At 63.1% G+C, this 56222-nt stretch carries 56 protein-coding genes and 1 tRNA gene (1 of these 57 running past the window's edge); 38 read left to right on the top strand and 19 right to left on the bottom strand.

The features are described 5' to 3' along the window. The 7 genes from F4827_RS17660 to F4827_RS17630 form a co-directional block, all read right to left on the bottom strand. Nucleotides 1–203, bottom strand: partial view of a diacylglycerol kinase gene (locus tag F4827_RS17660; protein WP_260175272.1) — the 5' end (the start) only. 439 nt of this gene lie to the left of the window's left edge; 203 of the gene's 642 nt are visible here — the first part of the coding sequence; the start codon lies at nucleotides 201–203; the stop codon falls past the left edge of the window. A gap of 265 nt (nucleotides 204–468) precedes the next feature. After that, complete coding sequence (locus F4827_RS17655; protein WP_183725409.1) at nucleotides 469–1500, bottom strand: glycosyltransferase family 1 protein; 1032 nt, start codon at nucleotides 1498–1500, stop codon at nucleotides 469–471. A 72-nt stretch (nucleotides 1501–1572) separates the two neighbouring features. After that, complete coding sequence (locus F4827_RS17650) at nucleotides 1573–2523, bottom strand: UDP-2,3-diacylglucosamine diphosphatase (RefSeq protein WP_183725407.1); 951 nt, start codon at nucleotides 2521–2523, stop codon at nucleotides 1573–1575. Nucleotides 2524–2732: 209 nt separating this feature from the next. Continuing rightward, nucleotides 2733–3296, bottom strand: a complete 564-nt coding sequence (locus F4827_RS17645; RefSeq protein WP_183725814.1) for an RDD family protein — start codon at nucleotides 3294–3296, stop codon at nucleotides 2733–2735. A 151-nt stretch (nucleotides 3297–3447) separates the two neighbouring features. Beyond that, complete coding sequence (locus F4827_RS17640; protein WP_183725405.1) at nucleotides 3448–4281, bottom strand: DUF3106 domain-containing protein; 834 nt, start codon at nucleotides 4279–4281, stop codon at nucleotides 3448–3450. A gap of 21 nt (nucleotides 4282–4302) precedes the next feature. After that, on the bottom strand, nucleotides 4303–4740 hold the full coding sequence (locus F4827_RS17635) for a DUF3619 family protein (RefSeq protein WP_183725403.1): 438 nt from the start codon (nucleotides 4738–4740) through the stop codon (nucleotides 4303–4305). Further along, nucleotides 4737–5300, bottom strand: a complete 564-nt coding sequence (locus tag F4827_RS17630; protein ID WP_103701420.1) for an RNA polymerase sigma factor — start codon at nucleotides 5298–5300, stop codon at nucleotides 4737–4739. Before F4827_RS17630 ends, F4827_RS17635 begins: the two co-directional genes overlap by 4 nt. 553 nt (nucleotides 5301–5853) lie before the next feature. On the opposite strand from F4827_RS17630, the gene F4827_RS17625 reads away from it, so the two are divergent. The 6 genes from F4827_RS17625 (at nucleotide 5854) to F4827_RS17600 (ending at nucleotide 12929) form a co-directional block, all read left to right on the top strand. After that, entirely contained in the window at nucleotides 5854–7629 is a 1776-nt protein-coding gene (locus F4827_RS17625) for an acetolactate synthase 3 catalytic subunit (RefSeq protein ID WP_183725812.1), read from the top strand. A 115-nt stretch (nucleotides 7630–7744) separates the two neighbouring features. Next, nucleotides 7745–8236 (top strand): acetolactate synthase small subunit, encoded by a 492-nt coding sequence (gene ilvN, locus F4827_RS17620; RefSeq protein ID WP_028205690.1) that lies wholly within the window; start codon nucleotides 7745–7747, stop codon nucleotides 8234–8236. Nucleotides 8237–8362: 126 nt separating this feature from the next. Then, on the top strand, nucleotides 8363–9379 hold the full coding sequence (ilvC, locus tag F4827_RS17615; protein ID WP_183725401.1) for a ketol-acid reductoisomerase: 1017 nt from the start codon (nucleotides 8363–8365) through the stop codon (nucleotides 9377–9379). A 147-nt stretch (nucleotides 9380–9526) separates the two neighbouring features. Then, nucleotides 9527–10180 (top strand): phosphatidylserine decarboxylase, encoded by a 654-nt coding sequence (locus F4827_RS17610; RefSeq protein WP_183725400.1) that lies wholly within the window; start codon nucleotides 9527–9529, stop codon nucleotides 10178–10180. A 10-nt stretch (nucleotides 10181–10190) separates the two neighbouring features. After that, on the top strand, nucleotides 10191–11066 hold the full coding sequence (gene pssA, locus F4827_RS17605) for a CDP-diacylglycerol--serine O-phosphatidyltransferase (RefSeq protein WP_183725397.1): 876 nt from the start codon (nucleotides 10191–10193) through the stop codon (nucleotides 11064–11066). 315 nt (nucleotides 11067–11381) lie between these two features. After that, a complete protein-coding gene (locus F4827_RS17600) occupies nucleotides 11382–12929 on the top strand; it encodes a 2-isopropylmalate synthase (RefSeq protein ID WP_183725395.1) in 1548 nt (515 codons plus the stop codon). Between the two features lie 81 nt (nucleotides 12930–13010). Here the strand turns inward: F4827_RS17600 and F4827_RS17595 are convergent, their stop codons facing one another. Then, entirely contained in the window at nucleotides 13011–13523 is a 513-nt protein-coding gene (locus F4827_RS17595; protein ID WP_183725393.1) for a hypothetical protein, read from the bottom strand. A 195-nt stretch (nucleotides 13524–13718) separates the two neighbouring features. Here F4827_RS17595 and F4827_RS17590 point away from each other — a divergent pair, with 195 nt between their 5' ends. From F4827_RS17590 to F4827_RS17455, 28 genes are all read left to right on the top strand, one after another. Next, entirely contained in the window at nucleotides 13719–15011 is a 1293-nt protein-coding gene (locus F4827_RS17590; protein WP_183725391.1) for a branched-chain amino acid ABC transporter substrate-binding protein, read from the top strand. Between the two features lie 129 nt (nucleotides 15012–15140). After that, entirely contained in the window at nucleotides 15141–15410 is a 270-nt protein-coding gene (gene rpsO, locus F4827_RS17585; protein ID WP_027795476.1) for a 30S ribosomal protein S15, read from the top strand. A gap of 370 nt (nucleotides 15411–15780) precedes the next feature. Then, the gene (gene pnp / locus F4827_RS17580; RefSeq protein ID WP_183725390.1) at nucleotides 15781–17922 is read left to right on the top strand and encodes a polyribonucleotide nucleotidyltransferase; all 2142 of its coding nucleotides are present in this window, start codon (nucleotides 15781–15783) and stop codon (nucleotides 17920–17922) included. 140 nt (nucleotides 17923–18062) lie between these two features. Further along, a complete protein-coding gene (locus F4827_RS17575) occupies nucleotides 18063–19079 on the top strand; it encodes an NAD(P)H-quinone oxidoreductase (RefSeq protein WP_183725389.1) in 1017 nt (338 codons plus the stop codon). 155 nt (nucleotides 19080–19234) lie between these two features. After that, on the top strand, nucleotides 19235–20017 hold the full coding sequence (gene tpiA / locus F4827_RS17570; RefSeq protein ID WP_183725388.1) for a triose-phosphate isomerase: 783 nt from the start codon (nucleotides 19235–19237) through the stop codon (nucleotides 20015–20017). A gap of 94 nt (nucleotides 20018–20111) precedes the next feature. Then, complete coding sequence (gene secG, locus F4827_RS17565) at nucleotides 20112–20525, top strand: preprotein translocase subunit SecG (RefSeq protein ID WP_183725387.1); 414 nt, start codon at nucleotides 20112–20114, stop codon at nucleotides 20523–20525. Between the two features lie 110 nt (nucleotides 20526–20635). Then, a tRNA-Leu gene (locus F4827_RS17560) sits at nucleotides 20636–20720 on the top strand. Nucleotides 20721–20886: 166 nt separating this feature from the next. Beyond that, nucleotides 20887–21246 (top strand): NADH-quinone oxidoreductase subunit A, encoded by a 360-nt coding sequence (gene ndhC / locus F4827_RS17555; protein ID WP_027819583.1) that lies wholly within the window; start codon nucleotides 20887–20889, stop codon nucleotides 21244–21246. A gap of 71 nt (nucleotides 21247–21317) precedes the next feature. Beyond that, nucleotides 21318–21797 carry an NADH-quinone oxidoreductase subunit B family protein gene (locus tag F4827_RS17550; RefSeq protein ID WP_027819582.1) on the top strand — a complete coding sequence of 160 codons (480 nt, stop codon included), beginning with the start codon at nucleotides 21318–21320 and terminating at the stop codon, nucleotides 21795–21797. 23 nt (nucleotides 21798–21820) lie between these two features. Then, complete coding sequence (locus F4827_RS17545) at nucleotides 21821–22426, top strand: NADH-quinone oxidoreductase subunit C (protein ID WP_183725386.1); 606 nt, start codon at nucleotides 21821–21823, stop codon at nucleotides 22424–22426. 9 nt (nucleotides 22427–22435) lie between these two features. Further along, nucleotides 22436–23689, top strand: coding sequence for an NADH-quinone oxidoreductase subunit D (locus F4827_RS17540; protein WP_183725385.1), 1254 nt, complete (start codon nucleotides 22436–22438; stop codon nucleotides 23687–23689). A 153-nt stretch (nucleotides 23690–23842) separates the two neighbouring features. Then, nucleotides 23843–24328: an NADH-quinone oxidoreductase subunit NuoE gene (gene nuoE / locus F4827_RS17535; RefSeq protein ID WP_183725384.1), complete on the top strand. Its 486-nt coding sequence runs from the start codon at nucleotides 23843–23845 to the stop codon at nucleotides 24326–24328. Next, nucleotides 24325–25653, top strand: a complete 1329-nt coding sequence (gene nuoF, locus F4827_RS17530) for an NADH-quinone oxidoreductase subunit NuoF (protein ID WP_183725382.1) — start codon at nucleotides 24325–24327, stop codon at nucleotides 25651–25653. Before nuoE ends, nuoF begins: the two co-directional genes overlap by 4 nt. A gap of 95 nt (nucleotides 25654–25748) precedes the next feature. After that, nucleotides 25749–28082 carry an NADH-quinone oxidoreductase subunit NuoG gene (gene nuoG, locus F4827_RS17525; RefSeq protein WP_183725380.1) on the top strand — a complete coding sequence of 778 codons (2334 nt, stop codon included), beginning with the start codon at nucleotides 25749–25751 and terminating at the stop codon, nucleotides 28080–28082. Then, entirely contained in the window at nucleotides 28083–29147 is a 1065-nt protein-coding gene (gene nuoH / locus F4827_RS17520; RefSeq protein ID WP_167069901.1) for an NADH-quinone oxidoreductase subunit NuoH, read from the top strand. A 14-nt stretch (nucleotides 29148–29161) separates the two neighbouring features. Beyond that, complete coding sequence (nuoI, locus tag F4827_RS17515) at nucleotides 29162–29650, top strand: NADH-quinone oxidoreductase subunit NuoI (protein WP_183725378.1); 489 nt, start codon at nucleotides 29162–29164, stop codon at nucleotides 29648–29650. Between the two features lie 174 nt (nucleotides 29651–29824). Beyond that, complete coding sequence (locus F4827_RS17510; RefSeq protein ID WP_183725376.1) at nucleotides 29825–30532, top strand: NADH-quinone oxidoreductase subunit J; 708 nt, start codon at nucleotides 29825–29827, stop codon at nucleotides 30530–30532. Between the two features lie 13 nt (nucleotides 30533–30545). Next, a complete protein-coding gene (gene nuoK / locus F4827_RS17505) occupies nucleotides 30546–30851 on the top strand; it encodes an NADH-quinone oxidoreductase subunit NuoK (RefSeq protein ID WP_006052894.1) in 306 nt (101 codons plus the stop codon). Nucleotides 30852–30862: 11 nt separating this feature from the next. Further along, nucleotides 30863–32926 (top strand): NADH-quinone oxidoreductase subunit L, encoded by a 2064-nt coding sequence (gene nuoL, locus F4827_RS17500; protein ID WP_183725374.1) that lies wholly within the window; start codon nucleotides 30863–30865, stop codon nucleotides 32924–32926. 13 nt (nucleotides 32927–32939) lie between these two features. Further along, nucleotides 32940–34439 carry an NADH-quinone oxidoreductase subunit M gene (locus F4827_RS17495; protein WP_183725372.1) on the top strand — a complete coding sequence of 500 codons (1500 nt, stop codon included), beginning with the start codon at nucleotides 32940–32942 and terminating at the stop codon, nucleotides 34437–34439. Nucleotides 34440–34463: 24 nt separating this feature from the next. Further along, nucleotides 34464–35936 (top strand): NADH-quinone oxidoreductase subunit NuoN, encoded by a 1473-nt coding sequence (gene nuoN, locus F4827_RS17490; protein ID WP_260175271.1) that lies wholly within the window; start codon nucleotides 34464–34466, stop codon nucleotides 35934–35936. Next, nucleotides 35936–36238, top strand: a complete 303-nt coding sequence (locus tag F4827_RS17485; RefSeq protein ID WP_183725370.1) for a DUF2818 family protein — start codon at nucleotides 35936–35938, stop codon at nucleotides 36236–36238. The genes nuoN and F4827_RS17485 overlap by 1 nt, the downstream gene beginning before the upstream one ends. Before the next feature lie 124 nt (nucleotides 36239–36362). Beyond that, nucleotides 36363–36950 (top strand): NUDIX domain-containing protein, encoded by a 588-nt coding sequence (locus F4827_RS17480; RefSeq protein WP_183725368.1) that lies wholly within the window; start codon nucleotides 36363–36365, stop codon nucleotides 36948–36950. 234 nt (nucleotides 36951–37184) lie between these two features. Continuing rightward, entirely contained in the window at nucleotides 37185–37667 is a 483-nt protein-coding gene (locus F4827_RS17475) for a DUF1178 family protein (RefSeq protein ID WP_183725366.1), read from the top strand. Between the two features lie 64 nt (nucleotides 37668–37731). Then, nucleotides 37732–38928 (top strand): acyl-CoA dehydrogenase family protein, encoded by a 1197-nt coding sequence (locus tag F4827_RS17470; protein WP_183725364.1) that lies wholly within the window; start codon nucleotides 37732–37734, stop codon nucleotides 38926–38928. A gap of 11 nt (nucleotides 38929–38939) precedes the next feature. Next, entirely contained in the window at nucleotides 38940–40061 is a 1122-nt protein-coding gene (locus tag F4827_RS17465) for an acyl-CoA dehydrogenase family protein (protein WP_183725362.1), read from the top strand. A gap of 42 nt (nucleotides 40062–40103) precedes the next feature. Then, on the top strand, nucleotides 40104–40559 hold the full coding sequence (locus F4827_RS17460; RefSeq protein ID WP_183725360.1) for a MaoC family dehydratase: 456 nt from the start codon (nucleotides 40104–40106) through the stop codon (nucleotides 40557–40559). A 34-nt stretch (nucleotides 40560–40593) separates the two neighbouring features. Beyond that, a complete protein-coding gene (locus tag F4827_RS17455) occupies nucleotides 40594–41079 on the top strand; it encodes a MaoC family dehydratase (RefSeq protein ID WP_183725358.1) in 486 nt (161 codons plus the stop codon). Between the two features lie 100 nt (nucleotides 41080–41179). Here F4827_RS17455 and F4827_RS17450 read toward each other — a convergent pair whose 3' ends face one another. Further along, nucleotides 41180–41896, bottom strand: coding sequence for a glutathione binding-like protein (locus F4827_RS17450; protein ID WP_183725356.1), 717 nt, complete (start codon nucleotides 41894–41896; stop codon nucleotides 41180–41182). 192 nt (nucleotides 41897–42088) lie between these two features. On the opposite strand from F4827_RS17450, the gene F4827_RS17445 reads away from it, so the two are divergent. Further along, nucleotides 42089–42682, top strand: coding sequence for a hypothetical protein (locus F4827_RS17445; protein WP_183725354.1), 594 nt, complete (start codon nucleotides 42089–42091; stop codon nucleotides 42680–42682). 7 nt (nucleotides 42683–42689) lie between these two features. On the opposite strand, the gene F4827_RS17440 is transcribed toward F4827_RS17445, so the two are convergent. From F4827_RS17440 to F4827_RS17425, 4 genes are all read right to left on the bottom strand, one after another. Further along, on the bottom strand, nucleotides 42690–43949 hold the full coding sequence (locus F4827_RS17440; RefSeq protein WP_183725352.1) for an acyl-CoA dehydrogenase family protein: 1260 nt from the start codon (nucleotides 43947–43949) through the stop codon (nucleotides 42690–42692). A gap of 100 nt (nucleotides 43950–44049) precedes the next feature. After that, nucleotides 44050–45168: a phosphotransferase gene (locus F4827_RS17435; RefSeq protein ID WP_183725350.1), complete on the bottom strand. Its 1119-nt coding sequence runs from the start codon at nucleotides 45166–45168 to the stop codon at nucleotides 44050–44052. A gap of 34 nt (nucleotides 45169–45202) precedes the next feature. Further along, entirely contained in the window at nucleotides 45203–45922 is a 720-nt protein-coding gene (locus F4827_RS17430; RefSeq protein ID WP_183725347.1) for a histidine phosphatase family protein, read from the bottom strand. A 7-nt stretch (nucleotides 45923–45929) separates the two neighbouring features. Next, nucleotides 45930–46721: an oxepin-CoA hydrolase, alternative type gene (locus tag F4827_RS17425; RefSeq protein WP_183725345.1), complete on the bottom strand. Its 792-nt coding sequence runs from the start codon at nucleotides 46719–46721 to the stop codon at nucleotides 45930–45932. A 275-nt stretch (nucleotides 46722–46996) separates the two neighbouring features. Between F4827_RS17425 and F4827_RS17420 the strand changes: the two genes are divergently transcribed. Further along, on the top strand, nucleotides 46997–47638 hold the full coding sequence (locus F4827_RS17420) for a glutathione S-transferase family protein (RefSeq protein WP_183725343.1): 642 nt from the start codon (nucleotides 46997–46999) through the stop codon (nucleotides 47636–47638). A gap of 105 nt (nucleotides 47639–47743) precedes the next feature. Here F4827_RS17420 and F4827_RS17415 read toward each other — a convergent pair whose 3' ends face one another. Next, nucleotides 47744–48937, bottom strand: a complete 1194-nt coding sequence (locus F4827_RS17415) for a pyridoxal phosphate-dependent aminotransferase (RefSeq protein ID WP_183725341.1) — start codon at nucleotides 48935–48937, stop codon at nucleotides 47744–47746. Nucleotides 48938–49032: 95 nt separating this feature from the next. Beyond that, nucleotides 49033–49539: a putative toxin-antitoxin system toxin component, PIN family gene (locus tag F4827_RS17410; protein ID WP_183725339.1), complete on the bottom strand. Its 507-nt coding sequence runs from the start codon at nucleotides 49537–49539 to the stop codon at nucleotides 49033–49035. Between the two features lie 65 nt (nucleotides 49540–49604). On the opposite strand from F4827_RS17410, the gene yaaA reads away from it, so the two are divergent. Together yaaA and F4827_RS17400 are read left to right on the top strand one after the other, a co-directional pair. Next, entirely contained in the window at nucleotides 49605–50387 is a 783-nt protein-coding gene (gene yaaA / locus F4827_RS17405; RefSeq protein ID WP_183725337.1) for a peroxide stress protein YaaA, read from the top strand. A gap of 45 nt (nucleotides 50388–50432) precedes the next feature. After that, nucleotides 50433–51596 carry a carboxypeptidase family protein gene (locus tag F4827_RS17400; RefSeq protein WP_183725335.1) on the top strand — a complete coding sequence of 388 codons (1164 nt, stop codon included), beginning with the start codon at nucleotides 50433–50435 and terminating at the stop codon, nucleotides 51594–51596. Nucleotides 51597–51727: 131 nt separating this feature from the next. Here F4827_RS17400 and F4827_RS17395 read toward each other — a convergent pair whose 3' ends face one another. The 4 genes from F4827_RS17395 to F4827_RS17380 form a co-directional block, all read right to left on the bottom strand. Beyond that, complete coding sequence (locus F4827_RS17395; protein ID WP_183725333.1) at nucleotides 51728–52420, bottom strand: BspC domain-containing protein; 693 nt, start codon at nucleotides 52418–52420, stop codon at nucleotides 51728–51730. A gap of 278 nt (nucleotides 52421–52698) precedes the next feature. After that, a complete protein-coding gene (locus F4827_RS17390) occupies nucleotides 52699–53373 on the bottom strand; it encodes an energy-coupling factor ABC transporter permease (RefSeq protein WP_183725808.1) in 675 nt (224 codons plus the stop codon). A gap of 10 nt (nucleotides 53374–53383) precedes the next feature. Next, nucleotides 53384–54334, bottom strand: coding sequence for a response regulator transcription factor (locus F4827_RS17385; protein WP_183725331.1), 951 nt, complete (start codon nucleotides 54332–54334; stop codon nucleotides 53384–53386). 196 nt (nucleotides 54335–54530) lie between these two features. Continuing rightward, entirely contained in the window at nucleotides 54531–55745 is a 1215-nt protein-coding gene (locus tag F4827_RS17380; RefSeq protein ID WP_183725806.1) for a DUF2863 family protein, read from the bottom strand. Between the last annotated feature and the right edge of the window lie 477 nt (nucleotides 55746–56222).

The following is a 56222-nucleotide window of genomic DNA, read 5'->3' as shown; positions in this document are numbered from 1 at the left end:
AGCGGTTCATGCAGATGGGGCGGCTCCGGCGGCTCGGCCTGCGCCGGCCTGTGAAGGGCTGGCGGGTTCTGCGGCGCGTTGGCGGCACCGCTCACGTGGACGGACGTGGGTCCGCCATGCGTCGGTGGCTGGGTGGCTTGCGGCGTCTCGGAATCGCGAGGCGCGGCAGAGGCGTGCGATGGTGTCGAAGGACGTGGGGCCATAACGGTGCGGGTTGATGCCGCAGTATCGCACGCGTGGTTGCCCGTTGCGCCGGAAACGTCTGACGATGCCGCGCCAGGGCGCACGGGTCCGGGCGCTTCGGCCGGTTCGGTCAGCACGTCCGGGTGGTCGTCAATTGTGTCCTCGATCCCGACGGCGGGCGACGGGATCGAAGAGACGAGGCAGGCAGAGGTAACAGCGGGGGCAGAGGTGGCGCAGGGCCGGTTCATCGTGGTACTCCGGTCCGTAGCGGGGGATAAGCGCGGCTCAGGCCGCTGCGCTGCTTTCCTGCATCGACGCGCGCGTGCGTGGCTTGAGATGCGAGGCGAACTGCTCGGATGCGGCGCGCCACGAAAAGCGCTCGGCCCAGGCGCGCGCCGTCGAGCGGTCGATCTTGAGCGCTTCGAGACAGGCTTCGCGCAGATCGTTGTTCATCGCGCCCGCGCTGCCGCCTTCCAGCACGTCGATCGGGCCCGTCACCGGGTAAGCCGCCACCGGCGTGCCGCAGGCCAGCGCTTCGAGCAGCACGAGGCCGAAGGTGTCGGTTTTGCTCGGGAACACGAACACGTCGGCGGCGGCGTAGACCTTGGCGAGTTCCGGCTGGCTCAGCACGCCCAGGTAGTTCGCCTGCGGATAGCGCGACTTCAGTTCGGCCAGCGCCGGACCTTCGCCGCAGACCCACTTCGAGCCTGGCAGATCGAGCTTGAGGAAGGCCTCGACGTTCTTCTCCACGGCCACGCGGCCCACGTAGAGGAAGATCGGGCGCGCCGTGTTGAGCACTTTCGAATCCATCGGCTCGAAGATTTCGAGGTCGACGCCGCGCGTCCACAACACGACGTTGGTGAAGCCGAATTTTTCGAGGTCGGTTTTGACGACGGGCGTGGGCGCCATCACCGCGAGCGAAGGCTTGTGGAACCAGCGCAGGAAGCGGTATGTGGCCGACAGCGGAATGCCAAAACGCGCCTGCACGTACTCGGGAAAGCGCGTGTGATAGGCGGTCGTGAACGGCAGGTCGTGCTCCATCGCGTAGCGGCGGGCGGCCAGACCGAGCGGCCCTTCGGTGGCGACGTGGATCGCGTCGGGGCCGAAGGCGTCGATGCGCTCGCGCAGATGGCGCGTGGGGAACAGCGAGAGCTTGATCTCGGGGTAGGTCGGGCACGGCATCGTGCGGAATTCGAGCGGCGTGAGCAGATCGACCTGATGGCCGAGCGCGATCAACTCGCGCGTCGTGTTCTTCAGGGTCCTTACCACGCCGTTGACCTGCGGCTCCCATGCATCGGTCACGATCATCACTTTCATCGGTCGTCGGCCCTCGGGGTTCGGGTGTTGCAGTAAGTTAGCGAAAGCTTTGAATCGGGCGAATGCGCAGTTTCAGGCTGCGCTCACACGCGCCTTGCGCGGTGCGCCCTGTGCCTGCGGCGACTTCATCACGGTCCAATGGACGATGCGCAGTTCGCCCTCGAAGGTTTCGACGAGCGCCGAAAGACTTTCGACCCAGTCGCCGTCGTTGCAATACAGCACGCCGTCGATGTCGCGAATCTCCGCCTTGTGGATGTGGCCGCAGACCACGCCGTCACAGCCGCGGCGACGCGCCTCGTCGGTCATCACGCGCTCGAACGAGGAGATGAAGTTCACCGCGTTCTTAACCTGATGCTTGAGGTACTGCGAGAGCGACCAGTAGTTGAAACCGAACTTCGCGCGCACGCGGTTGAACCAGCGGTTGAGCACGAGGATCATCGTGTACGCCGAATCGCCCAGGTAGGCGAGCCACCTGGCGTGCTGGATCACGCCGTCGAACAGATCGCCATGCACGACCCACAGGCGCTTGCCGGCGAGCGTGGTGTGGAACGCTTCTTCGCGCACGTGGATATCGCCGAAAGCGATATTGCAGAACTGGCGCGCACCTTCGTCGTGGTTGCCGGGGATGTACACGACCTGGGTGCCCTTGCGCGCCTTGCGCAGAACCTTCTGCACGACGTCGTTATGCGCCTGCGGCCAGAACCAGCCCTTGCGCAGCTGCCATCCGTCGATGATGTCGCCGACGAGGTACAGATATTCCGATTCGTTGTGACGCAGGAAATCGAGCAGATAGTTCGCCTGGCAGCCGTTGGTGCCGAGGTGAATATCGGATAGCCAGATCGTGCGGTAGCGATGCGGGGCGGGGTGATCGTCGTCGTGCGAATCGGACGAGCCGGTGTCCATGAGGGGCAGCGCAGGCGTCGGGAACGCGGCGGCGCTCGGACCGGAGTGGAAGGCGGCGGGGTCGTTGTCCTGACCGGAGGTCTGCCGGAAAAGTGGGGTCGCGGTCGTCTTCTGGGCCATGGCTCACGCGGCAGGTTGCAATATGCGCATTGCGCCATGAGGCCGTGACGGCGCCGTGACATTCACAAGAAGGTCTTGTTACGCAATCGCGGCGCGCGGGACATGGCTCAGGCCACAGCCACGCGGGGCCTGGGGCGCGCCCGCCGCGCTGCGTGCGCACGGCGCTTTCGCGCTTCGCTGCGTGACGCTTTGATGACGTGGTGCGCTGACTACAGCGCGGTTGAACCAGGGCTTGGCGGGTTGCCGCTCAGCGCGGCAACGATGCGCGTGCCGGCGATCCGGTCGTGCGGGAATTGGCGCTCGCGGTTCAGCCGGGCGCAGGCGGCCCAGAGCACGAACCAGAGTGCGGCAAGCACGAGCGTATGCGGGACGGTGAGGTGCAGCAGCGGATGCAGCGCGAGTGGCGGCAGGAACCAGAGCCAGGCGGCGAAGTAACGCAGCGTGGCGCGCGCGATCGTGGGCGGCTGGCCGTCCGGGCCGGTCACGCGCAGGCGCCAGGTTTTCATCGGCAAGGTCTGGCCGCCATTCCGCCAGAAGCCGACGAAATACGCTCCGGCGACGAAAGCGATCCAGACGGCCATCAGCCGGTGATACGTGTAGCCGTTGCGTTGCTGAAGGACGAGGCTGAAGGCGAGGCCCGCGAGGAAGACCACGCCGAACAGCAGCACGCTCTCGTAGACGAGCGCGGCAAGGCGTCTGCGTATGGACACGGGAGCAGCGGGCGACGCGGCCTGAAACGGCGAGTTCGCATCGGCAGCGGTGACGGCGGGCACTGCGGTGGCGTGTTCGGTCACGGTGGCGCGTAATCAACAGAAGCGTCGGGACACCGTGAGCATAACCGCGAAGCGCGGCGGCGATAAACGCGGGGAAACGTGATGCGGCGCGATCAGGCGGAATCCGGCCCGATCAAGTGCGAGCGCGCGCTCAGGAGCCCTTGAATGCTGCGGGCGCTTCGGCGGGCGATACGGGGATCGGAATCGCCGGTTCGAAGCTGCCTGCGGCCGGAATGCTGGCGGCCATCGCGGTAGCGGGCGGTTCGGCGAGTTGCCCCGAGGTGCCGGGCTGGCCGGGGGCGACAGGCGCAGGCGTGTTGCCCGGCCCGGACGCGCCGGAGGCCGTGCGGGCGCGGGCGCGATGCTCGCGTTCGTTCACGAGGCGCTCGATATCGCGGATCTCGCTTTTGTTGCCGCTAGGCGGTGCGCTCACCACGGTGCGGCGCTTGCGCTCACTGGCGGCGAGCTTGGCCTTCTGGTCTTCGGACAGTTCCTGATACGCCTTCCAGGCACGCTGACGGGCCTGCGGCGGCAATTCCTTCGACACCTGGTAGTTCTCGCGAGCGACACGGCGCTGCTCGGGCGTCATGCGCACCCATTCGGTCATACGCTCCTGCAGGCGCTTCTGCACATCGGGCGTCATCTTCGGATAACGCGCGGCGATGCGCAGCCATTTTCGCTTGCGCGCATCGCCGAACTTGTCCCATTCGCTGGCGAAAGGCGCGAGCGCAGTGCGCTGCGCGTCGGTCAGACGCGTCCAGGAGAGCGGGTTATCCGAATTGTCGATGGCCGGCGCGGCAGCCGTGGCCGCTGCCGTTGCAGCGGCGTCGGACGTCGCTGCCTGCCCCTGTGCGGGGGTGGCCGGCGCGAGCGCCGAATCCGGGGCGGAAGCCTCGGGGTGAAAGCGCGGATACGTCGCCGCATACGACACCAACGCCGTGACCACGCATCCAATGACAACGGCCAGGCCGCGCTTGTAACTCACCCCGTCAATCCCCCGCTGTATTTAGTGCGCGCGCGTCAGGTACGCATTGAACCCGTGATCGAGATAGGCCGTGAGCGGCAGGTCGTCGCTCAGCATGGCCGCATCGATATCGGCGAGTTCTGCGGTGCGTTGTTGGTCTTCGAAATATGCAATGGCGAACAGTCCCGCCACCAGTGCCGCGAGCGGCCAGGCCAGCGCGAAGCGCGCGAGCGCCGAACGGCGGCGTGGCGGCAGGCCGCCGGCGCCGGGCAGCGCGGCCATGCCGGCACCCACACCCGCTGCGGCCAGCGACGGCACACGCACGAGCACCGGCTCGGCCTTCTTGCGTGCGAGCGCGGCCTTGCGGGCGGCGGTGAGGCGGGCAGTGGTGGCGGACGGCAGGCTGGCCGCGCTCTCGTCAAGCGCGCGGCGCATCCCCTGCACGAACTCTAGTTCTTTGATTTCGGGAGTGGAGCTCATAGCGTGATTCCTTTGGCCTTGAGCGCCTGAGCCAGCGTGTGCGTGGCCCGCGAACAGTGCGTTTTCACGCTACCTTCGGAGCAGCCCATGGCGGCGGCGGTTTCGGCGACATCCATATCTTCCCAGTAACGCATCAGAAACGCCTCCCGTTGACGTGCCGGTAATTTCTGGATCTCTTCTTCGATCAGCTTGAGGATCTGTTCACGCTCGAATTGCTGCTCGCTGCTCTCGACGCCGGGCGATCCCGATTCGGACTCGAAGGTTTCGAGGATGTCGAACTCCTCGTCGTCGGCGCCGCCGAGGGACGAGAAAAGGCTCACCCACGTATTGCGTACTTTCTGCCGACGAAAATAGTCGTGCATCGTATTCTGCAAAATACGCTGGAAGAGCAGGGGGAGTTCGGCGGGCGGGCGGTCTCCGTATTTTTCCGCGAGCTTGATCATCGCGTCCTGCACGATGTCGAGCGACGCGTCGTCGTCGCGTACGGCGTAGACCGTCTGCTTGAACGCGCGTCTTTCGACGCCCGCCAGGAAATCGGCGAGTTCCTTGTCTGATGCCATCCGTTGCAGGCGCCGCCACCAGCGTACGCGTAATCGTTCGAAAAATGTCGTAAAACTGGCGGATCGTAGCAAATTTCCGCACAAGCGGGGTAGCCGTCCGGCCAGACGTTTGCGTTCGAACCGGTATGCATCACAGAGATGCCTTTCAATGGGCTTCCGTGAAACACCTGCCGTCCTTGCGTGGCGCTTTCAGACGCCTTGAAGCAGGAGTATCGCCTGTTACGCCAGAAATCGCGTTCGAAGAGTTTCGATTGGCGCCGCGCAAGTGGTCGGTATGGGGTGTCGTTGCCGGTTCTCCGCTCATTCGTGGCACATGCGACGTTCGCAACGTTTCTTGCCGATGCGTGGCGAACGAGCCATGAACGAGTAATAAGCGCTTGACCGAATGCTTTCGAGCCGCTATCTTCGACGGTTCGCAACATAAGTGACTTGTCTCAATTCGGATGTGGCCCAAGAAGCTCATCTGTCAACTGGACGCGCCGCTTGAACCCGAGCCACAAGCCCGGCAGAGAGCACCCGATCAAATTTTTGCCGAAATTTCGAAAGGTGAATGATGAATATGCCCAGCGCGGAATTCTCCACGTCGGTCCCCCCCTCGCAAGAATCTGACCCTCAAGCTGCAACGTCCATCGGCGGAACCGTGCTGATGAAGGCGCTCGCCGACGAACAGGTCGAATTCATCTGGGGCTACCCCGGCGGCTCGGTACTCTACATCTACGACGAGCTGTACAAGCAGGACAAGATCCAGCACGTTCTCGTGCGCCACGAACAGGCTGCCGTGCACGCGGCGGACGCTTATGCGCGTTCGACCGGCAATGTCGGCGTGTGCCTCGTGACCTCGGGACCTGGCGTCACCAATGCGGTGACGGGCATCGCGACGGCCTATATGGACTCGATCCCGATGGTGATCATCAGCGGCCAGGTGCCTACCGCCGCGATTGGTCAAGACGCCTTCCAGGAGTGCGATACGGTCGGCATCACGCGTCCCTGCGTGAAGCACAACTTCCTCGTGAAGGATGTGCGCGACCTCGCCGCTACCGTCAAGAAAGCTTTCTACATTGCGCGCACCGGCCGTCCCGGCCCCGTGCTGATCGACATTCCGAAGGACGTGTCGAAGACGCCGTGCGCGTATGAACCGGTCAAGAGCGTGGCATTGCGCTCGTACAACCCGGTCACCAAGGGCCATTCGGGGCAGATCCGCAAAGCGGTGTCGCTGCTCCTCTCGGCCAAACGTCCGTATATTTACACCGGCGGCGGCATCGTCCTCGCGGATGCATCGCGCGAACTGAACCAGTTCGCCGATCTGCTCGGCTACCCCGTCACGAACACGCTGATGGGTCTGGGCGGCTACCGCGCAAGCGACCGCAAGTTCCTCGGCATGCTCGGCATGCACGGCACTTACGAAGCCAACATGGCCATGCAGCACTGCGACGTGCTGATCGCCATCGGTGCGCGCTTCGACGACCGTGTGATCGGCGACCCGGCGCACTTCGCTTCGCGCCCGCGCAAGATCATTCATATCGACATCGACCCGTCGTCGATCTCGAAGCGCGTGAAGGTTGATATCCCCATCGTCGGCGACGTCAAGGAAGTGCTCAAGGAGCTCATCGAGCAGCTTCAGCACGCCGAACACGGCCCCGATACCGCAGCGCTTGCCGACTGGTGGAAGGAGATCGAAGGCTGGCGTGAAAAGAACTGCCTGAAGTTCGACCGTTCGAGCGAGATCATCAAGCCGCAGTACGTGGTGGAAAAGGCGTGGGAACTCACGGGCGGCAACGCCTTCGTGTGTTCGGACGTCGGCCAGCACCAGATGTGGGCGGCGCAGTTCTATCGCTTCAACCAGCCGCGCCGCTGGATCAATTCGGGCGGTCTCGGCACCATGGGCTTCGGCCTGCCGGCGGCGATGGGCGTGAAGATGGCCCACCCGGACGACGACGTGCTGTGCATCACGGGCGAAGGCTCGATCCAGATGTGCATTCAGGAGCTGTCGACCTGCAAGCAGTACGACACGCCCGTGAAGATCATTTCGCTGAACAACCGCTACCTCGGCATGGTCCGCCAGTGGCAGCAGATCGAATACAGCAAGCGCTATTCGCATTCCTATATGGATGCGCTGCCTGACTTCGTGAAGCTCGCCGAAGCGTTCGGCCACGTCGGCATGCGGATCGAAAAAACGGCCGATGTGGAGCCGGCGCTCAAGGAAGCGCTGCGCTTGAAGGACCGCACGGTGTTCCTCGATTTCCAGACCGACCCTTCCGAAAATGTCTGGCCGATGGTTCAGGCCGGCAAGGGCATCACCGAGATGCTGCTCGGCTCGGAAGACCTGTAACGGTATTTGCACGGCGCCGTTTCGACCTCACGCGGCGCGCGTCCACACGAGGGACGCGCGGGCTCGCGGGGAAGGGCGGCAGTCACGCTCAACTGGATAAATCGCGGATCACATCATGAGACACATCATTTCCGTTCTGCTGGAAAACGAACCGGGCGCGCTCTCGCGCGTGGTCGGTCTGTTCTCCGCACGCGGCTACAACATTGAAACCTTGACGGTGGCGCCGACCGAAGACCGTTCGCTGTCGCGCATGACCATCGTTTCCATTGGCTCGGACGACGTGATCGAACAGATCACGAAGCATCTGAACCGCCTGATCGAGGTGGTGAAAGTGGTCGACCTTACCGAGGGCGCCCACATCGAGCGCGAGCTAATGCTGATCAAGGTAAGGGCGGTCGGCAAGGAACGTGAGGAGATGAAACGGATGGCGGATATTTTCCGCGGCCGCATCATCGACGTCACCGAAAAGACCTACACGATCGAACTGACGGGCGCGAGCGAAAAGCTCGACGCTTTCATCGAAGCGATCGACGCAACCGCCATTCTCGAAACCGTCCGTACGGGCGGCTCGGGCATCGGGCGCGGAGAGCGCATTCTGAAGGTGTAACCCCGACCACAGTCGATCTTGCACCGGAACCTGGCCGGATGAATGTCCCTGGAGACACGCCGCATCCGGCGCAGCAAAAGCTAATAGCAGTACCGAAATTCACCAGACTCTCGCCAAGGAACCAACATGAAAGTTTTCTACGACAAGGACGCCGATCTCTCCCTCATCAAGGGCAAGCAGGTCACGATCATCGGTTACGGCTCGCAAGGCCACGCACACGCGCTGAACCTGAAGGACAGCGGCGTGAACGTCACGGTCGGTCTGCGCAAGAACGGCGCATCGTGGAGCAAGGCTGAGAACGCCGGCCTGCAGGTCAAGGAAGTGGCCGAAGCGGTGAAGAGCGCCGACGTCGTCATGATGCTGCTGCCGGACGAGCAGATCGCTGACGTCTACGCGAAGGAAGTTCACGCGAACATCAAGAACGGCGCAGCCCTCGCATTCGCGCACGGCTTCAACGTTCACTACGGCGCCGTGATCCCGCGCGCCGATCTGGACGTCATCATGATCGCGCCGAAGGCGCCGGGCCACACGGTTCGCGGCACCTACTCGCAAGGCGGCGGCGTGCCCCACCTGATCGCTGTCCATCAGGACAAGTCGGGCGCAGCGCGTGACATCGCCCTGTCGTACGCGGCAGCCAACGGCGGCGGCCGTGCCGGCATCATCGAAACGAACTTCCGCGAAGAAACCGAAACCGATCTGTTCGGCGAACAGGCTGTCCTGTGCGGCGGTACGGTCGAGCTGATCAAGGCGGGCTTCGAAACGCTGGTGGAAGCCGGCTACGCGCCGGAAATGGCCTACTTCGAGTGCCTGCACGAACTGAAGCTGATTGTCGACCTGATCTATGAAGGCGGCATCGCCAACATGAACTACTCGATCTCGAACAACGCCGAGTACGGCGAGTACGTGACGGGCCCGCGCGTGGTCACGGCAGAGACGAAGAAGGTCATGAAGGAAGTTCTCAAGGACATCCAGACCGGCGAATACGCCAAGAGCTTCATCCTTGAAAACAAGGCTGGCGCTCCGACGCTGCAATCGCGCCGCCGTCTGGGCGCCGAGCACCAGATCGAAACGGTCGGTGCGAAGCTGCGCGCGATGATGCCGTGGATCGCCGCGAACAAGCTGGTCGACCAGTCGAAGAACTAATCTGACACAGCTGTGTGACTGGCTGCGCGGTTTTGACGAGCGCGCAGCCGTCATACCTGAACCAGATTCAACAAAAGCCGCCCAGGTGCGATGATGCCTGGGCGGCTTTTGCTATGCTACGGTTTTTAAAATAACAGCGAAGCCACTATGAATTACCCCCATCCGATCATCGCGCGCGAAGGCTGGCCGTTCATCGCCATTGCGGCCGTCGTGACGCTCTTGATCCATGCGGTCGCAGGCTTCGGCTATGCCTGGCCGTTCTGGCTCATCACGATCTTCGTCGTTCAGTTCTTCCGCGATCCGCCGCGGCCGATCCCGACCCAGGTCAATGCCGTGCTGTGCCCGGCCGATGGCCGCATCGTTGCGGTCGAAACCGCGCACGACCCGTATGCCAACCGTGAAGCGCTGAAGATCAGCGTGTTCATGAACGTCTTCAACGTCCACTCGCAACGCTCGCCCGTGGATGGCGCCGTCGCCAAGGTCGAGTACTTCCCGGGCGCGTACCTGAACGCCGCTATCGACAAGGCGTCGACCGAGAACGAGCGCAATGCCGTGGTGCTGACGATGGCCGACGGCACGACCGTCACCTCGGTGCAGATCGCCGGCCTGATCGCGCGCCGCATTCTCTGCTACGTGCGCGCGGGCGAGCCGCTCTCGCGCGGCCAGCGCTATGGCTTCATTCGCTTCGGCTCGCGCGTCGACGTGTATCTGCCGGTGGGCAGCCGTCCGCGCGTGTCGATTGGCGAGAAGGTGTCCGCCTCGTCGACGATCCTCGCTGAACTGCCGACCCAATCGGCATAAGGGGGTAGCGATGGCCGGACTCAAACCGCGTCGACCCCGTAATCCCGGCAGCGCACCGCTGCCGCGTCCGTTCCGCCGCAACAAGGCCATGCAGGAGTCTGTCGGGCCTGCGGCGAGCCGCAGGGCCGCGCGCCAGGAATTCCTGAAGAAGCGTGGCATTTATCTGCTGCCCAATGCGTTCACCACGGCCGCGCTGTTCTGCGGCTTCTTCGCCGTCGTGCAGGCGATGAACGTGCGCTTCGAGGTGGCGGCTATCGCCATCTTCGTGGCGATGGTGCTCGACGGCATGGACGGCCGCGTCGCGCGCATGACGCATTCGCAGAGCGCGTTCGGCGAGCAGTTCGACAGTCTCTCGGACATGGTCTCGTTTGGCGTCGCGCCCGCGCTCGTGATGTACGAGTGGGTGCTCAAGGACCTCGGGCGCTGGGGCTGGCTGGCGGCCTTCGTCTACTGCTCGGGCGCGGCGCTGCGCCTTGCGCGTTTCAACACCAATATCGGCTCGGTGGACAAGCGCTTCTTCCAGGGCTTGCCGAGTCCGGCTGCGGCGGCGCTGATCGCCGGTTTCGTGTGGCTCGCCACTGACAACCGCGTGCCCGTGAAGCTGTCGTGGCTGCCGTGGGTGGCCTTCGTGCTGACCATCTACGCGGGCGTGACGATGGTGTCGAACGCGCCGTTCTACAGCGGCAAGGCGCTCGACGTGCGCCATCGCGTGCCGTTCGCGGCCACCCTGCTGGTGGTGGTGGCCTTCGTGCTGGTGTCGTCCGATCCGCCGTTGATGCTGTTCGGCCTGTTCGTGCTCTATGGCCTGTCGGGCTATGTGTTCTGGGCCTGGCAGTCGGTGCGCGGGCGTAACAACCCGGCAAGATCGTCGCCAAGAGAGCGATAGGGCGGCGGGATCGCCTCAATGCAAAGAGGGCTGCGCGCGAGCGCGGCCCTTTTTATTTTTGGCGCACGCGACGACCGGGCGCATTCGGATTGCGCTATCACCGGAATCCGGCTATAGTCGGCTGATGGACAGCATCCCGTTCCCCTTCTTCTCCCTTCAAGCCGGCGCGCCCCTACGCACGCTAGCGCTAGCGCGCCTGCCGCGCTGATCTCGCTCGCCCTCCGTAAGCCTCGTTCATTGTCAGCGTCGCCATCGGTGGCGCGAACACCCAAAATCCGTTTCTAGACACTGAACAAGTCCCCCCGGAGACCCAAAATGGCAGCAGACAAGCTCATCATTTTCGATACGACCTTGCGTGACGGCGAGCAGTCGCCTGGCGCGTCGATGACGAAGGAAGAGAAGATCCGCATCGCGAAGCAGCTTGAGCGGATGAAGGTCGACATCATCGAAGCCGGCTTCGCGGCCAGCTCGAACGGCGATTTCGACGCGATCCACACGATCGCCGGCATGATCAAGGACAGCACGATCTGTTCGCTGGCCCGCGCCAACGACAAGGACATCCAGCGCGCCGCCGACGCGCTCAAGCCCGCCGATCACTTCCGCATTCACACCTTCATCGCCACGTCGCCGCTGCACATGGAGAAGAAGCTGCGCATGTCGCCGGAACAGGTGCTTGAGCAGGCGAAGCTGGCGGTGCGTTTCGCGCGCAAGTTCACCAACGACGTGGAGTTCTCGCCGGAAGACGGCAGCCGCTCGGACATGGACTTCCTGTGCCGCGTGCTCGAAGCCGTGATCGCCGAAGGCGCGACGACGATCAATATCGCCGATACGGTCGGCTACGGCGTGCCGGAACTTTACGGCAACCTCGTGAAGACGCTGCGCGAGCGCATTCCGAACTCGGACAAGGCGGTGTTTTCGGTGCACTGCCATAACGACCTGGGCATGGCCGTGGCGAACTCGCTGGCAGGCGTGCAGATTGGCGGCGCGCGTCAGGTCGAGTGCACGATCAACGGTCTGGGCGAGCGCGCGGGCAATACGTCGCTCGAAGAAATCGTCATGGCCGTGAAGACCCGCAAGGACTACTTCGGCCTCGATCTGGGCATCGACACCTCGCAAATCGTGCCGGCTTCGAAGCTCGTGTCGCAGATCACCGGTTTCGTGGTGCAGCCGAACAAGGCGGTGGTGGGCGCGAACGCGTTCGCGCACGCGTCGGGCATCCACCAGGACGGCGTGCTCAAGGCGCGCGACACCTACGAAATCATGCGCGCGGAAGATGTGGGCTGGACCGCGAACAAGATCGTGCTCGGCAAGCTCTCGGGCCGCAATGCGTTCAAGCAGCGTTTGCAGGAACTCGGCATCTCGCTCGACAGCGAAGCCGAACTCAACAGCGCGTTCGCACGCTTCAAGGAACTGGCCGACCGCAAGGCCGAAATCTTCGACGAAGACATTATTGCGATCGTCACCGAAGAATCGGCCGAAGCGCAGGAGAAGGAGCACTACAAGTTCGTCGCGCTGTCACAGCGTTCGGAAACCGGTGAGCGTCCGCACGCGCGCATCGTGTTCTCGGCCGATGGTTCGGAAGTCACGGGCGAAGCGGCCGGCAACGGCCCGGTGGACGCCACCTTCAACGCGATCGAAACCGAAGTCGGCAGCGGCTCGGAACTCTTGCTGTACTCGGTGAACGCGATCACAACCGGCACGCAGGCGCAGGGCGAGGTGACGGTGCGTCTGTCGAGGGCTGGCCGTATCGTCAACGGCGTCGGCACCGATCCGGATATCGTCGCGGCTTCGGCCAAGGCGTATATTTCGGCGCTCAACAAGCTGCATTCAGATAACGACAAGCTCAATCCGCAGCGTTCGTAAGCTTTCGCTGATGCGATAAAAGACCCCCGTGCTCGCGAGAGCGCGGGGGTTTTGCTTTTCGGCGTCTTGGGTCGCGGCGCATCAGAACCTGTTGCGCAGATCCGGATCGTGCAGCGGATCGGGCGTCTTCTGCGTCAGCCGCAGGATGCCCTGATCGTCGAAGTAGAAGCTGTAGAGCATGTACCAGACGCCGTCTTCCAGATAGCGATAGGTCCACGCTTCTTTCTTCATCAGCGGGAAGTAGGCGGTTTCTTCCGGGCGGCCGAAGTTCACGAGCACGTCCGTGCGCGTCCATTTGCCGATTTCGGCCTTGTAGAACTCGTTGGGCTGCAGCACCTGGCGCACGTTGATGACCTTGCCGCTGCCATCGATATCGGCGGCGATGGTGGTTTCGCCCATCGGCTGGGTGGGCCACATCAGGCGCTTGCCGCCGTCGGGCAAATCGTAGACTTCCTTGGGCTGGCCGAAGCGCGCGGTCACGGCCTGGGCGTCGTCGCCCGCGTGAAACTGCTGCCACGGCGGCACGCAGCCGGCCAGCGCGAGCGCGCCTAGCCCGGCGGCCATGAAACGAACAAGGGAACGGCGCTTGAACATGGAGTCTCCCGGGCGCGATTGCGTACTGGCCGCAGCCACTGCGAGTGCCAGCGAATGCGCCAGTTATGGAGCCGTTATTTTGACACGGCGCGATCGCGCGAGGAGGGCCGATGAACAGCGTTAAGCTTGCCGCGCAACCTGTGTCCGTCCTATGATCCGCGCTTTCCGTGATGGATCCGATGAGGCGATGAGCGCATGAAGGGACGATACAGACACGCGGCGGCTGCGCTCGCGGCAACGCTGGGGCTGCTTGGTTCGAGCGCCTTGAGCGCGAGCGCGCAGGCAGCCGACGCGCCCACGGGCAAGCCGATCCAGCTCGCGCTGATCGAAGGCATGTCAGGTCCGTTCGCCGATGCGGGCGCGGCGGTCGAGCGCAATCTACGCTTTGGCGTGGAGCGCGTGAACGCGGCGGGCGGCGTGACGCTCGCCGATGGACGTCATCCGCTGGAGCTGGTTGTGCTCGACAGCAAGGGCAGCACCGAAGCCGCGCTGATGCAATTGCGCGCGGCGCAAGATCGCCATATCGGCTTCGTCCTGCAGGGCAACAGTTCGGCGGTGGCGGCCGCGCTGATCGGCGCGATCGATCGCCAGAACGCCCGCGAGCCCGATAACCGCGAGCTGTTCCTCAACTATTCCGCCGACGATCCCGCACTCACCAATGCGAATTGCAGCTTCTGGCATTTCCGCTTCGACGCGCACGCGGGCATGCGCATGGACGCGCTCGCCGATGTGATCGCCGCCGATAAATCGCTGAGGAAGGTCTATCTGCTCAACCAGGACTACAGCTTTGGCCACGACGTGAGCACGCTCGCGCGCGCGGCGCTGGCCAGGCAGCGTCCGGACATCGCCGTGGTGGGCGACGAATTCCATCCGATTGGCCGCGTGAAGGATTTCGCGCCGTATATCGCCAAGATTCGCGCCTCGGGCGCGGACGCCGTGATTACCGGCAATTGGGGCGGCGACCTCACGCTGCTGGTGAAGGCGGCGCGCGAGCAAGGGCTCGAGACGCGCTTCTACACGTTCTACGGCAACGGCCTGGGGGCGCCCGCGGCGCTCGGCGATGCGGGCGTCAAGCGCGTGCTCGCGGTCGCCGACTGGCATCCGAACGCGGGCGGTGCGTCCTCGGACGCGTGGTATCAGGCGTTCCGCGCGCGCTATCCGGCGGCGCAGGACGACTATCCGGTGCTGCGCATGGAAATGCTGGTCGAAATGCTGGCGCAGGCCATCACCAAGGCCGGTTCCGCTGATCCCGCGGCGGTGGCGAAGGCGCTGGAAGGCATGCGTTTCGACAACGGTTTCCATCCGACGTGGATGCGCGCCGACGATCACCAGATGATCCAGCCCCTTTACGTCATGCAGATGGACAAGCAGGGCACGCCGGGCGTGCGCTACGACAATGAGGGCTCGGGATACGGTTTCCGCACGGTGCTGGCACTGCCCGCCGCGCGCACCGTGCTGGCCACGACCTGCCAGATGAAGCGGCCCTGATCGCCGGGCGGTCCGGTTGTGCTACAATCCCGGACTCGCCGTATCTTGCGGTGAGTAGTTTTAGTAAAGAACCAGGCACGGCACGGCCTTTCTTCCGTGACCGCTCGTTTGTTTTACAGGAAAAGCAAAATGTCCGTAGCAGATATCAAGAAGTCCGACATCGTCGCGCAATTCGCGCGCGGCACCGGCGACACGGGTTCGCCCGAAGTTCAGGTTGCACTCCTGACGTCGCGTATCAACGAACTGACTGGCCACTTCAAGTCGCACGCGAAGGACCACCACAGCCGCCGCGGTCTGCTGCGCATGGTGAGCCGCCGCCGCAAGCTGCTCGACTACCTGAAGGGCAAGGACGCTGATCGTTACCGCGCTCTGATCGAGAAGCTGGGTCTGCGCAAGTAATCGCAAGGTCTTGCAGAAAGATGCCTGTGTCAGTTCCACTGATGCAGGCATTTTGTTTTTGAACGGTACGCTTCTCGCGATGCGTGCCGGATAGCGGTACAAGGCAGCACCACGTAGTAACAGGCAGTACAAGTGCAGTAAAAAAGGGCAGTACACCGGCAGTACAAGCAGCAGGGCCGGGCCACGGGGCAGAGTTTTGTGTCATTCCATCGCATCGTGCGGCGCGACAGTGCGCCGCAGCGTGTTCGCCGCCGCGCGATGCGATGGAATGGCATAACACTCCTCTGACCTGCGCGGCATCGGAACCTGTCTTGCCGCATCGTCCGCGTGTGCGGGCGGCGCATAACAAATGAGTAAGGAGTGAGTGACCATGACCATGTTCAATAAAGTCGTGAAGGAATTCAAATGGGGCCAGCACAATGTGCGCCTCGAAACCGGTGAAATCGCCCGTCAGGCGAGCGGCGCCGTCATCGTCGACGTCGAAGACACCGTCGTGCTCGCGACCGTCGTCGGCGCGAAGACGGCCAAGCCAGGTCAAGACTTCTTCCCGCTCACCGTCGATTATCTTGAGAAGACCTATTCGGCCGGCAAGATCCCCGGCGGTTTTTTCCGCCGTGAAGGCCGTCCGTCGGAAGGCGAAACGCTGATCTCGCGCCTGATCGACCGTCCGCTGCGCCCGCTGTTCCCGGAAGGCTTCTACAACGAAGTCCAGGTCGTGATCCACGTCCTGTCGATCAACCCGGAAATCCCGGCTGACATCCCCGCGCTGATCGGCGCGTCGGCTGCGCTGGCGATCTCGGGCCTGCCGTTCAACGGCCCGGTCGGCGCTGCACGCGTGGCCTACATCAACAACGAATTCGTTCTTAACCCGACGCGCTCGCAAAGCAAGCAGTCGCGCCTCGACCTCGTGGTCGCCGGCACCGAACGCGCGGTGCTGATGGTGGAATCGGAAGCCGACCAGCTGCCGGAAGACGTGATGCTCGGCGCGGTCGTGTTCGGCCACGAGCAGATGCAAACGGCTATCGATGCGATCCACGAACTGGTTCGCGACGGCGGCAAGCCCGAGTGGGACTGGCAGCCGGCCCCGAAGAACGAAGCGCTGATCGCGCGCGTGACGGAACTGGCGTACAGCGACCTGCTCGCCGCGTACCAGCTGCGCGACAAGCAACAGCGTTCGACCAAGCTGAAGGAAGTCTACGCAGCAACGTCGGCGAAGCTCGAAGAAGACGCGGCTGCTGCCGGCACCGTCGCCGCCGACAAGGCGACGGTCGGCAACGTGCTGTTCGACCTCGAAGCGAAGATCGTCCGTTCGCAGATCCTGAACGGCGAACCGCGTATCGACGGCCGTGACACGCGCACGGTCCGTCCGATCGAAATCCGCACCGGCGTGCTGCCGCGCACCCACGGTTCGGCGCTGTTCACGCGTGGCGAAACGCAGGCGCTGGTCGTTGCGACGCTCGGCACCAAGGGCGACGAGCAGATCATCGACGCGCTCGAAGGCGAGTACCGCGACCGCTTCATGCTGCACTACAACATGCCCCCGTTCGCGACCGGCGAAACGGGCCGTGTTGGCTCGCCCAAGCGCCGTGAAGTCGGCCACGGCCGTCTGGCCAAGCGCGCGCTCGCCGCGTGCCTGCCGAGCGCCGAAGAATTCGGCTACTCGATCCGCGTCGTTTCGGAAATAACCGAATCGAACGGTTCGTCGTCGATGGCTTCGGTGTGCGGCGGCTGCCTCGCACTGATGGACGCCGGCGTGCCGATGAAGGCGCACGTCGCCGGCATCGCGATGGGCCTGATCCTCGAAGACAACAAGTTCGCGGTGCTGACCGACATCCTCGGCGATGAAGATCACCTCGGCGACATGGACTTCAAGGTCGCGGGTACGGAAGCTGGCGTGACCGCGCTGCAGATGGACATCAAGATCCAGGGCATCACCAAGGAAATCATGCAGGTCGCGCTCGCGCAAGCGCACGAAGCCCGTCTGCATATCCTCGGCAAGATGACCTCGGCGGTGTCGGGCGTGAACACCGAACTGTCGGCTTACGCGCCGCGCATGATCACCATCAAGATCAACCCGGAAAAGATCCGCGACGTGATCGGCAAGGGCGGTTCGGTGATCCGCGCGCTGACGGAGGAAACCGGCACGACCATCGACATTTCGGACGACGGCGTCGTGACGATCGCTTCGACTTCGAGCGAAGGCATGGCCGAAGCGAAGAAGCGCATCGAAAACATCACGGCTGAAGTCGAAGTCGGCCAGGTCTACGAAGGCGCGGTTCTGAAGCTGCTGGATTTCGGCGCGATCGTGAACCTGCTGCCGGGCAAGGATGGTCTGCTGCACATCTCCGAAATCGCCAACGAGCGCATCAAGGACATCAACGACTATCTCAAGGAAGGCCAGATCGTGAAGGTCAAGGTCATCCAGACGGATGAGAAGGGTCGTGTGCGTCTGTCGGCGAAGGCGCTGCTGAACGAAGGCGGCAACGCACCGCAAGGCGAACCGCAGCAGTAAGGCGGCGCGCAGAAGCGGCCGGCAGCGCGATGAGCGCGCCGGCCGTTTTTTTATGAGAATGTAGGTGGGATTGCCGTGCGCGCCGCGTCGCGGGCGCAGCGCCATCCACACCTGGGCCAAGCCCCTTGGGAGACGCGAAAATGAAGGCAATCGAGATCACCGAATTCGGTGCGCCGGACGTGCTCAAACTGGCCGAGCGCGCCACGCCCGAGCCGAAAGCCGGCGAAGTGCTGATCAAGGTCAGCGCCTCGGGCGTTAACCGCCCGGATGTGTTCCAGCGCAAGGGTTCCTACGCGCCGCCGCCGGGCATTTCCGATCTGCCGGGGCTGGAAGTCGCGGGTGAAATCGTCGGCGGCAGCATCGACGAAAAGAACAATCCGTTTGGCCTGAAGATCGGCGATCGCGTGTGCGCGCTGATTGCGGGCGGCGGCTATGCCGAATACGCGGTTGCGCCGCTCGGCCAGTGCCTTCCGGTGCCCAAGGGCTTGACCGATATCGAAGCGGCTTCGCTGCCGGAAACCTTCTTCACCGTCTGGAGCAACGTGTTCCAGCGCGCCCAGCTCGGCCGTGGCGAGGGCGGCGAGAACGAGACGCTGCTGGTGCAGGGCGGTTCGAGCGGTATCGGCGTGACGGCGATCCAGATCGCCCATGCGCTGGGTTTTCGCGTGTTCGCAACCGCCGGCTCGGACGACAAGTGCCGCGCCTGCGAAGCGCTCGGCGCGGAGCGTGCAATCAACTACCGCAGCGAAGATTTCGTCGAGGTCGTGAAGGCGCTTACGCATGACCGTGGCGTCGACGTGATTCTCGACATGGTGGCGGGCGGTTATGTCGCGCGCGAACTGTCGGCGCTGGCGACGGGCGGGCGCATCGTGCTGATCGCCACGCTGGGCGGCGCGAAGGGCGAGATCAATATGGGCGAGATCCTGCGTCGCCGTCTGACGATCACGGGTTCGACCCTGCGTGCGCGTTCGGTCGACTTCAAGGCGCAGATTGCGGGGGAACTGCATGCGCAGGTCTGGCCGCTGCTCGAAGACGGTCGCATCAAGCCGGTCGTCTACAAGGTGTTTGCGGCCGCGCAGGCTCCCCAGGCGCACGCGCTGATGGAAAGCAGCGAGCACATCGGCAAGATCGTGCTCGACTGGAATCAGGCGGCGTGATCGCGGATTTGCTTCAGGCTTTTGGGTTCGTGCTTGATTTTCCTGGTTTTTTCGACGCAAATTTTCGCGTGTGAGCGGTGGGTCGGTTTGACCCGCTTCAATTACACACAGTAAAATGATGTGTTTTGCGTCCGCTTTTAACAGCAACCGAAACAATGACGAAACAACGATCGAAGCTCGTAGTCGGTAACTGGAAGATGCACGGCCGCCTCGCGGCCAACGCTGCATTGCTCGAAAGCGTCGCGCAGGGCGTGCAGGCGCTGCCTGCCGACGTGCGCGTCGGCGTGTGCGTGCCGTTCCCCTATCTCGCGCAGGCGCAGGCGCTGCTCGGCGGCAGCCGCGTGGTGTGGGGCGCGCAGGACGTCTCGGCGCACGAGCAGGGCGCTTACACCGGTGAAGTTGCTGCGGGCATGATCGCCGATTTCGAAGCGGGCTTTGTGATCGTCGGTCACTCGGAGCGTCGTGCGTACCACGGCGAAAGCTCTGAGCTGGTCGCGGTGAAGACTCAGCGCGCGCTGGCGGCCGGCGTGACGCCGATCGTCTGCGTGGGCGAAACGCTGGAACAGCGCGAAAGCGGCGCGACCGGGCAGGTGGTCGGTGCGCAACTGGACGCGGTGCTGGCGGTGCTGTCGGCCGAAGAAGCCGCGCAGATCGTGGTTGCTTACGAGCCGGTGTGGGCGATCGGCACGGGCAAGAGCGCGACGGCCGAACAGGCGCAGCAGGTGCACGCATTCCTGCGCGCGCGTCTGTTGGCCAAGGGTGCGGAGGTAGCGCACGTGCCGCTGCTGTACGGCGGCAGCGTGAAGCCGGAGAATGCGGCTGAGCTGTTCCGTCAGGCCGATATCGATGGCGGCCTGATCGGCGGGGCGGCGCTCAAGGCACAGGATTTTCTCGCGATCTGCGCGGCCGCTGCGGCGGGCGCGAGCGTCGCGGGCTAAAGGATCGCGCACGGCGCCTCTGGCGAGGGTCGTGCCGTCTTACCATGCGCATCCCAGCCAGGGCATGCGTTCAACCAGGACTCAGGTGAGTGTGATGCTGTATTTGAAAACGTTGATTATCGTCGTCCAGCTTCTGTCGGCGCTCGGGGTGATCGGCCTCGTCTTGCTGCAGCACGGCAAAGGCGCCGATATGGGTGCGGCCTTCGGTAGCGGCGCGTCGGGCAGTCTCTTTGGCGCGAGCGGTTCCGCGAATTTCCTGTCGCGTACAACGGGAGTTCTCGCAACAGTGTTTTTCGTGTCGACGCTTGCGTTAACCTACCTGGGGTCGTATCATGCGAAGCCTTCGGCGGGCGTGCTGGGTGCTTCGGCTCCGGCCCCGGTCGTCGCTTCCGCGCCGGTCGCAGCGAGTGTTTCCGCAGCGTCCAATGTCAGCGCTCCAGCAGTGGCTTCAACGGCTGCATCTGCTGCTGTAGCGCCTTCGGCACCGGGTAACGACGTTCCGAAATAAGTTTCAAAAATCTGTTTTTGTGCATTGAACAAATGACGGGAACGGGTTAGAATTTAAGTCTTGAAGCGATTCGCGGGTTGCAAAAATTGTTCTCCCGGATTGCATGTAGTGCCGACGTGGTGAAATTGGTAGACACGCTATCTTGAGGGGGTAGTGGCGAAAGCTGTGCGAGTTCGAGTCTCGCCGTCGGCACCAATGTATTCGATAAAATGCCAGCCGCTTGCTTCATCAGCTTCGGCTGGCATTTTTGCTTTATACGTCGTGTTTGTTTTGTTCGCAGCGCGAAAAAAGTAAAGCAATTCCCGCGGAGCGACCAGAAGTTCTCCTGCGGAACCTCAGAACCAACCGATAGAGGATAGCCTTGAACCTCGCTACCTATTACCCCGTCCTGTTGTTCCTTCTCGTAGGTCTTGGTCTGGGCGTGGCGCTGGTCAGTATCGGCAAGATCCTCGGTCCCAATCGGCCAAACAGCGAAAAGAATTCACCGTACGAGTGCGGCTTTGAAGCGTTCGAAGACGCGCGCATGAAGTTCGATGTACGGTATTACCTCGTGGCCATTCTCTTCATCATCTTCGACCTCGAAACGGCCTTCCTGTTTCCGTGGGGCGTGGCCCTGCGCGACATCGGCTGGCCGGGCTTCCTGTCGATGATGCTGTTTCTGCTCGAATTCCTGCTGGGCTTTGCCTACATCTGGAAGAAAGGTGGTCTCGACTGGGAATGACGGGTTAAATCGCCGGTTAGCATGGGCGGTACTGTGGGGGCACTGCAGGCCGTCCGCTGGAGTGGAAAGCAATGAGTATCGAAGGGGTCTTGAAGGAAGGGTTTGTCACCACTACGGCTGACAAGCTGATCAACTGGACGCGCACTGGCTCCCTGTGGCCAATGACGTTCGGCCTGGCGTGTTGCGCGGTCGAAATGATGCACGCGGGCGCGGCCCGTTACGACCTCGACCGCTTCGGCGTAGTGTTTCGCCCGAGTCCGCGTCAGTCCGACGTGATGATCGTCGCTGGCACCCTCTGCAACAAGATGGCGCCGGCGCTGCGCAAGGTCTACGACCAGATGGCCGAGCCGCGTTGGGTCATCTCGATGGGGTCATGCGCCAACGGTGGCGGTTACTACCATTATTCGTATTCTGTCGTGCGCGGCTGCGATCGCATCGTGCCCGTCGACGTCTACGTGCCGGGTTGCCCGCCTACAGCGGAAGCCCTCGTCTACGGGGTGATCCAGTTGCAGGCGAAGATTCGCCGCACTAGCACCATCGCCCGTCAATAAAGGCCAAACGCCTCCCCCACAATATGGCAAGCAAACTCGAGACCCTGAAAGCGAACCTCGAAGCGGCCCTTGGTGCGCGCGTCGTCAGCCTCACTGAAAAGCTCGGTGAGTTGACCTTGGTCATAAAAGCGGTAGATTACCTGAATGTCGCGACAGAATTGCGCGACAATCCGTCGCTGCGCTTCGAACAGTTGGTCGACCTGTGTGGCGTCGACTATCAAACCTATGGCGACGGCGTCTGGGAGGGTCCGCGTTTCGCGGCTGTCTCGCATCTGCTCTCCATCACGAACAACTGGCGTCTGCGTCTGCGCGTGTTCGCGCCGGACGACGATGTGCCTATCGTTCCCTCCGTTGTGGAAATCTGGAATTCGGCCAACTGGTACGAACGTGAAGCGTTCGACCTGTTCGGCATCGTCTTCGAAGGCCACCCCGACCTGCGCCGTATCCTGACCGACTATGGTTTCATCGGCCATCCGTTCCGCAAGGACTTCCCGATCTCCGGCTATGTCGAGATGCGATATGACCCGGAGCAGAAGCGCGTAGTCTATCAACCGGTTACGATCGAGCCGCGCGAGATCACGCCGCGTGTGATCCGCGAGGATCGCTACGGTGGTCTGAGGAAACACTAAGAGGGTCGCATGTCAGAGATCAAGAATTACACGCTCAACTTCGGCCCGCAGCACCCGGCAGCGCACGGTGTGCTGCGCCTCGTGCTCGAACTCGACGGCGAAGTGATCCAGCGCGCCGATCCGCATATCGGCCTGCTGCATCGCGCGACCGAAAAGCTCGCCGAAAACAAGACCTTCATCCAGTCCGTGCCGTACATGGACCGTCTCGACTACGTGTCGATGATGGTCAACGAGCACGGCTATGTGCTCGCGATCGAGAAGCTGCTCGGCCTCGAAGTGCCGATCCGCGCCAAGTACATCCGCGTGCTGTTCGACGAAATCACCCGCGTCCTGAACCACCTGATGTGGATCGGCTCGCACGGGCTCGACGTCGGCGCGATGGCGGTGTTCCTGTATGCGTTCCGCGAGCGCGAAGATCTGATGGACGTCTACGAGGCGGTGTCGGGCGCGCGTATGCACGCGGCGTACTACCGTCCGGGCGGCGTCTATCGCGATCTGCCGGACGCAATGCCGCAATACAAAGCGTCGAAAATCCACAACGAGAAGGCGCTCGCGAAGATGAACGAAGCGCGCCAGGGCTCGGTGCTGGACTTCATCGACGACTTCTTCACGCGCTTCCCGGGTTGTGTCGACGAGTATGAAACGCTGCTCACCGACAACCGCATCTGGAAGCAGCGTCTGGTGGGCATTGGCGTGGTCAGCCCCGAGCGCGCCATGCAGCTGGGTCTCACGGGCGCGATGCTGCGCGGTTCGGGCATCGAATGGGATCTGCGCAAGAAGCAGCCGTACGAAGTCTACGACCAGCTGGATTTCGACATTCCGGTGGGCGTCAATGGCGATTGCTACGACCGCTATCTCGTGCGTATCGAAGAGATGCGCCAGTCCACCCGGATCGCGAAACAGTGCATTGAGTGGCTGCGCAAGAATCCGGGGCCGGTGATGGTCGACAATCACAAGGTTGCGCCGCCGTCGCGCGTGAACATGAAGTCGAACATGGAAGAGCTGATTCACCACTTCAAGCTCTTCACGGAAGGCTTCCATGTGCCCGAAGGCGAGGCATACGCAGCCGTCGAGCATCCGAAGGGTGAATTCGGCATCTACCTGGTGTCGGATGGCGCGAACAAGCCGTATCGTCTGAAGATCCGCGCGCCCGGTTACGCCCACTTGTCGGCGCTGGATGAAATGGCGCGCGGCCACATGATTGCCGACGCGGTCACGATCATCGGTACGCAGGACATTGTGTTCGGTGAAATCGACCGCTAGGTAACAAACTGCCGGCGCGCACCGCAGGTGCGGTGCGCGCGGCGAAATACCGGGAACGCCACGTCTGACGCAGCGAGCAGGCATGCACAACGCGCGGCAGGAATTTGTCTGGCGGGAATTGAAACGGTAGGAATTGAAAGAGTCGTGTCTGAAATGATCTCAGCTGAAGGCCTGAAAGAAATCGATCGCGCGCTGTCGAAGTACCCCGCCGATCAGCGACAGTCCGCCGTGATGGCGGCTTTGGCCGTGGCTCAAGAGGAGCATGGCTGGCTGTCTGCCGAACTGATGCAGTTCGTGGCCGACTACATCGGCATGCCCCCGGTGGCAGTCCAGGAAGTCGCCACCTTCTATACGATGTTCGAGACCCGGCCGGTCGGCAAGCACAAGATCACGCTCTGCACGAACCTGCCGTGTCAGCTCGGCCCGGATGGCGGCGCGGAAGGCGCTGCCGACTATCTGAAGCAGAAGCTCGGTATCGACTTCGGCGAAACCACGCCCGACGGCAAGTTCACCTTGAAAGAAGGTGAGTGCATGGGCGCATGCGGCGACGCACCGGTGCTGCTGGTGAACAACCACCGCATGTGCAGTTTCATGAGCCGCGAGAAGATCGACCAGCTGCTCGAGGAGCTTGCGAAATGACTGCGTTGCACGATCGTCACATCAAACCCCTGATTCTCGCGGGCCTCAATGGCGAGAACTGGCACCTCCAGGACTACGTTGCGCGCGGCGGCTACGCCCAGTTGCGCCGTATCGTCGAGGAAAAGATTCCGCCCGAGCAGGTGATTGCCGACGTCAAAGCGGGTGGTCTGCGCGGCCGTGGCGGCGCGGGCTTCCCGACCGGCCTGAAGTGGAGCTTTATGCCGCGTCAGTTCCCGGGGCAGAAGTACCTCGTCTGCAACTCGGACGAAGGCGAGCCGGGTACGTTCAAGGATCGCGACATCCTGCGCCTGAACCCGCATGCGGTGATCGAAGGCATGGCCATCGGCGCGTACGCGATGGGCATCACCGTGGGCTACAACTACATCCACGGCGAAATCTTCGAGGTGTATCGACGTTTCGAAGCCGCGCTCGATGAAGCGCGCGCCGCGGGCTTTCTGGGCGACAACATTCTCGGCTCGGACTTCTCGTTCCAGTTGCACGCGCACCATGGTTATGGCGCTTACGTGTGCGGCGAGGAAACCGCGCTGCTCGAATCGCTCGAAGGCAAGAAAGGCCAGCCGCGCTTCAAGCCGCCGTTCCCGGCAAGCTTCGGCGTGTACGGCAAGCCCACCACGATCAACAACACCGAAACCTTCGCGGCCGTTCCCTTCCTGCTGACCGTCGGTCCGCAGGCGTACATGGAACTCGGCAAGCCGAACAACGGCGGCACCAAGATCTTCTCGATCTCCGGTGACGTGGAGCGTCCGGGCAATTACGAGATTCCGCTCGGCACGCCGTTCGCGACGCTGATGGAACTCGCCGGCGGCGTACGCGGCGGCAAGAAGCTCAAGGCCGTGATTCCGGGCGGCTCGTCGGCGCCGGTCATTCCGGGCGATCTGATGATGCAGACGGACATGGACTATGACTCCATCGCCAAGCAGGGCTCGATGCTCGGCTCGGGCGCGGTCATCGTCATGGACGAAACGCGCTGCATGGTGCGCTCGCTGCTGCGCCTCTCGTACTTCTACTACGAAGAGTCGTGCGGTCAGTGCACGCCTTGCCGCGAAGGCACGGGCTGGCTCTATCGCGTGGTGAACCGTATCGAGCACGGCCTTGGCCGCCAGGAAGACCTGGATCTGCTGAACTCGGTGGCGGGCAACATCATGGGGCGCACGATCTGCGCGCTCGGCGACGCGGCGGCCATGCCGGTGCGCGGCATGCTCAAGCACTACTGGGACGAATTCGAATATCACGTTCACAACAAGCGTTGTCTGGTCGGCGGTCATGCCGACTCGCACGCGGCCTCGGAAACCGTGGCCGCCTGACTGGGCGAGTGAAGACAGCGCGTTGTGCGCGAACCGCGTAGCGGGGAATGCCGCTGTGCAATTGAGCGGTAACAGGTTAGGGACGATTAACCATCATGGTTGAACTTGAAATAGACGGCAAGAAGGTGCAGGTGCCCGAGGGCAGCATGGTGATCCAGGCTGCGCAGCGCGTGGATACCTACATTCCGCACTTCTGCTATCACAAGAAGCTGTCCATCGCGGCCAATTGCCGGATGTGTCTCGTCGATGTCGAAAAGATGCCGAAGGCGGTGCCTGCGTGCGCGACGCCGGTGTCGCAGGGCATGGTCGTGCGCACGACCTCGGACAAGGCCGTGCAGGGCCAGCAAGCCGTGATGGAATTCCTGCTGATCAACCACCCGCTGGATTGCCCGATCTGCGATCAGGGCGGCGAGTGCCAGCTGCAGGATCTGGCAGTGGGTTACGGCAAGTCGGCCTCGCGCTTCAGCGAAGAAAAGCGCGTCGTGTTCCACAAGAACGTCGGTCCGCTCATCTCGATGGAAGAGATGTCGCGCTGCATCCACTGCACGCGCTGTGTGCGCTTTGGCGACGAAATCGCCGGCGTGATGGAGCTTGGCATGCTCGGCCGCGGCATGCACTCGGAAATCAGCACCTTCCTCGGCCAGACCGTGGATTCGGAGCTGTCGGGCAACATGATCGACCTGTGCCCGGTGGGCGCGCTCACGAGCAAGCCATTCCGCTTCTCGGCGCGTACCTGGGAACTGTCGCGCCGCAAGTCGGTGAGCCCGCACGATTCGACCGGTGCAAACCTCGTCGTGCAGGTGAAGAACAATCGCGTCATGCGCGTGCTGCCTTTCGAGAACGAAGCCGTCAACGAATGCTGGATCTCGGACAAGGACCGCTTCTCGTACGAAGGCCTGAACGCCGAAGACCGCCTCACGCGTCCGATGATCAAGCAGGGCGGCGAGTGGGTCGAAACCGACTGGCAGACCGCGCTTGAATACGTCGTCAAGGGCATTCGCGGCATCAGCGACGATCATGGCGAGAACATGCTCGCCGCGCTGGTCAGCCCGCATAGCACCGTCGAAGAACTGTATCTCGTGAAGCAGCTTGCGGACGCGATCGGCACGCCGAACGTCGACTTCCGCCTGCGCCAGAGCGACTTCTCTGCGCCGCTGGAAGGCGCGCCGTGGCTCGGCACGAAGATCGCCGATCTGTCGTACGCAGACTCCGCCTTCATCGTCGGCTCGTTCCTGCGTCGCGACCACGCGCTGTTCGCCGCGCGTCTGCGTCAGGCTGCGAAGGGCGGCGCCCAGGTGTCGTTCCTCAACGCGACGGCCGATGGCTCGCTGATCCCGAACGCACAACGCATCGTCGCTGCGCCGTCGGCATGGCTCGACGAACTGGCGGCGATTGCAGCAGCGGTTGCCGAAGCGAAGGGCGTCGCTGTGCCGGAAGGCTTCGCTGGCGCACAGGCGAGCGAAGCCGCGAAGCAGGTCGCCGCATCGCTTGCAGCAGGCGAGCGCCGTTTCGTGCTGCTCGGCAACGCCGCGGTTCAGCATCCGGAATTCTCGCGTCTGCACGCCGCGGCTCACTTCATCGCTGAGACCACGGGCGCCACGCTCGGCTTCCTCACGGAAGCCGCCAACACGGTTGGCGCGCATCTGGTTGGCGCGCTGCCGGGCCGCGAAGGTCTGAACGCACGCGAAGTGTTCGAGCAGCCGCGCAAGGGTTATCTGCTCTTTAACGTCGAACCCGAATTCGACACGGCCAATCCGGCTGCTGCGCGCGCTGCGCTCGCGCAAGCCGAAATGGTCGCGGTGTTCTCGCCGTTCAAGACCGGCCTCGATTACGCCGATGTGCTGCTGCCGATCGCGCCGTACACGGAAACGTCGGGCACCTTCGTCAATGCCGAAGGCACCGTGCAGATCTTCAACGGCGTGGTGCGCCCGCTTGGCGAAACGCGTCCGGCCTGGAAGGTCCTGCGCGTGCTCGGTAACCTGCTCGGCCTGCCGGGCTTCGAATACGACGCCGCCGAAGAAGTGCGCCGCAAGGCTATCGGCGACGGCAGCTTCGAAGCGCGTCTGTCGAACAAGGCTGGCGCAGCGGTTGCACGTGGCAGCCTCGCGAAGGCAGCGCAAGGCCGCTTCGAGCGTATCGCCGATGTGCCCATCTATCACGCCGATCCGATCGTGCGCCGCTCCGAGGCGTTGCACCTCACCACGGCCGCGCGCGTGGCCAACGCGGTTGGCTTGCCGGCCGCGCTGTTCGACCAGCTCGGCCTGAAGGAAGGCGAAGCCGTGCGCGTGCGCCAAGGCGAGCTGTCGGTGACGCTGCCCGCGACGCGTGATGCGAATCTTGCGCCGACGGCGGTGCGTTTGTCGGCGGCCACGCCGGCCGGTGCGCAGCTCGGCAGCCTGTTCGGTGAACTGCTGGTGGAGAAGGCGTAAATGAGCTTGTTCGATACGATCAATGCAGGCGGCAGCCAGCTGCTCGGCGTGGCCTGGCCCACGGTGTGGGCGCTGGTGCGCATTCTCGTCGTCGCGGTGGTGATCCTGCTGTGCGTGGCGTACCTGATCCTGTGGGAGCGCAAGCTCATCGGCTGGATGCATGTGCGTCTGGGCCCGAACCGCGTCGGTCCTGGCGGCATGCTGCAGCCGATCGCCGACGTGCTGAAGCTGCTGCTCAAGGAAGTCATCCAGCCCGCCCAGGCGAGCCGCTGGGTCTACATGGTCGCGCCGATCATGGTGGTGGTGCCGGCCTTCGCAGTCTGGGCGGTGATTCCGTTCCAGGCAGGCGCGGTGCTCGGCGACATCAACGCCGGTCTGCTCTACGTGATGGCGATTTCCTCGTTCGGCGTCTACGGTGTGATTCTCGCCGGCTGGGCTTCGAACTCGAAGTACGCGTTCCTGGGCGCCATGCGCGCCGCAGCGCAGATGGTGTCGTATGAAATCGCGATGGGCTTTGCGCTCGTCGTGGTGCTGATGGTGTCGGGCAGCCTCAACCTGTCGGACATCGTGCGCCAGCAGATGCAGGGCATGTTCGCGAGCCACGGCATCACGTTCCTTTCGTGGAACTGGCTGCCGCTCTTGCCGATGTTCGTCGTCTACTTCATCTCGGGTCTCGCGGAAACCAACCGTCACCCGTTCGATGTGGTCGAAGGCGAATCGGAAATCGTGGCCGGTCACATGGTCGATTACTCGGGGATGGGCTTCGCGCTGTTCTTCCTCGCCGAGTACATCAACATGATCGTGATCTCGGCGCTCACGTCGGTGCTGTTCCTTGGCGGCTGGAGCGCACCGTTCGCGTTCCTCGATTTCATCCCGGGCGTGTTCTGGCTGGTCCTGAAGACCTTCTTCTTCCTGTCGGTATTCATCTGGGCCCGCGCGACGTTCCCGCGCTTCCGCTATGACCAGATCATGCGTCTGGGCTGGAAAGTGTTCATTCCGGTGTGCGTGGTCTGGCTGATCGTGGTGGGCTTCTGGTATATGTCGCCGCTGAGCATCTGGAAATAAGGGGCGAACGAAACATGACCGCTATTCAACAGTTTTTCAAGACGTTCTTCCTGACCGAGCTGCTCAAAGGTCTCGCGCTGACGGGTCGCTACACCTTCAAGCGCAAGGTCACGGTGCAGTTCCCGGAGGAAAAGACCCCGATCTCGCCGCGTTTTCGCGGGCTGCATGCGCTGCGCCGCTATGAAAATGGCGAAGAGCGCTGCATCGCGTGCAAGCTGTGCGAAGCCGTGTGCCCGGCGATGGCCATCACCATCGAATCGGACGTGCGCGCCGACAACACGCGCCGCACCACGCGCTACGACATCGATCTGACCAAGTGCATCTTCTGCGGTTTCTGCGAAGAGAGCTGCCCGGTCGATTCGATCGTCGAAACGCACATTCTCGAGTACCACGGCGAGAAGCGCGGCGATCTGTATTTCACGAAGGAAATGCTGCTGGCCGTGGGCGATCGCTACGAAGCGCAGATCGCGGCGAACAAGGCAGCAGATGCACCGTACCGTTGATCTTCAGTTTGACGCTGCATCGGCCCGCGGTTCGGGCCGGCTGCGGGGTGCGCCTGCGCCTGAAAATGCCGCGACTCCGTATGCCGCCCCTCGCGGCGCGACGCTCCCTGGTCTGGCCGCCAGTCTGCGCTGCGCAATCCGCCTTATGATGGCCTCAACGATGAACCAGTAATCATGGAATTCACGACCGTCCTGTTCTACATCTTCGCACTGCTGCTCACGCTGTCAGGGCTGAAGGTGATCACCGCGCGCAATCCTGTCTCGTCCGCGCTCTTTCTCGTGCTCGCGTTCTTCAATGCGGCCGCGGTCTGGATGCTGCTCGAGGCCGAATTCCTCGCGATCCTGCTGGTGCTCGTCTACGTGGGCGCGGTGATGGTGCTGTTCCTGTTCGTCGTGATGATGCTGGACATCAACGTCGACGTGCTGAGCCGCGACTTCAAACGCTTCATCCCGGTGGCGACCATCGTCGGCGCGATCATGGTGATCGAAACCGCCCTGATCCTCTGGCACGGCTACGGCGCGACCACCACGCCAGTGGCCGACGGCTCGCTCGCTGCGGCGCAGTCGGGTGCGATGTCGAACACGCATCTGATCGGCAAGATCATCTACACCGATTACATCTTCGCTTTCGAAGTCGCCGGCCTCGTGCTGCTGGTGGCGATCGTCGCGGCAATCGGCCTGACCGTGCGCGAGCCGAAGGATAGCAAGCGCCAGGACGTGTCGAAGCAGGTCGCCGTGCGCGCCAGGGACCGTGTGCGCATCGTGAAGATGGCGGCCGTGGTCGAGGTGCCGGAAGAACCCGAAGCCGCGCCGGCCGACGCCGCTGCAGCGGCTCCCGCTGCGCCTGGTGCTGCTCCGGCCGCGCCCGCAACGAAGAGCTAAGGAGCGAATCATTATGTTGACCCTGGCCCATTACCTTGTCCTCGGCGCGATCCTGTTTGCGATCTCGATCGTCGGCATCTTCCTGAATCGGCGCAACGTCATCATCATCCTGATGGCGATTGAACTGATGTTGTTGGCGGTGAACACGAACTTCGTTGCGTTCTCGCATTATCTCGGTGACGTTCACGGACAGATTTTCGTGTTCTTCGTGCTTACAGTTGCGGCGGCGGAAGCAGCAATTGGTCTGGCTATTCTTGTGACTCTGTTCCGCAGCCTCGACACGATCAATGTCGAGGATCTCGATCAGCTCAAAGGCTAAGGCAGGCGGTTATGGCTACGACACTCAACGAAAACTTGCTGCTGGCGATTCCGCTGGCTCCGCTCGCCGGCTCGCTCATCGCGGGTCTATTCGGCAAGACAGTGGGGCGCGCCGGCGCGCATACGGTCACCATTCTCGGCGTCGCGGTGGCGTTCGTGCTCTCGTGCATGACGTTCTTCGACGTGCTGAACGGTGCGAGCTTCAACGCGACCGTCTACGAATGGATGTCGGTGGGCGGCCTGAAGTTCGAAGTGGGCTTCCTGATCGACTCGCTCACGGCGCTGATGATGATCGTCGTGACCTTCGTGTCGCTGATGGTGCATATCTACACGATCGGCTATATGGCCGAAGAAGAGGGCTACCAGCGTTTCTTCTCGTACATCGCGCTGTTCACGTTCTCGATGCTGATGCTGGTGATGGCCAACAACTTCCTGCAGCTGTTCTTCGGCTGGGAAGCGGTGGGCCTGGTTTCGTACCTGCTGATCGGCTTCTACTTCAAGCGTGAAAGCGCCATCTACGCGAACATGAAGGCGTTCCTCGTGAACCGCGTGGGCGACTTCGGCTTCCTGCTGGGCATCGGTCTGTTGCTTGCGTACGGCGGCTCGCTCAACTACAACGATGTGTTCGCGAAGGGCCACGAACTTTCCGCGCTGACGTTCCCGGGCACCTCGTGGAACCTGCTGACGGTTTCGTGCATCTGCCTGTTCATCGGCGCGATGGGTAAGTCGGCGCAGTTCCCGCTGCACGTCTGGCTGCCCGATTCGATGGAAGGCCCGACGCCGATCTCCGCATTGATTCACGCGGCAACCATGGTGACGGCCGGTATCTTCATGGTCGCACGCATGTCGCCGCTGTTCGAACTGTCGGACGCCGCGCTCTCGTTCATCGTCGTGATCGGCGCTATTACCGCGTTGTTCATGGGTTTCCTTGGCGTCGTGCAGAACGACATCAAGCGCGTGGTCGCGTACTCGACGCTCTCGCAGCTTGGCTACATGACGGTGGCGCTCGGCGTGTCGGCTTATCCGGTCGCGATCTTCCACCTGATGACGCACGCGTTCTTCAAGGCGCTGCTGTTCCTCGGCGCGGGTTCGGTCATCATCGGCATGCACCACGACCAGGACATGCGCAACATGGGCGGCCTGCGCAAGTACATGCCCATCACGTGGATCACGTCGCTCGTCGGTTCTCTCGCGCTGATCGGCACGCCGTTCTTCTCGGGCTTCTACTCGAAGGATTCGATCATCGACGCCGTGAAGCTCTCGCACCTGGCGGGTTCGGGCTTCGCGTACTTCGCGGTCGTGGCGAGCGTGTTCGTGACGGCGCTGTACTCGTTCCGCATGTACTTCCTCGTCTTCCACGGTGAGGAGCGCTTCCGCGGTCCGAAGCATCCGGAATCGCCGATGGCGATCGAGGCGGCTCATTCGGCTCAAAGCGGCCATGGCCACGGCGACCACGGTCACGACGATCATCACGTGCACGTTCCGCACGAATCGCCGTGGGTGATCTGGGTGCCGCTGGTGCTGCTCGCGATTCCGTCGATCATCGCCGGTGCTTATGCGATCCAGCCGCTGCTGTTCGGTTCGTTCTTCCAGAGCGGCGTAGCATTCGACAAGGTGATCTTCATCGGCCAGAACCATCCGGGTCTGAGCGAGATGGCAGAAGAGTTCCAGGGCTGGGCCGCGATGGGCGCGCATGCGTTCTCGGGTCTGCCGGTGTGGCTTGCACTCGCAGGCGTGGTGGTGGCGTGGTTCTTCTACATGAAGCGCCCGGATCTGCCCGCGGTGGTGCAACGCACGTTCTCGCCGGTCTACAAGCTGCTGGCAAATGCGTATTACCTCGACAAGATCAACGAAATCGTCTTCGCTCGCGGAGCAGTCGCGATCGGTCGCGGTCTGTGGAAGGAGGGCGATGTCGTCGTGATCGACGGCGTCGTGAACGGGAGCGCCAAGTTTATCGGCTGGTTTGCAACTGTCATTCGTTTCCTGCAATCCGGCTATATCTATCACTACGCATTCGCCATGATTATTGGCATGCTTGGCCTCCTTACCCTGTTTGTAACGCTCAGCGGCAAATAAGGCGAGGAAACGCATGCACGCAACCCCGATTCTCAGTATTGCGATCTGGATGCCGATCGTTTTTGGCATCATCGTTTTAGTAGTGGGTTCCGACCGGAACCCGGGCCGGGCCCGCTGGCTTGCGCTCATCGGTTCAGTGCTTAGTTTCCTCGTTACCTTGCCGCTCGTTTCGGGCTTCGACACCACCACGGCTGCGCTGCAGTTCGAGGAGAAGTCGGTCTGGATCGACCGTTTCAACATTGCCTATCACCTGGGCGTCGACGGCATCGCAGTGTGGTTCGTGGTGCTCACGGCGCTCATCACCGTGATCGTCGTGATCGCGGGCTGGCAGGTCATCAAGGAAGACGTCGCGCAGTATTTCGCCGCCTTCCTTGTCCTGTCGGGTCTGATGATCGGCGTCTTTTGCGCCGCCGATGGCCTGTTGTTCTACGTGTTCTTCGAAGCCACCCTGATCCCGATGTACATCATCATCGGCGTCTGGGGCGGCCCGAATCGCGTGTACGCGGCCTTCAAGTTTTTTCTGTACACGCTGGCCGGCTCGCTGCTGATGCTGATCGCGTTGCTGTATCTGTATCGTGTGACGCACACGTTCGAACTGGCTGCATGGCAGGACGCCAAGCTCGCGATGACGCCGCAGATTTTGCTGTTCGTCGCCTTCTTCTTCGCGTTCGCGGTCAAGGTGCCGATGTTCCCGGTGCACACGTGGTTGCCGGACGCACACGTCGAAGCGCCCACGGGTGGTTCGGTGGTGCTGGCCGCCATCATGCTGAAGCTGGGCGCGTACGGTTTCCTGCGTTTCTCGCTGCCGGTGACGCCGGACGCCAGTCACTATCTGGCGCCCGTTATCATCACGCTGTCGCTGATTGCGGTGATTTACATCGGCCTCGTCGCGATGGTGCAGTCGGACATGAAAAAGCTGGTCGCGTATTCGTCGATCGCCCACATGGGCTTCGTCACGCTCGGCTTCTTTATGTTCGGCCCGTCGAGCCAGCTGGCGGTCGAAGGCGGGATCATCCAGATGATCTCGCACGGCTTCGTGTCGGGCGCCATGTTCCTGTGCATCGGGGTGCTGTACGACCGCATGCATACGCGCCAGATCGCCGATTACGGCGGCGTGGTCAACACGATGCCGAAGTTCGCGGCGCTGGCCATGCTGTTTGCGATGGCCAACTGCGGACTGCCGGGCACCTCGGGATTCGTCGGCGAATTCATGGTGATTCTGGCAGCAGTGAAGTTCAACTTCTGGATCGCATTCGGGGCGGCGTTCACGCTGATCCTGGGCGCGGCCTATACGTTGTGGATGTACAAGCGGGTGTACTTCGGCGCCATCTCGAACGATCACGTTCGCGAGCTGAAGGACATCAACAGCCGTGAGTACGGAATTCTCGTCGTGCTCGCGCTGTTCACGCTTTTCATGGGCATCTACCCGAAGCCCTTTACCGATGTGATGCACGTTTCCGTGGAAAACCTCCTCTCCCACGTCGCAGTGTCGAAACTGCCGCTGTCACAGTAATACCGAGCGGAGGAACAAAAGATCATGCCAAACGCCCCTATGTACGCTCTGCTACCCGATGCGCTGGTTCTCACCGGCATCATCGTCGCGTGGCTCAACGACACGTTCTCCAGCCCTTCGGGCCGGCGCACGACCTATCTCATCGCGCTGCTGACGACGATCGTCGCCGGCATCTGGTTCGCGGTGAACGCCTTCGACCCGCACGTGAGTTATTTCTTCACGCGCATGTATGTGGTCGATCCGTTCGCCAGTGCGATGAAGGCGGTCGTCACGCTTGGCTACGCCGTGTCGATCGTGTACTCGCGCAAGTACCTGGAAGACCGGGACCTGTTCCGGGGCGAATTCTTCCTGCTTGGCATGTTCTCGCTGCTCGGCCAGATCGTCATGATCTCGGGCAACAACTTCCTCACGCTGTACCTCGGCCTCGAACTGATGTCGCTGTCGCTCTACGCGCTGATCGCGCTGCGCCGCGACGCCTCGCAGTCGAACGAAGCGGCCATGAAGTACTACGTGCTGGGCGCGCTCGCTTCGGGCTTCCTGCTCTACGGCATCTCGATGCTGTACGGTGCGACGGGTTCGCTTGATCTGTCGGATGTGTTCAAGGCGGTCGCCTCGGGCCACATCAACGACATCGTGCTTCTGTTCGGCGTGGTGTTCGTGGTTGCAGGCGTGGCGTTCAAGATGGGTGCGGTGCCGTTCCACATGTGGGTGCCGGACGTCTATCAAGGCGCGCCTACGGCCATGACGCTGCTCACCGGCGGCGGCCCCAAGGTTGCGGCCTTCGCCTGGGCAGTGCGCTTCCTCGTCATGGGCTTGCTGCCGCTGGCGGTGGACTGGCAGGAAATGCTGATCATTCTCGCGGCGCTGTCGATGATCGTCGGCAACATCACCGGTATCGTCCAGCGTAACGTCAAGCGCATGCTGGCGTATTCGGCGATCTCGAACATGGGCTTCGTGCTGCTCGGCCTGCTGGCCGGCATCGTCGACAACAAGGCCACGGGCGCAGCCAGCGCGTACAGCTCGGCGATGTTCTACAGCATCGTCTACCTGATCACGACGCTTGGCGCGTTCGGGGTGGTGATGATGCTCGCGCGCCGCGACTTCGAAGCGGAAACGCTCGACGACTTCAAGGGCCTGAACCATCGCAGCCCGATGCTCGCGTTCGTCATGATGCTGGTGATGTTCTCGCTCGCCGGCATTCCGCCGACGGTCGGTTTCTACGCGAAGCTCGCTGTGCTCGAAGCGACGATGAACGCCGGCCTCACCTGGCTCGCGATTCTCGCTGTGGTCACGTCGCTGTTCGGCGCGTTCTATTACCTGCGTATCGTCAAGCTGATGTACTTCGATGCGCCGCAGGACACCTCGCCGATCGTGAGCCACGCAAGCAACCGCGCGCTGCTGACGATCAACGGTGTGGCAGTGCTCGTGCTCGGCATCATTCCTGGCCCGCTCATGTCGCTCTGCCTGCAAGCCGTCACGCACACGCTGCCTCTGTAATGTCGGCAGCCGGTTGGTTCATCGTGTTGTTGGCGCTCGCGGGCGCCAACCTGCCGTTTTTCAATCAGCGTCTGTTTGGCTTTGTCCCGCTGCGCGCAGCTAAAAAAAGCGCGTGGATCCGCATTGCTGAAATGATCGTGCTGTATTTTGTGGTTGGCGCGTTTGGCTTCCTGCTCGAAGCTCGCGCCGGTAACCGCTTCGACCAGGGCTGGCAGTTCTACGCCATCACGTTCAGTCTTTTTGTCGTGTTCGCGTTCCCCGGCTTCACCTGGCAATATCTCGTCAAGCGCCGTCCGGCGTAGACCGACCAGAAGCGCGCGCCTCGCCTGACAGCGGGGCGCACGCTTTCGATTTTCCCGATCGCATCGCGGCTTGACCGCGCCTCGCCGATCCCATTCCTGTTTTCGATCCTCCCGAGGTTGAACCATGGCTGCTGAAGATCAGAACCACGACGCGGCGCTAGCCGAGACGTGTGTGGAAAGCACGACGCTCCACGCGGGCAAATTCCTCACGCTCAAGTGCGACACGGTGGCTTTGCCCGACGGCAAGCACGCCACGCGCGAATACGTCCAGCATCCGGGCGCGGTGATGGTGATCCCGCTGTTCGACGATGGCCGCGTGCTGATGGAGCGCCAGTACCGTTATCCGCTCTCGCGCGTCATGACCGAATTCCCGGCGGGCAAGCTCGACCCGCAGGAAGGGGCGCTTGCCTGCGCGAAGCGCGAACTCAAGGAAGAGACGGGCTACGAGGCGCGCGAGTACATCTATCTCGCCAAAATCCATCCGGTGATTTCGTACTCGACCGAGTTTATCGACCTCTATCTGGGCCGCGGTCTGACCGCGGGCGAGTCGAAGCTCGACGAAGGCGAATTCCTGGAAACCTTTACCGCGACGCTGCCCGAACTGCTTGAGTGGGTGCGCGAGGGCAAGATCACGGACGTGAAGACCATCATCGGTACGTTCTGGCTGGAGAAGGCGCTGTCGGGTAGCTGGCCGCTCGCACAACCGGCGTAAGGCAGCAGAGATGTTCAAAAGAACGGCGGCCCGCAAGGCCGCCGTTTTCACATTCGCGCCACAGAAGGCGTTTAGGTAAAGGCAAGCGGGCCGACGCACGCAGCGCTACAATCGACCACCGATCGATCACGGGCCCACCGGCGGCATCGGTGTTTTCCCGGCCCGGAAATTTTACGAACGGTCGTTCACAAATTTTCATTTTGCGATACACTCCAACGCAAGCCTCGATTCCCCATGAAGGTCCTCGATTTACAGTGCCCAGACGGCCATCGGTTTGAAGGCTGGTTCGCTTCCGCTGACGATTTCGAATCGCAGCTTTCGCGCAAGCTGGTCGAATGCCCGATGTGCGGCGTCACCAACGTGACGCGCGTGCCATCCGCGCCCCGGCTGAATCTTTCGGGCGCGAGCGCGCCTGCATCGGCTCCTTCCGCGCATTCCGGTTCTGCGGCGGAGCAGGCGGCAGGCCAGGCCGGTCAAGCCGGGCCGTCCGCGCAGTGGCAGGCGCGGGCGCTGCGCGCGATTCGCGAGGTCCTGGAGAAAACGGAGAATGTAGGTGACCGTTTCGCCGAGGAAGCCCGGCGCATGCACTACAACGAAGCGCCCGCGCGCAATATTCGCGGCGTCGCTTCCGCGGAGGATGCGCAAGCCCTCGTCGAAGAAGGCATCGATGTGATGCCGCTGCCGGTGCCGGCCGCGCTGAAGGGTCCGCTGCAATAGCCATGCGGGTCTTCGCCGCGGTTCGGGTTTGCGCCCAACCAGCCGCGGCCAGGAGACAAACCGCATGGATCTCGACTACACCCCTACCGACGACGCTTTCCGCGCCGAAGTCCGCAGCTGGCTCGAAGCCAATGTGCCGCAGGACGTGCGCGCTAAAATCCTCAACCACAAGCGTCTGAGCCGCGACGACATCGCGAACTGGCACAGGCTGCTGGGTACCAAAGGCTGGTCGGCGCCTGCGTGGCCCGTCGAATGGGGCGGCCCCGGCTGGACCGAAACGCAGCGCCATATCTGGGACGCCGAGTGCGGCCGCATCGGCGCGCCGCCGGTCCTGCCGTTCGGCGTGTCGATGGTGGCGCCCGTCATCATGAAGTACGGCAACGAGGCGCAAAAGCGCCGCTATCTGCCGCGTATTCTCTCGGGCGAAGACTGGTGGTGCCAGGGCTATTCGGAGCCGGGTTCGGGCTCCGATCTGGCGTCGCTACGCACCAGGGCGGTTCGCGAGGGCGACCACTACGTCGTCAATGGCCAGAAGACCTGGACCACGCTTGGCCAGCACGCCGACATGATGTTCTGCCTCGTGCGCACCGATCCCGCCGCGAAGAAGCAGGAGGGCATTTCCTTCCTGCTGATCGACATGAAGACGCCCGGCATTACCGTGCGCCCCATCATCACGCTCGACGAAGACCATGAGGTCAACGAAGTGTTCCTCGAAGACGTGAAGGTGCCGGTGGAAAACCTCGTCGGCGAGGAGAACCGCGGCTGGACCTACGCGAAGTATCTGCTCGGCCACGAACGCACCGGCATCGCGCGTGTGGGCGCTTCGAACCGCGAACTCGCGTTCCTCAAGCACGTCGCGCTCAACCAGAAGAAGAACGGCAAGCCGCTGTTGCACGACCCGGTCTTCGCGTCGCGCGTGGCCGCCGTCGAAATCGAGCTGATGGCGCTCGAAGTGACCGCCGAGCGCGTGATCGCGAGCAGCAACAACGGCCGCGGCCCAGGGCCCGAAGCGTCGATGCTCAAGATCAAGGGCACCGAGATCCAGCAGGCGCTCACCGAACTGATGGTCGATGCGGTTGGCCCGCTGGCGGCGCCGTTCGATCCGGCCTTCCTCGAAGGCGAACACACGCATTCGGCAGGCGGTGACGACGACGCGGCCCCGCTCGCGGCGTACTACTTCAACTATCGCAAGACGTCGATTTATGGCGGATCGAACGAAATCCAGAAGAACATCATCGCGCAGATGATTCTGGGGATTTGAGGAGCGGCGCAATGGACTTCAATTTCACCGAAGAGCAACAGCAACTCGCCGACGCACTGCGTCGCTATCTCGACAAGAACTACAGCTTCGAAGCGCGTCGGGCGATCGTGAAGACGCCCGAGGGCGTGTCGGCGGCGCACTGGAATGCGTTCGTCGAACTGGGCCTGAGCGCATTGCCGGTGCCGGAAGAGCAGGGCGGCTTCAATGGCTCGACCTTCGATATGCTCGTGGTCATGCAGGAGCTGGGCCGCGCGCTGGTGGTCGAGCCGTACTGGGCGACGGCCGTAGGCGTGGAAGCGCTCAAGCTGGCCGGTTCGAGCGATGCGGACAATGCGGCGCTGCTCGAACGCGTCGCTTCCGGCGAAATCAAGCTTGCCCCCGCGTTCCACGAACCCGGCGCGCGCTACGACCTTTTCACGCTGGCCACGACCGCGAAGGAAACCGGCGACGGCTTCGCGCTGAGCGGCACGAAGTCGGTCGTGCAGCACGGCGCACAGGCCGATTACTGGATCGTCCCCGCGCGTCTCGCGGACGAACTGGCGATCTTTGTGGTCGCGCGCGACGCGCAGGGCGTGGCGGTGAGCGACTATCGCACCATCGACGGTCAGCGCGCCGCCACGGTGACATTCGATGGCGCGAAAGCGCGGCGTCTGGGCAAGACGGATGCGGCCACGTGGGAGCAGATCGCCGATTACGGCACCTTCCTGCTGTGCGCGGAGGCCGTTGGCGCCATTGACGCGCTCAATCACGCCACTGTCGAATACACCAAAACGCGCCAGCAGTTCGGCACCCCGATCGCGCGGTTCCAGGCGCTGCAGCACCGCATGGCCGACATGCTGATCCACGGCGAGCAGGCGCGCTCCCTCACGTATTTGGCAGCGGCGCGTTACAGTAGCGCATCGCCCGACCAGCGGCGCCGCGCCATTTCGGCCGCGAAGGCGCGCGTGGGGCAGGCAGCGCGCTATGTCGGCCAGCAGGCGGTGCAGTTGCACGGCGGCATGGGCGTGACCGATGAAGTGGCAGCGGCGCATCTGTTCAAGCGTCTCGCGATCATCGAAACCACGCTTGGCGACGTCGACCATCACCTCGAACGCTTCGCTTCGCTGCCGGGTTTCGCGCAGGCCGCAGCGTGAATTTGGGGTTGTAGTCGATTGAGTCGAATCGGAGAGCCGTCGATGGGTTTGAGTTACGAAGATCTCGAAGTGGGCAAGGCGTATGCAGTCGGCTCGCACACGTTCGGGCGCGAGGAGATCGTGGAGTTCGCGCAGAAATACGATCCGCAGCCGTTCCACCTGAGCGAGGCGGGCGGCGAGGCGTCGATGTTCGGCGCGCTCGTGGCGAGCGGCTGGCATACCTGCTCGACCATGATGGGCATGCTGGTGCGCAACTTCTTCAAGGACTCGACCTCGATGGGCTCGCCGGGCATCGACGAGATTCGCTGGATCAAGCCGGTGCGCGTGGGCGACACGCTCTCGATGACCAACATCGTCGTGAGCAAGCGCGTCTCGCAGAGCAAGCCCGATCGCGGCATCGTCGAAACGCGCTGGGAAGGGCGTAATCAGGACGGCGAACTGGTCGTGACGGTCAGCTCCAAGGGCATGTTCGGATTGCGCCATCCGGGCGCGCAATAAGCAGAGGCAAGCCGCAGAAAACAGGAGAAGCCGCATGAGCGAAGTTGCTGCTAACGCAACGGCAGTCGTGGAAATCGCCGATCTGGCCGCCTTGCGCGCGCTGGTCGGTGCGCAGCCTTTCGTCAGCCCCTGGCGCGAAGTGAGCGCCGCGAGCGTGCAGGGTTTCGCCGATGCTACCGGCGACCATCAGTGGATTCACATCGATGCGGAGCGTGCGCGCCGCGAGTCGCCTTTTGGCGGGCCGGTCGCGCATGGTTTCCTCACGCTCTCGCTCGTGCCCGTGTTGCTGGCGGGCACCCTGAAAATGCATCAGCGCATGGGGGTGAACTACGGCCTGAACCGCGTGCGCTTTACCTCGCCGGTGCCGGTGGGCGCGAAGCTGCGCGGGCGCTTCGGCGTGAAAGAGGTGAGCGACGTGGAAGGTGGTGGCGCGCAGGTCGTCTGGAATGTCACCCTCGAAGCCGAGGGTAGCGAGCGACCCGCCTGTATCGCCGAGTTTATTTCGCGGCACTACTTCTGAGCATCGGGTGCGCCCGGTCCACCCGGGAGCAAGATATGAAAAGGGCGTCGGGTTTCGCAAACCTGACGCCCTTTTTTATCGGCTCGACCAGTGCGAGAGCTTAAGCCGCTTTCGTGTCGTGCTTCGCGTATTGCGTCGCGCCGAACAGCATTTCCTTTGCCTTGTCGTCCATAAGCGGCTTGCGGGCGTCCGCGAGCACCTGGACGCCGCGCTGCACAGCCGGGCGTGCGGCAATCGCGTCATGCCAGCGCTTCACATTGGGCAGCGCGTCGAGATCGACGCCCTGGTTCTGCCAAGAGCGCGTCCACGGGAACGCGGCGATATCGGCGATGGTGTACTCGTTGCCCGCCAGATATTCGGTCTTTTCGAGCTGCGTTTCCATTACGTTGTAAAGACGCTTCGCTTCGTTCGTGTAACGGTTCACCGCGTACTCGATCTTTTCCGGCGCATAGATGCGGAAATGATGCGCCTGGCCGAGCATCGGGCCGAGGCCGCCCATCTGGAACATCACCCACTGCAGCACGTCGTAACGCGCGGCCAGATCCTCGGGCAGGAATTTGCCCGTTTTCGCGGCCAGATAGACGAGGATCGCGCCCGACTCGAACAGCGAAAACGGCTTTCCGTCCTCGCGTACGGGGCCTTCCGAATCGGTGATGGCCGGGATTTTGTTGTTCGGGCTGATGTCGAGGAATTCGGGCTTGAACTGGTCGCCCGCGCCGATATCGACCGGATGAACGCGGTATTCGAGGCCGGTTTCCTCCAGCATGATGTGAACTTTGTGGCCGTTGGGCGTGGCCCAGCTGTAGACGTCAATCATCGTGACTCCTCATCGTGTTTTATTCAGCACCAGGGAGGCGCTTCGTTGCCGCGCGCCGGATCTCGCGGACGTTAGCATAGTTCGCAGCGCGTCGCCGAAGCCGCGCGAGTGACCTCAATGCCAGCGTGGAAATCGCCGCGGGGCGAGCGATGGCATCATGTTGGGCAACGTTCACGGAAGGCGATTTCGCCTATGGATGCGATGGTCGATCCAACCGCTTCACCTGCACCCTTTCTCGCGGATTACACGTTTTACGAGCGGCACGAAGCGGCCGTGGTCGACGCGCCGCCATCGCGCATCATCGACGCGGTCGCGGCATTCGACATGCGCGACGATCCGGTGATCGACACGCTGTTGCGTGCGCGCGAATGGCCCGCGCGGCTCGTGCAAGGGCTGGGCGGCAAGCAATGTGAGCGGTTCGATCTGTCCGCTTTCACGCCGCTCTATCGCGACGATCGCGAACTGATGTTGGGTCTTGCGGGGCGGTTCTGGCGGCCTGATTTCGGCCTTGTGACAGTCGCCGATGCCGCCGCGTTCATCGCGCTCACGCGCCGCGACATCGCCAGACTGGTGCTGCGCTTTCGCGTGCCGGAGGAAGCAAAAGAAGAAGCGAGGGCCGGCGCGAAACACAATGCGCGGCTCGTTACGGAAACCTTCGTCGCTTGCCCGTCGTTGGGCACAAAAGCGCTGATGACGCCGTACTGGTTCGCTATTCGTGCGTCGAGCGGCTGGATCCGCAAACGCACGCTGGCGGCCGTGGCGAAAGCGCTCGCCACGCCGCGCTGAGGGCGTCTTACGAGCGCGTAACCGGCATCTCCACGCGCGACGCCGCGCCTGGATCCATATAGCGCGAGAGTTCGAGCTTGGCGATGGCGTTGCGGTGCACTTCGTCCGGGCCGTCGGCGAAACGCAGCGTGCGCGCCTGGGCGTAGGCGTAGGCGAGCGGAAAATCGCCGCTCACGCCGCCGCCGCCGTGCACCTGGATTGCCCAGTCCAGCACCTGGCAAGCCATGCTGGGTGCCACCACCTTGATCATCGCGATTTCGCCGCGCGCGCCCTTGTTGCCGACCGTGTCCATCATGTACGCGGTCTTGAGCGTGAGCAGGCGTGCCTGCTCGATCATGCAGCGCGCCTCGGCGATGCGCTCCTGCGTGACGCTCTGCTGCGCAATGGTCTTGCCGAAGGCGACGCGCGAGAGCGCACGCTTCGACATGAATTCCAGCGCGCGTTCCGCGAGGCCAATCAGGCGCATGCAGTGGTGAATCCGGCCCGGGCCCAGACGGCCTTGCGCGATTTCGAAGCCGCGCCCTTCGCCCAGCAGGATGTTCGACGCCGGCACGCGCACGTTTTCGAGCTGGATTTCCATGTGCCCGTGCGGCGCGTCGTCGTAACCGAACACGGTGAGCGGACGCTTGACGGTGATGCCGGCGGCGTCGGCGGGCACGAGAATCATCGACTGCTGCGCGTGGCGCGGCGCTTCGGGGTCGGTCTTGCCCATCACGATATAGATCGCGCAACGCGGATCGCCCGCGCCCGACGACCACCATTTCGTGCCGTTGATGACGTAGTCGTCGCCGTCGCGCTCGATGCGCGTCTGGATATTGGTGGCGTCGGAAGACGCGACTTCCGGCTCCGTCATCAGGAACGCCGAGCGGATCTGGCCTTGCAGCAGCGGTTCGAGCCACTGGCGCTTGTGCTCGTCGCTGCCGTAGCGCTCGATGGTTTCCATGTTGCCGGTGTCGGGCGCGCTGCAGTTGAACACTTCGGGCGCCCAGATCACGCGGCCCATGATTTCGCACAGCGGCGCATATTCGAGGTTCGTCAGACCCGCGCCGCGATGCGACTCGGGCAGGAACAGATTCCACAGGCCGGCTTCGCGCGCCTTCACCTTCAGTTGCTCGACGATTTGGGTGGCGACCCACGGGTTGCCGTTGGCGCGATTGCGCTCGACTTCCGCGTGATAGACGGCTTCGTTCGGATAGATGTGTTCGTCGAAGAACGCGAGCAGCTTCTCGCGCAGCGCCTGCACTTTCGGGGTGTAATCGAAATTCATCCAGGACCTCGCAAATAAAGCGGATTGAGTACGGAATGACGCAACTGCGAAATGGGTGGACCGATCAGCGGTCCGGTCAACGAACCCGTCGGCTAACCCGTCAACGAACCTTCTGCGCGTAGTGCCACGCGAGTTCGGCCATTGGTTTGGCGCGGCGGCCGGCGTCGGCTGCCTGGGCGCTGGCGGCCGTGCCGTCGACCACCCGCTTCATGATTCCCTGCAGAATGGCCGCGATGCGGAACATGTTGTAGGCAAGATAGAAGTTCCAGTCGCCGCGGATCGAGAGGCCGGTGCGCTCGCAATATCGGCGCACGTATTCCTGTTCGTCGGGAATGCCGAGCGCCGCCCAGTCCAGCCCGCCGATGCCGCGAAACTGTCCTGGCTCGACATGCCAGGCCATGCAGTGATACGAAAAATCGGCGAGTGGATTGCCGAGCGTCGACAATTCCCAGTCGAGCACCGCAAGCACGCGCGGCTCGGTGGGGTGGAAGATCAGGTTGTCGAGGCGGAAGTCGCCGTGGACGATCGAGACGCGCGCGGCGTCGATGCCCTCGTCCGGAACGTGCTTCGGCAGCCACTCGATCAGGCGGTTCATCGCTTCGATCGATTCGGTTTCCGACGCCTGATACTGACGGCTCCAGCGATCGATCTGGCGTGCGAAGTAATTGCCGGGCTTGCCGTAATCGGCGAGCCCAATAGCGTTCGGATCGACGTTATGGAGCGCCGCGATCACGCGGTTCATTTCGTCGTAGATCGCGCCGCGTTGTTCGCGCGTCATGCCGGGCAGCGCCTGATCCCAAAGCACGCGCCCTTCGACAAACTCCATCACGTAGAACGCCCGGCCGATCACGGCTTCGTCCTCGCACAGCGCGAGCATCGTCGCGACCGGCACGTCGGTCGCGCCGAGCGCGTCCATCACACGATATTCGCGCTCGATCGCATGCGCCGAGGGCAGCAGCTTTGCCTTCGGTCCGGGCTTGGCGCGCATCACATAGCTGCGCGAGGGCGTCACCAGCTTGAAGGTGGGATTCGACTGGCCGCCTGCGAACTGTTCGACCGTCAACGGCCCTTCGAAGCCCGCGACGTGCGCCGCAAGCCACGCGGCGAGCGCTTCGGTGTCGAAGCGCTGCCGCCCGGCGACGGGGCGCGTGCCTTCGAACGCCGAGAAGTCGGTCGAGCGATCGTTGTTCTTGTCTCCATCCGGGGTGGCTTGCGCCATGGTTGTCTCCGTTCTCCAGTATGGGTTTTCCGCGCTAGCGCTGCGGGCGATAGCGCAGGTATTGCGCGTACAGCATCTCCATCGTCGTGTTGCGCACATCGCGGTGCAGCGGCGTGGGCGGGGCGTAGTTGAGCGTGCGCACCACCCAGTCGTGGGGCGCTGCGCCCACATCGAGCGCGTTGATACAGCCCGTCGTCTGCGCGAGGTGGCCGAAGAACGTGCGCGCGCCCGCCGTGATCGCATGCGAGAGAATCGCGCGGTTCACGCCGCCGTGCAGGACCAGCAAGGCGGTGTCCCACGAGGTATCGGCGCGCAACGCAGCCAATGCGGGCAGCACGCGGTCGAGCAATTCGCCGATGGATTCGCCGCCGAGAAAACGCGTGTCTTCCGGCACGACGCCGTCGAAGGCGCGCAGGAATGCGTCCTCGACTTCGGCAGGCGCAATATCGGCAAGACGGCCGCCGCGAATCTCCTGCCACGCGGGTTGCTCTTCCAGCGCGATCTTCTGGCCGGTGGCGGCGAGCACGCGCTGCGCCGTTTCGACCGTGCGCCGCAAGCCGCTCACGATCACGCGGTCGAAGCGCACGCCTTGCTGCGCAAACGCATGACCCGCCGCGCTGGCCTGCGCCTGGCCGGTTTCGTTGAGCGGCACGGTGTCGGGATCGATCGCGCGGCCGCTGTCGTCGAAGTAGGTGACATCGCCGTGGCGCATCAGATAGATGCGGCGGCGCGTGGGTAGCCGGAATTCACTCATCGGGGCGTTACCGTTTGTAGACCGGCGCGCGCTTTTCGAGGAACGCGGTAATGCCTTCGAGGCCGTCGCGATGATGCAGCGAACTCACGAAGCTTTCGCGTTCGTCGACGAGTTGCGCATCGAGCGTCTGCAGCGGCGCGTCGTTGGTCAGCGCCTTGATGCGCGCGGCCGAATTCGGCGAGATCTTTGCGAGTTCGTCGGCCCATTCGAGCGCCGCGTCGAGCGCGCTGTGGGGCTTGACCACGCGGTTCACGACGCCCAGATCGGCCAGACGCCGCGCGCCGATCGGCTTGCCTTCGAGCATCACTTCGAAGGCAAGGGCGCGCGGCAGCGCACGCGAGAGGAACCATGAACCGCCGCCGTCGGGCGTGAGGCCCACGCGCGAATAGGCCATCACGAATTTGGCGTCCTCGGCGGCGACCAGCAGATCGGCGGCCAGTGCAAGCGAGAAGCCCGCGCCTGCTGCCGCGCCTTCGACGGCGGCAATCACGATCTTGCTCGACTGCCGCATCGCCGTGGCCCAGTGCGCCAGCATGTCGATGCTGGCGGCCTGCACCGACGGATCCTTGGCGCGGTTTTCCAGCAGACGGTTCAGATTGCCGCCCGCGCAGAAGAAATTGTCGGCGCCCGTGAGGACGATGGCGCGCAGCGATTCGTCACGCTCGGCGGCATCGAAGGCTTCGATGGCGGCGGCGTACATGTCGGGATGCAGTGCGTTGCGCGCGCCGGGATTCGACAGCGTGAGCACGAGCGTCGATTCGTGGTGCTGCGGGCGGCTGGTGCGGAGTTCGGCGCTCATTGCCATGCCTCGTTCGAAAGCGGATGCGGGCGGAAAATATCCATAGCGGATGCGGGCTTGCCTTTTGCCGTGACTTTGGCGAAGGTGTCGGCGCAGTGCGCGCCGCCCGATGTCTCAATGTTGGAATGATATGAATTCATTGGATGCGTGGCTCCATGACTGGCCTAGAATAGCACGGTCGTACATTTTTATGAAAAAGGTTCTGCGTTTTGAGCCGTCGCTGCGGGTTCACCCGAAGCCGGCACGCGGGCCGTCGCTCCCATGAGGAAACGAGGATGATCAAGCTGCATGGTTTTGCGCTGTCGAACTACTACAACAAGGTCAAGCTCGTGCTGCTTGAGCACGGTATCGAATTCGAGGAAGTGACGGACAAGCTGCCGCTCGCTGAAGCAAAACTCGCCCAGTCGGCCACGGGCAAGGTGCCATTCATTGAAACGGAGCAGGGCTTTCTGTGTGAGTCGGAAGTGATCGTCGAGTACCTGGCGGCGCGCTTTCCGGAAAAGCCCATCTTTTCCGCCGATCCGTGGCAGGCCGCCAGGGAGCGCGAGTTGATCGCGGTGATCGACACCCATCTGGAACTGGCTGTGCGCGAGCTTTACGCGGAAGCCTTCTTCGGCGGCAAGGTGAGTGACGAGGTCAAGCAAAGTGTGGAGAAACGCGTGACGCGTTATCTCGGCAGCCTCAAGCGGCTCGCGAGCTTCACGCCGTTTGCGCGTGGCGCGCAGTTCAGCATCGTCGATGCGGCGGCGTATGCGAGTCTGCCGCTCGTCGGCATGGCGACGCAGAAGATCTACGGCCGCGACATGCTCGCCGAGGCCGGCGTGGACTGGAAGGCGTATCTGAAGGTGATGGGCGAGCGAGCCTCGGTGCAGCGCGTCAACGCCGACCGCAAGGCGTATATGGAAGCGGCGGCCTGATCGATGGCGCGGGGGTTGAGCGCAAGTCTCGCGCGATGTTCGTGAAACGCAGGTCGTTCGCGCACGCATCGTGCGAGCCCCGGTGCCGTCGCCCGCGCGCCGCGCTCAGAGGCGCGCGAGACGTTCGAGCGCGCTTGCGAGCGTGCTTTCCTGCTTCGCGAAGCAAAAGCGCACGACGCCCGATTCGTGCGCTTCGTGATAGAACGCCGACACCGGAATCGCCGCTACGCCGATCTCCGCCGTGAGCCACTTCGAGAACTCGGCTTCGGGCAGATCGCTGATCGCCGAGTAATCGACGCACTGGAAGTACGTGCCTTCGCATGGCAGCATCTTGAAGCGGGAGTTGGCGAGTCCCGCGCGAAAGAAGTCGCGCTTCTTCTGATAGAAGGCGGGCAGGTCCAGATACGGCTGAGGATCGCGCAGATAGTGCGCGAGACCCACCTGCATCGGCGTGTTCACCGTGAACACGTTGAACTGATGCACCTTGCGGAATTCCGCCGTGAGCGCAGCGGGCGCGGCCACATAGCCGACCTTCCAGCCCGTCACATGAAACGTCTTGCCAAAGCTCGACACGATGAAGCTGCGCGCGGCCAGTTCCGGATAACGCGCGACGCTTTCGTGCGGCTGGCCGTCGTAGACCATGTGCTCGTAGACCTCGTCCGAGAGGATCAGCACGTTGGTGCCGCGCACGATCTCTTCGAGCTTGCGCATGTCTTCGGCGCGCCAGACCGTGCCGGTCGGGTTGTGCGGCGTGTTGATGAGGATCAGGCGCGTCTTTGGCGTGATCGCGGCGGCGAGGCGATCGAACGGGATCGCATAATCGGGCGCTTCGAGCGTCACGAACACGGGCTTGCCGCCCGCGAGTTCGATCGACGGCAGATAGCTGTCGTAGGTCGGCTCGACCACGATCACTTCGTCGCCAGGATGCACCGTCGCGAGGATCGTCGTGAGCAGGGCTTGCGTCGCGCCTGCGGTTACGGTGATTTCGCTGGCGGCGTCGTAGCGGCGGCCATAGACGCGTTCGATCTTGTCGGCGATCGCTTCGCGCAGCGCGGCGACGCCCGCCATCGGCGGGTACTGGTTGTGACCGTCACGCATGGCCTGCGCCACCGCATCGACGATGCGCTCGTCGCAGCCGAAATCGGGGAAGCCCTGGCCCAGATTCACCGCGCCCTTTTCGGCGGCGAGCGCGCTCATCACCGTGAAAATCGTCGTGCCGACATTGGGCAGACGCGACGGAAATGAGGGCGTGAGCAGGTTGTTCGGCGTCGATTCTTGCGAAGGATGTGGTGCGTTCATGGCGCGGACGGTAAAGGACGGTGGGACAGGAAGCCTGATTGTAGGGCAGGGCAGTTTTGGGCGCCTGGGTGCGATTCAGGAAGGCGCAGACTGGCTCAGCCTGCGTGCGCGGCGGCCAGCCCGCATTCGGCCACGAACGTATCGGGCGTGCCGATGCGAAAGCCGAAATCGCGCGCGATGCGCTTCGCCATCTTGAGCACGGCGCGATCCTTCGAGACCAGCCAGGCCGCGCCGCTCGCACGCGCCAGTTCCAGAAACTTCTGGTCGTCGCGGTCGCGGCATTGTGGCAGCGCGCGGGCGTCGGCGGGCAGTTCGGGGGGCTCGATCTGGCGCACCAGCGTGGCCAGCATGGCGAGCGCGCCCGCCTTGTCGGTGCCGCGCCCCTGGAATTGCGGGTAATCGAGCACGTGGGCCAGCTCGCCCTGGCAGCGCGTGTCGATCAGCGCGGCCAGCACGCCGTTTTCGAGCGCGTTGCGGATCGGCCGTGTGTGCGGGTCGTCGAAGATCAGGATGTCGAGCCAGACGTTGGAATCGAGCACCACGGCCAGCGGGCCGGGGGCGGTCTGAGAAGCGTTGAGGTCAAGGGGCGTGAAACCGGTCATTCGTGAATTCGCTACAATCGGGCTTTCGCCTTTGAACATCGGCACCTGTGTGCCTGCAAGCCTCTATGATAATCGTTCTGTCGCCGGCCAAATCGCTCGACTATGACACGCCGGCGCACATTGACACCCACACCATCCCCGATTTCGTCGACGATGCCGCCGAGCTGATCGACGGCCTGCGCCGCCTGTCGCCGCAGCAGATCGGCACGCTCATGAGCATTTCGGATCCGCTCGCCCGCCTGAATTTCCAGCGCTACGCCGACTGGTCGACGAAGTTCAGCCGCGACAACGCCAAGCAGGCCGTGCTGGCCTTCAATGGCGACGTCTACGAAGGTTTCGATGCGAAGTCGCTCTCGCACGCCGATCTCGACTACGCGCAGAACCACGTGCGGGTGCTGTCGGGGCTCTATGGCGTGTTGCGCCCGCTCGATCTTTTGCAGCCCTATCGACTGGAGATGGGCACGCGCTTCGAGAACCCGCGCGGCAAGGATCTCTACGCGTTCTGGGGCGAGCGCATCACGCACGCACTCAACGCGCAGCTGGAGAGCAACAGGAAGGGCGCGCGCGTGCTGGTGAACTGCGCGTCGACCGAATACTTCAAGGCGGTCAAGCCGAAGAAGCTCGCGGCGCCGGTCGTCACGCCGGTCTTCGAAGACTGGAAGGGCGGCCGCTTCAAGATCATCAGCTTCCATGCGAAGCGTGCTCGCGGCCTGATGGCGCGTTATGCGGTCGAGAACCGCATCGCCGAACCCGAAGCCCTCAAGGGCTTCGACGTCGAAGGTTACTCGTTCGATGCCGACGCATCGAACGATTCCACTTATGTGTTCCGCCGGCGCATTGCCGAATAAGCGGTACTCCAACGATTTGATTGCTGACCCAGCGAAGGAAAAGTCATGACGATTTCCATTTCCAGCCAGTTCGACGCGGGTGCGATCGACGTGCTGTCGTGCGAAGAGGCCGACAAGATCCGCCTGCGCGTGCGCCCGGATAACCAATCGGAATTCGCGCAATGGTTTTACTTCCGTGTATCTGGCGTGCGCGGCGAGCGCTGCGTGATGACCTTCGAGAACGCCGCACAGTGCGCATTCCCCGAAGGCTGGCGCAACTATGAAGCGGTGGCTAGCTACGATCGCGTGAACTGGTTCCGCGTGCCGACCTCGTATGACGGCAAGGTGCTCACGATCGATCATGTGCCCGACTTCGACAGCATCTACTACGCCTATTTCGAGCCGTATGGCGAAGAGCGTCACTCGGAGTTCATTGGCATGATGCAGCAACTGCCGCATGCGATGCTCACCGAACTCGGCCAGAGCGTCGAAGGCCGGCCGATGTCGCTGCTCACGCTCGCGACGCCCGGCGACCACACGCCTGCTGGCAAGCCCAAGAAGACCGTGTGGATCATCGCGCGCCAGCATCCGGGCGAGACGATGGCCGAGTGGTTCGTCGAGGGGCTGGTGAAACGTCTCGCGGGCATGGGCGATTGGGCGGGCGATCCGGTTGCGCGCAAGATCTTCGATCATGCGGTGTTCCACATCGTGCCGAACATGAACCCGGACGGCAGCCGCCACGGCAATCTGCGCACCAACGCGGCTGGCGCGAACCTGAATCGCGAATGGATGGAGCCGGATGCGCAGCGCAGCCCCGAAGTGCTGCTGGTGCGCGAGGCGATTGAAGACACCGGCTGCGATCTGTTCTTCGACATCCACGGCGACGAAACGCTGCCGTACGTGTTCGTGGCGGGCTCGGAAATGCTGCCGGGTTTCACCGACCAGCAACGCAAGGAGCAGAGCGCGTTTATCGAGGCGTTCAAGATCGCGAGCCCGGACTTCCAGGACAAGCACGGCTACGAAGCAAGCCGCTATCGCGAAGATGCGCTCAAGCTGGCGTCGAAGTACATCGGCCACAAGTACGGCTGTCTGTCGCTGACGCTGGAAATGCCCTTCAAGGACAACGCGAACCTGCCGGACGAACGCGTGGGCTGGAACGGCGAGCGCAGCGCCGCGCTGGGCGCCGCGATGTTGCAGGCCATCCTGCATCACTGTGAGACGTTTGCTTAAGCTGCGTAGGGCGTGCCGCGTGGTGAGCGCGGCGGCAGGATGAAAAAGGGGGAAGCGGTGTGAGCCGCTTCCCCCTTCGTTATTTCTGGGGTGATCCTGACCGCGATCGCTTCATGAAGAAGCGCGCGAGATCATTGCGTCGTCGACTTCTTTTTGATGGAGGTCTTCTTCGCCGTGGACTTCGAGGATTTGGACGCGGACTTCGTGCTGCTCTTCGACGTCGCCGACGACTTGTGGCTCGATTTGCCCGAGGTTGCTTTCTTCGAACTCTTGCCCTTGCCGGTGGCTTTCTTCGACTTGCCGCTGTGTCTGCTGCCCGCGTGCGCGGCGGCACCGCCGGTAGCGGCGCTGCTTCCGCTATGCGCGCGCGACGGCGGCACGGGGTCGTTCCAGCTGAACGCGAGGATCTGCTGGCCCACGTAGCCGCAGCGGAACTTGAGATCGTAGGGCTCGTGGCTGCTGTCCTGAGGGACGCCGACACCATCGACGGTCACGATCGTATCCACCTTCACGCGCTGCTTGCCTTCGTCGAACGAATCGTTCCACGGCGTCACGGTGGCGTGCGCGCTATCGAAGGAGCTGGGCGGAAAATCGACGTGATCGAGCACGGTCGACGTACTGGCGATGAACTTGCCGTGCGCCGCGCAACTGGCGACGAGCGGATCGGCATGCATCTGCGTGACGTAAGTATTGACGAGATCGTTTTGCTGTTCGAGCTGATCGGCCTGGGCGGGGAGCGAGCACATCAGTGCCAGGCTCGCGGCGCAGGCGGCCAGTCGGCCGAATACGGTCAGCAACTGGCGGGATGCGTTGTTGCGGTCCATCTGATTGTTCTGGATGACTGGATGAGGGTGGGACGTCAGGCACCGTAAGATGCCGCGGCGCGGGTACGAGTTCCGGGCCGGCAACAAATAATTCGTACAAACGGCTGATGGGATCGATTCGCGCGCGGCTGGCGGGCAATCTGAGCGAGCAGGCCATGCACGTTTCAACGTCGGGTCATTCTAGCGCAGGCTTACAGCGTGGCGTTCGAGGTATCTGTCGGGAGGATCGGCGGCACGGCGGCGATGCGCGTGCGCACGGAGGGTACAACGCGTGAAAATCAGGCGCGCGGGCCGCCAAGGCGATAGCGCCGAACATCGTAGGTCGTTACCCACGAGGGCCGATAGACAGCGATCAGCGCGGTGGCCATGCCGGTGAACCATGCTTCGCCCGAGGCGAGCAGGAATACGCTGAACGCATAACCTGCAGGCACGGTCAGCATCGAGCCATTGTTGAGCGCCATGTGTGTGCCGAGCGCGAGATACGCCGCGGCCGACACAGCAATTGCCGGCGAGACGAAACCCTGGCCAATGATAAACATGAAGAGATTGCGCGGCAGCCACGCGATGCAGGCGCGTTGCAATAGCGTCGAAATCCCCACTGGGAACGCGCCGAATACGAGGAAGGTGAGGGCGACGCCATCCCACGGCGCATCGAACACCACGGCGGCCAGCGCGACCACGACGGCCATGGCAACGAGCGCGAGGCCCCAGTCGAACAGCGTGACGACTAGGGTAGCGCCGAGCAGGTGCAGCACGGTGCCGTCCTCGAGCCACGCATTACTCGCCCACAGCACGGAAACGGCCACGATGATGGCGAGCCAGACGTGCTGGAGCGTCGCGTCCTGCAGGCGCTTGAATGGGTTGTTCCATAACGCGAGCGCAAGCAATCCCGCCGATGCAATCCATGCAACGACGATCACCCAGAGCGGCAGCGGCGTGTAGAGGAATCCCATGTGCTTCATATTACTCGTTGGAGGGCAAAAGGTGTGCGCATCCGGGCGGCGCCTCCTGCTCTTCGCTGGGTTCAGGTTGCGATGCGGCGAGCGGCGCTGGCGGGGCGAGCGCGTCCGGCGCGGCGGTGCTGTAGGGCGTGGCGGGCTCCGCGGCGAGTGGTAGCGCCTTGAGGGTGTCGTCTGTCTGCAACGGATAGAGGAAGGCCGTTTTGCTGCGCTTGCGTAACGGTACCTGACCGTGTTCGCCATAAGCGGGTTTGGGCGCGCTTTCGCGGCGCGCGCGCAGCACCTGCAACTGGCTCGACAGCAGGCCGTTGTAGATCGCCACGGCGGCTGCGCGGTTGGGTGCGCCGAGCTGCTGGAAGATGCTCGCCAGATGGACCTTGACGGTGCCTTCGCTAATGCCGAGTGCCCGCGCGATCACCTTGTTCGTACTGCCCATATGCACGCAACGCAGGATCTGCTCCTGGCGCGGCGAGAGTTCGATCTTGCGCGTGCCTTTGCTCCGCGCAGCGGAGCCTCGTGAGTTGCGGCGCGGCGGCACCGGCCATGGACCGGGCGGGCAGGACGAGGGAGCGAAGATGTCGGCGGGCAGATGATCGCCGCCAAGCATGATGAGTTCGAGCAGCTTGACGATAAGGATCGAATCCGTGGTGCGACGGATGATGCCGCGCGCGCCTTCGTCGAGAATGGCCCGCACGCGATCAGGCGATTCGTTGCGGTCCACGAGCACGGCGATGGGCAGCGTTCGATGCCGGTTTGCGAAGTGGCGCAGTTCGCCGGGAAGAATGCCGTCGTGCCAGTCGATCACCAGAAGGTTCGGCGAAAATCGCTGCATCGCGCGTTCCGCGCTGCGCCAGTCGGGCGCATCGTTAAAGCGTGCGCGCCGGTCGATTTGTCGTAACAGCGCCTTGAGTCCTTCGCGCCGTTCGGCGTCCGGATTGAATACTGCAAACCGCATGGGAATGCCCTCCTCTCATATCAGGCCTCTGAAATTTCGGGTGCGACATCGTCTGTGCGCGCCCTCTTAAAGCCGGGCCAACAACACCATCATGACAAAAAGAAAGGCTTCCGACGGCCTGTCCAGATGGCGTAGGACGTAGGGCAAAAAAAAGTCCCGCACACAGGCGGGACTCGGTAGGAAAACGTTAGGTTGCTTAGTGGAAGTGTGGCTGAACGGGCTCAGCATCTTCCGGCATCTCTGCGTGAACAATCTCACCGAGGGGATCGGCGTAGAGCGGCACGCCGCAGTCGTCGCAGTATTCCGGCTCGAAGCGGCCGGCGTGACGGCGGATATCGGTGATGCCCGATTCCTTCAGCAGTGCGACGATCTCTTCGATCGGACCGCCTCCTACATTTTCCTCGGACGGTTCTTCGTCGATGTCAGCGTCGCCATTCTCGCGGCCATACAGCGGCCACACGACACCGTAGAGCACGTCATTACTGCCGCGCTTGGTGAAGCCGACGCGGTATTCGTCGATGCGACGCTCGCCGAAGCCCGCGACGACAGCGCGCAGGTCCTGTGCGGTCGCACCGATCGTATCGATCAGGTAGCGCACGGCGGTGCGGATGGTGTGCGGACGCACGCGCTCGTCGGCGTCGCGGCAGGCCGAATAGTAGGCATCCGGCAGCAGACATTCGAACTCGCAGCCCGGCATGACGACGGCGAGGTTGGCGCCGCCTTGCGTGGCCCATTGTTCGAGGCATTGGCCGCGCTCGATGCGTGAGCCGTTTTCTTCCTCTTGCCAACGGAACAGCGGCGTGCCGACGGGGGCAGCCACGACTGCCAGCAGGAAACGCGGATCGGCGAGGATGGGGGAGGTCTCGGGCAGCTCGCTCGCGCTGATCTTTGCCGTCGTGCCATTGAGCGCGGCCTGCGTGAGTTGCTGGGCGAGACGCCAGGTTTCGACGTGGTGGCGCGGCAACTGGTCGATGCTATAGAGATAGGGCGCCATCGCGACACGCGAGCCGCTCGCCAGCACGTGCGCCTGCAGATGCGTGCGCAGGGCGTCCGACGCTTCCGCCTTCAGCGGACCCGAGGGAATGACGTAGCGCGTCCAGGCGAGCACGGGCGCGGCAACCAGCAGCGCCTCGTATGGCACGCCTTCGTGCTCGACTACGAATGACTCGCTGTGGGTCTCGGCCATGTCCGCGAGTGCGCCGTACGCATCCGGATGGTTCTGCTGCAAATGATCGAGCGCGGCGTCGAGCGTAGTCTGATTGCCGTTGCGCACGACCTTCGCTAACAGCGTGTCGAGCCTGGCCTCCCAGAAGCGGTCTTCGGTGCGGCTGCCCGAAGCGAACAGGGCGAGCGACAGGCCGACAAGCTTGTCGGCGTCAGGGGGGAGGCGTTTGGCGATTCGCGAGCGCATAAATCTTATGAGTTTGGGATGCGGAGAACCCCATATTCTAGTCGGTTCCGCGCAGGCCATCGGTTTGGCCTACAGGAGGGCGCTGGCGGGAGTGTTGCGGCGTCGCAAGGACGCGGTATTGAGATGGCTGCGGATTCATCGGCGGGGCGGCGCAAGAAAGCACTTGCAATGTGGCATCTGCGTGACTAGAATTCCGCTCCTTCGCTTCTGACCTTGGTCGCAGCGAAGCCTGCCGCGAGAAACGGCGGGTCGCTCTGGCGGCAACTTTTCCCTGCTTTTAAGCAGCGATATAAAAAAAGATGTTGACGGAACGAGAAAGAGTCTGCATAATCTCGTTTCTCTGCTGCAGACGCAGCAACGCAGAACCCGCCGGTAGCTGGATCGCTGGCGCGAAGTTCGCGAATCGATCTTTAAAAATTTACAGCCGATAAGTGTGGGCGCTTGATGGTGATGCGGCCTGATGAGTTCTTCGGAGCT

The sequence above is a fragment of the Paraburkholderia bannensis genome (assembly GCF_014200455.1).
Taxonomy (GTDB): Bacteria; Pseudomonadota; Gammaproteobacteria; order Burkholderiales; family Burkholderiaceae; genus Paraburkholderia; species Paraburkholderia bannensis_A.
This window is presented reverse-complemented; position numbering and strand designations above follow the sequence as displayed.

Excerpts from the sequence above, each read along its gene's own strand:
- F4827_RS17390 (WP_183725808.1), bottom strand. The coding sequence starts at position 53,373 with ATGGGATTCCTCTACACGCCGCTGCCGCTCTGGGTGATCGTCGTTGCA.
- F4827_RS17400 (WP_183725335.1), top strand. The coding sequence starts at position 50,433 with ATGACGATTTCCATTTCCAGCCAGTTCGACGCGGGTGCGATCGACGTG.
- nuoH (WP_167069901.1), top strand. The coding sequence starts at position 28,083 with ATGAGCTTGTTCGATACGATCAATGCAGGCGGCAGCCAGCTGCTCGGC.
- F4827_RS17460 (WP_183725360.1), top strand. The coding sequence starts at position 40,104 with ATGGGTTTGAGTTACGAAGATCTCGAAGTGGGCAAGGCGTATGCAGTC.
- F4827_RS17550 (WP_027819582.1), top strand. The coding sequence starts at position 21,318 with ATGAGTATCGAAGGGGTCTTGAAGGAAGGGTTTGTCACCACTACGGCT.
- F4827_RS17480 (WP_183725368.1), top strand. The coding sequence starts at position 36,363 with ATGGCTGCTGAAGATCAGAACCACGACGCGGCGCTAGCCGAGACGTGT.
- nuoE (WP_183725384.1), top strand. The coding sequence starts at position 23,843 with ATGATCTCAGCTGAAGGCCTGAAAGAAATCGATCGCGCGCTGTCGAAG.
- F4827_RS17465 (WP_183725362.1), top strand. The coding sequence starts at position 38,940 with ATGGACTTCAATTTCACCGAAGAGCAACAGCAACTCGCCGACGCACTG.
- pnp (WP_183725390.1), top strand. The coding sequence starts at position 15,781 with ATGACCATGTTCAATAAAGTCGTGAAGGAATTCAAATGGGGCCAGCAC.
- F4827_RS17415 (WP_183725341.1), bottom strand. The coding sequence starts at position 48,937 with ATGAACGCACCACATCCTTCGCAAGAATCGACGCCGAACAACCTGCTC.
- F4827_RS17430 (WP_183725347.1), bottom strand. The coding sequence starts at position 45,922 with ATGAGTGAATTCCGGCTACCCACGCGCCGCCGCATCTATCTGATGCGC.
- F4827_RS17420 (WP_183725343.1), top strand. The coding sequence starts at position 46,997 with ATGATCAAGCTGCATGGTTTTGCGCTGTCGAACTACTACAACAAGGTC.
- F4827_RS17630 (WP_103701420.1), bottom strand. The coding sequence starts at position 5,300 with ATGGCATCAGACAAGGAACTCGCCGATTTCCTGGCGGGCGTCGAAAGA.
- F4827_RS17635 (WP_183725403.1), bottom strand. The coding sequence starts at position 4,740 with ATGAGCTCCACTCCCGAAATCAAAGAACTAGAGTTCGTGCAGGGGATG.
- F4827_RS17475 (WP_183725366.1), top strand. The coding sequence starts at position 37,185 with ATGAAGGTCCTCGATTTACAGTGCCCAGACGGCCATCGGTTTGAAGGC.
- F4827_RS17650 (WP_183725407.1), bottom strand. The coding sequence starts at position 2,523 with ATGGCCCAGAAGACGACCGCGACCCCACTTTTCCGGCAGACCTCCGGT.
- yaaA (WP_183725337.1), top strand. The coding sequence starts at position 49,605 with ATGATAATCGTTCTGTCGCCGGCCAAATCGCTCGACTATGACACGCCG.
- F4827_RS17450 (WP_183725356.1), bottom strand. The coding sequence starts at position 41,896 with ATGATTGACGTCTACAGCTGGGCCACGCCCAACGGCCACAAAGTTCAC.
- F4827_RS17545 (WP_183725386.1), top strand. The coding sequence starts at position 21,821 with ATGGCAAGCAAACTCGAGACCCTGAAAGCGAACCTCGAAGCGGCCCTT.
- F4827_RS17590 (WP_183725391.1), top strand. The coding sequence starts at position 13,719 with ATGAAGGGACGATACAGACACGCGGCGGCTGCGCTCGCGGCAACGCTG.
- F4827_RS17495 (WP_183725372.1), top strand. The coding sequence starts at position 32,940 with ATGCACGCAACCCCGATTCTCAGTATTGCGATCTGGATGCCGATCGTT.
- nuoL (WP_183725374.1), top strand. The coding sequence starts at position 30,863 with ATGGCTACGACACTCAACGAAAACTTGCTGCTGGCGATTCCGCTGGCT.
- ilvN (WP_028205690.1), top strand. The coding sequence starts at position 7,745 with ATGAGACACATCATTTCCGTTCTGCTGGAAAACGAACCGGGCGCGCTC.
- nuoF (WP_183725382.1), top strand. The coding sequence starts at position 24,325 with ATGACTGCGTTGCACGATCGTCACATCAAACCCCTGATTCTCGCGGGC.
- nuoN (WP_260175271.1), top strand. The coding sequence starts at position 34,464 with ATGCCAAACGCCCCTATGTACGCTCTGCTACCCGATGCGCTGGTTCTC.
- F4827_RS17385 (WP_183725331.1), bottom strand. The coding sequence starts at position 54,334 with ATGCGGTTTGCAGTATTCAATCCGGACGCCGAACGGCGCGAAGGACTC.
- rpsO (WP_027795476.1), top strand. The coding sequence starts at position 15,141 with ATGTCCGTAGCAGATATCAAGAAGTCCGACATCGTCGCGCAATTCGCG.
- F4827_RS17575 (WP_183725389.1), top strand. The coding sequence starts at position 18,063 with ATGAAGGCAATCGAGATCACCGAATTCGGTGCGCCGGACGTGCTCAAA.
- F4827_RS17485 (WP_183725370.1), top strand. The coding sequence starts at position 35,936 with ATGTCGGCAGCCGGTTGGTTCATCGTGTTGTTGGCGCTCGCGGGCGCC.
- F4827_RS17595 (WP_183725393.1), bottom strand. The coding sequence starts at position 13,523 with ATGTTCAAGCGCCGTTCCCTTGTTCGTTTCATGGCCGCCGGGCTAGGC.
- ilvC (WP_183725401.1), top strand. The coding sequence starts at position 8,363 with ATGAAAGTTTTCTACGACAAGGACGCCGATCTCTCCCTCATCAAGGGC.
- pssA (WP_183725397.1), top strand. The coding sequence starts at position 10,191 with ATGGCCGGACTCAAACCGCGTCGACCCCGTAATCCCGGCAGCGCACCG.
- F4827_RS17440 (WP_183725352.1), bottom strand. The coding sequence starts at position 43,949 with ATGAATTTCGATTACACCCCGAAAGTGCAGGCGCTGCGCGAGAAGCTG.
- F4827_RS17655 (WP_183725409.1), bottom strand. The coding sequence starts at position 1,500 with ATGAAAGTGATGATCGTGACCGATGCATGGGAGCCGCAGGTCAACGGC.
- F4827_RS17380 (WP_183725806.1), bottom strand. The coding sequence starts at position 55,745 with ATGCGCTCGCGAATCGCCAAACGCCTCCCCCCTGACGCCGACAAGCTT.
- F4827_RS17410 (WP_183725339.1), bottom strand. The coding sequence starts at position 49,539 with ATGACCGGTTTCACGCCCCTTGACCTCAACGCTTCTCAGACCGCCCCC.
- F4827_RS17625 (WP_183725812.1), top strand. The coding sequence starts at position 5,854 with ATGAATATGCCCAGCGCGGAATTCTCCACGTCGGTCCCCCCCTCGCAA.
- F4827_RS17510 (WP_183725376.1), top strand. The coding sequence starts at position 29,825 with ATGGAATTCACGACCGTCCTGTTCTACATCTTCGCACTGCTGCTCACG.
- nuoG (WP_183725380.1), top strand. The coding sequence starts at position 25,749 with ATGGTTGAACTTGAAATAGACGGCAAGAAGGTGCAGGTGCCCGAGGGC.
- F4827_RS17610 (WP_183725400.1), top strand. The coding sequence starts at position 9,527 with ATGAATTACCCCCATCCGATCATCGCGCGCGAAGGCTGGCCGTTCATC.
- nuoI (WP_183725378.1), top strand. The coding sequence starts at position 29,162 with ATGACCGCTATTCAACAGTTTTTCAAGACGTTCTTCCTGACCGAGCTG.
- tpiA (WP_183725388.1), top strand. The coding sequence starts at position 19,235 with ATGACGAAACAACGATCGAAGCTCGTAGTCGGTAACTGGAAGATGCAC.
- F4827_RS17445 (WP_183725354.1), top strand. The coding sequence starts at position 42,089 with ATGGATGCGATGGTCGATCCAACCGCTTCACCTGCACCCTTTCTCGCG.
- F4827_RS17600 (WP_183725395.1), top strand. The coding sequence starts at position 11,382 with ATGGCAGCAGACAAGCTCATCATTTTCGATACGACCTTGCGTGACGGC.
- F4827_RS17395 (WP_183725333.1), bottom strand. The coding sequence starts at position 52,420 with ATGGACCGCAACAACGCATCCCGCCAGTTGCTGACCGTATTCGGCCGA.
- nuoK (WP_006052894.1), top strand. The coding sequence starts at position 30,546 with ATGTTGACCCTGGCCCATTACCTTGTCCTCGGCGCGATCCTGTTTGCG.
- F4827_RS17435 (WP_183725350.1), bottom strand. The coding sequence starts at position 45,168 with ATGGCGCAAGCCACCCCGGATGGAGACAAGAACAACGATCGCTCGACC.
- secG (WP_183725387.1), top strand. The coding sequence starts at position 20,112 with ATGCTGTATTTGAAAACGTTGATTATCGTCGTCCAGCTTCTGTCGGCG.
- F4827_RS17470 (WP_183725364.1), top strand. The coding sequence starts at position 37,732 with ATGGATCTCGACTACACCCCTACCGACGACGCTTTCCGCGCCGAAGTC.
- F4827_RS17455 (WP_183725358.1), top strand. The coding sequence starts at position 40,594 with ATGAGCGAAGTTGCTGCTAACGCAACGGCAGTCGTGGAAATCGCCGAT.
- F4827_RS17425 (WP_183725345.1), bottom strand. The coding sequence starts at position 46,721 with ATGAGCGCCGAACTCCGCACCAGCCGCCCGCAGCACCACGAATCGACG.
- F4827_RS17540 (WP_183725385.1), top strand. The coding sequence starts at position 22,436 with ATGTCAGAGATCAAGAATTACACGCTCAACTTCGGCCCGCAGCACCCG.